Below are 42,674 nucleotides of genomic sequence, written 5' to 3'. Positions count from 1 at the left end.
GAACTCCGCAGGGTCCCCGCTCCCCGCTGCACGGCCCCGGCGGCCAGGCGGGCCCGCCCGCGGGCGCCGAGCGCCCCGCGCGGCTGCCCGCGACCACCCGGGCGGACATCATCGCGCGGGCCCGGACATGGGTCACCCGGAAGGTCCCGTACGGCGTGACCTCCTACTGGTCCGACGGTTACCGGCAGGACTGCTCGGGTTATGTCTCGATGGCCTGGGGGCTGCCCGGGAACGAATGGACCGGAAGCCTCGGCGATTACGCCGAGAGAATCACCAAGGCGGAACTCCAGCCGGGTGACGTACTGCTTTACCACAACGCGGGCGACCCGTACGGCGGATCCCATGTCGTCCTTTTCGGCGGCTGGACCGACGCCTCCCGTACCCAGTACGCCGCCTACGAGCAGACCGTCCCGCACACGCGCCGCAAGACCACCCCGTACGCCTACTGGAACAACTCCTCGCGCTACGTCCCGTACCGCTACAAAGGGGTGACCGACGGCGCGGCGCGGAGCACGGAGGCCGCGGGGCCGCCCGCCGCGGAGGGCCGGATCCCGTTCCCCGGAGTGGCCTATTTCGGCCCCGGCGCGGACAACCGGCACGTCGCGGAGCTCGGCCGGCTGCTCGCCGGCCGCGGTGCCGGCCGCTTCCACCCCGCCGCTCCCGGACCGCGCTGGACGGACGGGGTGCGCCGGGCGGTCCGGGCGTTCCAGGAGGCCCAGGGGTGGCGGGGGGCGGCGGCGGACGGGCTGCCGGGGCCGCTGACCTGGGAGCTGCTGGTGTCCGGCGGGGGCCGGGACGTTCATAGCGGAGATTCCGCTTCCGCTACCGGGGGCCCTCCGTCCGGGTCCTCCCGGCACGGGGTGAGGGGCTATCCGGGCCGGGCGCTGTTCCGTCCCGGAGCCGTCAACGACCAGGTGACGCGGCTCGGGGAGCAGCTGGTGCGCAAGGGGTTCGGCCGGTACTACGCGGACGGGCCCGGGCCGCGCTGGAGCGAGGCGGACCGCCGCAACGTGGAGGCATTCCAGCGGGCCCAGGGCTGGCGCGGCGGAGCGGCCGACGGCTACCCGGGCCCGGAGACCTGGCGGCGGCTCTTCCTCTCCTGACGTCCCGGAACCCACGACGTCCCCGACCCATGACGTCCCGGGAAACGACGACGTCCCCGGACGACCGATGTGGCGCATCTGGCGCGGAGGCTGGAGGCACGCATGAGCACGACGACCACGTCGCACACGCCCGAGTTCGAGGGGCCGGGCAGGTCCGGGCGTCTCATTCAGAACGAGGCGACCACCGAGATCCCCGTCCATCTGCTGTTCCGCGACGAGCCGAGCCCGGCGTCGGTGCCGCTGAAGCCCGCGGTCGTGGGGCGCCGCCGCGGCACCGGGGAGCAGCCGCGGCTGCGCCCGGCGCCGGTCAGGAACCGCCCGTCGCCGCGGGCCGACCCCGGGCTGGTGGAACGGCCGGCCCGGGTGCTGCCCGGCGCGGTCGGCATCCTCGCCGGCGTCTGCGGGGCGGCCGGCTGCGCGGCCGCGTCATGGTGGGCGGGCGCCCTGCCGCGCGCGGCGCTGGAGGCGCTGAGGCTGCCGGCGTACGCGGGGACCGGGCTGGGGCCGGCGCAGTGGGCGGCCTGCGCGGGGGCGGGCGCCGTCGGGCTGTTCGGCTTCGGCGGGCTGACCCGGGGGCGGACCGGGCGGGCCCTGGTGGTCGGCCTGTTCGGCCGCTACCGGGGGACCGTGCGGCGCACCGGCCTGATGTGGGTCAACCCGCTGCTGCTGCGCCGCCGGGTCGACGTACGGCTGCGGCACTGGCGCAGTGAGCCGATGCCGGCGGCCGACGGCGGCGGGGTCGCGCTGCGGGTGGTCGTGCTGGCGGTGTGGCGGGTGCGGGACACCGCGCGGGCCGTGCTGGGCGTCGACGACCACGAGACGTACCTGCGCGAGTGCGTGGAGGCGGCCCTGGCCCGGGTGCCGGTGGAGACGCCCGGCGCCGCGGCGGGGGCGGCGGAGGCGGCCGGGGAGGCGCTGACCCGGCTGGTGGCGGCCGACGCGGCGGCGGTCGGGCTGGAGGTGTACTCGGTGCAGCCGGTCCGCGTCGAGTACGCCCCCGAGGTCGCCGCCGCGATGCACCGCCGGAGGAGCGCCGCGCTGGACGCGCAGAACCGGGCGAACGTGCTGACGTCGGTGGTCGACTCCGTGGAGGACACGGTGACCCGGCTGACCGTGCGGGGCCTGCTGGACCTCGACGACTACGAACGCAAGGCCCTGGTCAAGGACCTGACGGTGGCGTTCTGCGTGGGCCGGACGGAGCCGGGGCGCTGAGAACGGCCTCCGCGATTGGTCTGGACATGTTCAAGTCGCGGCAATAATCTGAGACTTGGTCTAGACCTACTCGCACAGCTCACCGAACCTCCCCCATGTTCCCCAGGAGCGGCAGCATGCGCACACGGACCAAGTCCTACGCCGCCGTGGTGGGCCTCGCCACCGCCGGAGCCCTCGTGTTCTCCTCCGGTGGCGCAAGCAGCCACGGCTACACCGACCTCCCCGTCAGCCGGCAGAAGCTCTGCCAGAACGGCACCGTCACCGGGTGCGGCGACATCCAGTGGGAGCCGCAGAGCGTCGAGGGCCCCAAGGGCTTCCCCGCCGCAGGACCGGCCGACGGACAGATATGTTCCGGCGGCAACACCCGCTTCGCGCAGCTCGACAGCCCGCGCGCCCCCTCGGGCGGCGCCTGGCCGACCACCAAGGTGACCGGCGGCCAGAGCTACACGTTCCGCTGGCAGTTCACGGCCAATCACGCCACGACCGACTTCCGGTACTACGTCACCCGCCAGGGCTGGAACCGGGACCACAACCTGTCCCGCTCCGACCTCGACACCACGCCGTTCCTGACGGTGCCCTACGGCGGTCAGCGCCCGCCGTCGACCCTCTCGCACAGCGGCACCCTGCCGTCCGGGCTGAGCGGGCACCACGTCATCCTCGCCGTGTGGACGGTCGCGGACACCGGCAACGCGTTCTACGCCTGCTCCGACGTCACCTTCTGACCCGGGCCGGGCCGCGCGCCGGGAGCCCCGGCCCCGGCGCGCGATCTCTGAGCATTCCTTGAGGCGGCCGGGATCTCCTTGCGGGTACGTTCCTGACACGCCCGCCGGCAGGCGGCGCACCGCGATCGGGGGATCTCATGGACGTGCTGTTCTACCTCGTGCCCGGCCTGATCATGGGGCTGGCCCTCTTCATGGCCTACCGCGTGCTGCGCCGCTGGTCGCAGCTGCGCGGCGCCTGGAACAGCGGGCTGACGGCCGAGGGCCGGTGCCTGCGGACGTTCACCACGACCCACGGCGGCGGCCACGAAAGCTCCGTGCGCACCACCCTGCACCATGTCTACGAGTTCACCGCGCGCGACGGCCGCCAGGTCCGCTTCGAGGAGGAGGGCGGTCCGGCCACCCGGCTGGAGGGCGACTTCGTCACCGTCCACTACTCGGACGGCCCCCGGGTCGTCGCCACCGCGCACGAGCCGGCCCGCGGCAAGCAGGCCGCGGCGACCTTCGGCATCCTCGTGTTCCTCGGCGTGGTCGTCGTGTTCTGCGTCGGCTTCATGGTCACGTACACCGAGGCCTTCGTGACCTCGGACATCTCCGGTTACTAGAACCGGCGCCCGCCCGCCCCTCCACAACTGACGGTGCGTCAGCTACCGTGCGCCCCATGGAGTCCGGCAGGCGTACGGTCGCGGAACTCGTCGCCGGCCGGTGGGGCGACCACCGGCCGGGGCTGTGGTTCGAGGACCGGACGCTCACCCACCACCAGGTCGCCGCGGGCGCCGCGGCCCGCGCCGCGCTGCTCGCCGACCTGCTGCCGCCGGACGCCGAGCCGCACGTGGGCGTGCTGCTGGACAACACCCCGGAGTACCCGCTGTGGCTGAGCGCGGCGGCGCTCGCGGGAGCGGCCGTGGCCGGCGTCAACCCCACCCGCCGCGGCCCCGAACTGGCCCGCGACATCCTGCACACCGAGTGCCGGATCCTGGTCACCGAGCGCGCCCACCTCCCGCTGCTCGACGGCCTCGCGCTGCCGGGCGCGGTCCGTGTCCTGGTCACCGGCACCGAGGAGTACGACACGCTCCTCGCGCCCTACCGGGACGCGGTGCCGGACGCCTCCGGGCGCAGCCCCGGCGACCGGCTGCTGCTGTACTTCACCTCCGGCTCGACCGGCGCCCCCAAGGCCGCCGTCTGCAGCCAGGGCCGGCTGGCCGCCGCCGGACGGTCGCTGGCCGACCGGTTCGACGTGCGCGAGGACGACGTGCACTACGTCTGCATGCCGATGTTCCACGGCAACGCGGTGATCGCCGACTGGGCGCCCGCGCTGGCGGCCGGGGCGGGCGTGGCGCTGCGGCGGCGGTTCTCGGCGTCCCGGTTCCTGGCGGACGTGCGGGCGTACCGCGCCACGTACTTCACCTATGTGGGCCGGGCGGTGCAGTACGTGCTGGCGACCGAGGAACGGGACGACGACCGGGACAACCCGCTGCGGACCGGCTTCGGCACCGAGGCGGGGGCCGCCGACGCGGCCGCCTTCGAGCGGCGGTTCGGGGTGCGGCTGGTGGAGGGCTACGGCTCCTCCGAGGGCGGGGCCGCCGTGCAGTGGTCGCCGGGCACCCCGCCCGGCGCGGTCGGGCGGGCGGAACCCGGACTGGTCGTGCTGGACCCGGAGACGGGGCAGGAGTGCCCGCCGGCCGTCTTCGACGCGGCCGGCCGGCTGCTGAACGGCGACCAGGCGATCGGCGAGCTGGTGAACCGGGCGCCCAACCCCTTCGAGGGCTACTGGCGCAATCCGCGGGCCGACGCCGAACGGCTCCGGGAGGGCTGGTACTGGACCGGGGACCTGTTCTGCCGGGACGCCGACGGCTACCTCTACTTCGCCGGCCGCGCCGACGACCGCCTCCGCGTCGACGGCGAGAACCTGGCCGCCGCGATGATCGAGAACATCCTCGCCCGGTACGACGGCGCCGACGCCGTGGCCGTCTACGCGGTGCCCGACCCGGTGACCGGGGACCAGGTGATGGCGGCCGTCGCCGGCGGCTTCGATCCGGCCGGGTTCGCGGAGTTCCTGCTCGCCCAGCCGGACCTGGGCACCAAGATGGCGCCCCGGTTCGTGCGGGTGCTGGAGCGGATGCCGGTCACCGCCACCAACAAGATCCACCGGGCGCTGCTGCGGCGGGAGGGCGTGCGGTGCGCCGACCCGGTGTGGTGGCGCCCGCCCGGCGAGCGGGCGTACCGGAGGCTGACCCCGGAAGACCTCGAGGGGCCCCTCGTATCGCCGAGAGGCCCCTCAGTGGTGCGCCGCCAGGGACTCGAACCCCGGACCCGCTGATTAAGAGTCAGCTGCTCTAACCAACTGAGCTAGCGGCGCATGACTCCCGCCGTCCGCGTGAGCTGTGTCTCGCGGGCGGCGACAGAGAAAATACTACCTGGTCCGCGGGGGTGCTGGTGACCACCCGCGGCGCGCCCGGATCGTCGGCTCGCTCAGATCGTCAGCGACAGCAGCAGCGGCGCCGCGTTCCGGTTCAGGGTGTCCGCGGCCCGGCGCAGCCGGTGGGCGTGCTCCACCGGGAGGGACAGGGCCAGGCAGCCCACCGCCGAACCGGCCGTCACCGGGACGGCCGCGCACACCGTGCCCACCGCGTACTCCTGGAGGTCGAGCGCCGGCGCGGTGGGCGGCTGGGCCGCCAGCCGGGACAGCAGCAGCTTGTCGCTGGTGATGGTGCGCGAGGTGAGACGGGCCGGCCGGTGCCGGGAGAGGTGCTCGCGCCGGCTGTCGTGGTCGAGCTGGGCGAGCAGGCTCTTGCCGATCGCGGTGGCGTGCGCCGAGGAGCGGAAGTCGACCCACTCGTTGACCACCGGGGTGCTGGGCCCGGCGGCGTACTGGGCGACCCTGACCTCGCCGTCGACGTACCGGCTGAGGTAGACCGCGGCGCCCAGCGAGTCGCGCAACCGGTCGAGGGTGCGCTGCAGCTTGTCGCGCAGCGCCTGCTCGCGGCCGTGCGCGGAGCCCAGGCGGCCGAGGACGTCCCCGGTGACGTACGCGCCGTCGGTGACCTGCTCGACGTAGCCCTCGCGGCGCAGCCACCTCAGGAGGGTGGTCAGCCGCTCCGGGTCGAGGCCGGTGTGCCGGGCGAGGTCCGTGTCGGTGATTCCGGTGGTGTGCCGTGCCACGGTCTCCAGGACGCGCAGGGCGTCCTGGGCCGAGTGGTACGGTGCGGTCGGCTCGTGCTTCAGCGCCACGGTGTTTCCCCCTGCGCTCGCTCGGTCGCACTGCTACTGGGCCGTGATCCGGACGGTCAAGCCCCACCACGATAACCGCCGACCGGGCGCCGGCGAGTGGAGCTCGGCCGGATCGCGGCTCGCCGAACGGCGGCGCGGGCCCTCCGGCACATGCCGCCGGCATGACCCGGTACAGCCGGTCCCGCCCGTCACCGCCGTCCCAGCGCCCGGCGGCCCGTCACCGCCGTCACACCGCTGTCGTCACAGGACCGCGCCGAGGAAGTCCCGCGTCCGCTCGTTCTCCGGCTCGCTGAAGATCTTCTCCGGCGGGCCGGACTCGACGATCCGGCCGGCGTCGAACATCAGGACCTGGTCGGAGATGTCCCGGGCGAAGTTCATCTCGTGCGTGACGCACAGCATGGTGATGTCGGTGCTGCGGGCGATGTCGCGCAGCACGTCGAGGACGCCCGCGACCAGCTCCGGGTCGAGCGCGGAGGTCACCTCGTCGAGCAGCAGCACCTGCGGCCGCATCGCCAGCGCGCGGGCGATCGCCACCCGCTGCTGCTGTCCGCCGGACAGCTGGGAGGGGCGCATGTCGCGCTTGTCGGCGAGGCCCACCAGGTCCAGCAGCTCGTACGCCCGCTGCTCCGCCTCGTCCCTGGACAGCCCCAGGACGGTGACCGGGGCCTCGGTGACGTTGCGCAGCACGGTCATGTTCGGGAACAGGTTGAACTGCTGGAAGACCATCCCGATCTTCTTGCGGACCTCGCGGACCTGCTTCCCGGGGGCCGGGAAGAGCCGCTGACCGGCCACCGTGATGGTGCCCTCGTCCGGCCGGGTCAGCGTCATCAGCAGCCTGAGGATCGTCGTCTTGCCGGATCCGGACGGGCCGATCAGCGTGACGTGCCTGCCGGACTCGACGGAGAAGTCGAGCCGGTCGAGGACCGTGTGGTCGCCGAACCGCTTGGTGACCTGCTCCAGCCGGATCAGCTCGGTGCCGTCCACCGGCGGGTTGGCGTGGGCGTCTTCGGTGTTCAGCAGGGGGGCGTCAGTGGACAAGGCGTCGCTCCAGAGCTCGCAGGAGAAGGGAGGCCAGACAGGAAAGGACGACGAAGGCCACGCCGATCACGGTGACCGGCTCGGTGAACCGGAAGTGCTCCTGGGAGTACAGGCGCGCCTGGCCGAGCATCTCCAGCACGGTGATCACCATCAGCATCGGCGTGTCCTTCAGCATCGCGATCACGTAGTTGCCGAGGGCCGGCACGACCCGGCGGATCGCCTGCGGCAGCACCACCACCCGCCAGGTCCGCGCCCTCGGCAGGTTCAGCGCCGTCGCCGCCTCCCACTGGCCGGCGGGCACCGCCTCGATGCCGGCCCGGTAGACCTGCATGGTGTACGTCGAGTAGTGCAGCCCGATCGCGACGATGCCGGTGGTCAGCGCCGAGAAGGCCAGGCCCCACTCGGGCAGCACGTAGAAGAGGAAGAACAGCTGCACCAGCAGCGGGGTGTCGCGCACGAACTCGGTGACCGCCCCGACCGGCCGGCGCACCGGGGCCGGCGCCCGCATCAGCAGCGCCCACACCAGGCCCAGCGCGAACGAGATCAGCGAGCCGAGGACCACCACCCGCAGGGTGACCAGCAGGCCGTCCCAGAAGTACGGCATGAAGTCGCGCACGGCGTTCCAGTCCCACGTCATGCCGCACCGCCCCCCGCGGCCACGCCGGCCGTCCCCGCGGGCCGGGGCTCCCGGGTCCCCGCGCCGCGCCGCGGGGCCTTGCCGACGCCCGCCTTCAGCCGCCGCTCCAGCAGCCGCATCCCGCGGGTGAGCAGGAAGGCGATCACGAAGTAGATCAGCAGGACGTACCCGTAGATCTCCGCGCTCTCCTGGAGCGCCAGCCGCACCAGGTTGCCGCTGAAGGCCAGGTCGCCCATGCCCATCACCGACACCAGGGCGGTGCCCTTGAGCAGTTCGACCAGCAGGTTGGAGAACGGCGGGATCATCTCCGGCACCGCCTGCGGCAGCATGATCAGCCGCATCCGCTGCCAGGGCGTGAAGCTCAGGGCGATCCCGCCCTCCTGCTGCGCCGGGTCGACCGCGTTCAGCGCGCCGCGCACGATCTCCGCGCCGTACGCGCCGTAGGTGAGCCCGAGCGCGAGGGTGCCCGCCCACATCGGCACCAGCTGCCAGCCGAAGACCGGCGGCACGACGAAGAACACCCAGAAGATCATGACCAGCGCGGAGGTGCCGCGGAACACCTCGGTCCAGCAGCCCGCCAGGAAGCGGACGGCCCACCGCCGGTGCGTGCGCGCGATGCCGACGGCGAAGGAGACCGCGGCGGCCAGCAGCGCGCTGAGGACGAGCAGCTGGACCGTGGTCCAGACGCCCTTGAGCACGAGTTCCCACAGTCCCGGGGTCATCCGGCGCACAGCTCCTTCGCGGTCAGGTCCGTCATCTCGGCCTCGGTGAAACCGAAGGGCCGCAGGATCCGGAAGACCTCGCCGCTCCTCTTCAGCCGGCGCAGTTCGGCGTTGAAGGCGTCCCGCAGCCGTGTCTCGGTCGGCCGGAAGGCGAAGGCGCCGCCGTCGACGTGCGGTTTCCCGTCGACGAGCGGGGCGAAGGCCTTCGTCGCCTCCGCCTTGGACGACTTCTTCACCACCGCGCGGACGGTCAGCGCCGTCCCGGCGAAGACGTCCACGCGTCCGGCTTCGACCGCGTTCAGGCCGGCGACCTGGTCCGGCACGATCAGGATGTCGCTCTTCCGGTACCCGGCCCCGACGGCGTACTGGATCTCCGCGTACCCGGTGCCGGTGGCGAACCTGGCCTTCTTCTCGACGACGTCCCGGTAGCTGTGCAGCCCCTTCGGGTTGCCCTTGCGCACGATGAAGGCGTCCAGCATCCGGTAGTCGGGGTCGGCGAAGATCACCTGCTCGCAGCGCTCGGGATTGACGTACATCCCGGCCGCCACGACGTCGAACTGCTGCGAGTTCAGGCCCGGGATCAGCGAGCCGAACTCGGTCGGCACCGGCTGCACCCGGGCCACGCCCAGCCGCTCGAACACGGCCTTGGCGAGCTCCGGCGCCTCGCCGGTCAGCCGTCCGTCCTTGTCGATGTACCCGAAGGGGACCTCGCCGGCGATGCCCAGCCGTACCACGCCCGCCGCCCGCAGCCGGTCGAGCAGGTCGCCGCCGGTCCGGGCCGACGCCGTGGGCACGCGCGAGCAGCCCGCCGCGGCCGGTACGCCGAGCGCCGCCACCCCCGCGAGCAGCGACCGGCGCGTGGTGCCGGGTGTCGTTCTTTCCTTGCTCTCCTTGCCAAGTGGTGCAGCCATGGCGGCGCTGCTACCCGACCGCCCCGGGTGTATGCCTCGCGGCCGTCCGTCCGGCGTCCGGGCTTCCGCCCACCGGGGCAAGGGAGTTGAGGCCGCGAGTCCGCACGCACGGCCGGTCGCCGTTCGCCGCCCTTCGCCGCGCGCGGTGAGCGCGTGCTGTGCGCCGTGGGGGCGACGCCGGTCTCCGCGGTGCGCACCGCACGCCCGGCTGGGTACACGGGGATGGGGCCGTGCCGGCGCCGCGCGATCCGGCGGCCGCGCCCGGCCCCGTGCACCCGGCCACGAACAGCAGTAGAAGGGCTCGCAATGACCGCTCTCGGATTCCTCTACCCGGGCCACGGCGCCGAGGACGACTATCCGCGCATCGAGCAGCTGATCGGCAGCGACATCAGGCTGGACGTCGTCCACACCACGGTCGGCGAGGACGCGCGCCGGATGGACGCCCTGCGGGAGATCGCCTCGCCGGAGCGGCTCGCGGCGGGCGTCGAGGAACTGCGCATGGCGGGCGCCGAGTCGGTGGTGTGGGCCTGCACCAGCGGCAGCTTCCTGGGCGGCTGGGAGGGCGCCCACGAGCAGGTGCGCGCCCTCGCCCTCGCGGCCGGCATGCCCGCCTCCTCGACGTCGTTCGCCTTCGTGCACGCGGTGCGGGAGATCAAGGCGGCACGGGTGGCGGTGGGCGCGCCGTACCCCGACGACGTGGCGGCCCTCTTCGCGGACTTCCTGCGGGCGGGCGGCACGGAGGTGGTGGCCGTCCGGGGCTCCGGGGCCGGCACGGCCGCGGAGGTCGGCAGGTGGGGAGAGGCGGAGGTGCTGGCGCTGGCGAGGCAGGCGGACACCCCGGACGCGGACGCGGTCCTGCTCCCGGACAACGCCCTGCACACGGCGGCCCACATCCCGGCCCTGGAACAGGAACTGGGCAAGCCGGTGCTGACCGCCAACCAAGTCACGGTGTGGGAGGGTCTGCGGCTCGCGGACCGCCGGGTGAACGCCCCCAACCTGGGCGTCCTGTTCACCCGCGAACCGATCGTCCAGGTCTGAGCCCACCGCGTGCGCGGGCGGGCGGTTGCGCGGCGCGTGCGGGCGGGCGGTTGTGCGGCGCGTGCGGGCGGGCGGTTGTGCGGCGCGTGCAGGGCGGGCGGTTGTGCGGCGCGTGCAGGGCGTGCGGCCGCAGCGCGCGCAGCCGCGGCCCCGGCCCGCGAACGGCCCCCGCACCCCGGGGAAACGGCCCGCACTCGCGGGCACGGGACGCGACTGCGTGGGTGAGCCGGGGCCGCGGTCGCTGCCCTGGCGAGCCGGGCGTCGGGGCCCGGGGTGCACGTGCGACAGCGGCGGCAGCCCGCGGAGGCGGGAATAGGCGGGGGGTGTCCTCTGTTCTGGGCGGACGGACAGTGTACGGCCGGCGACAGGAGGCACCCACCGTGGCAGCGGACGACAGGACAGGCGACGGGATCCGCGGCACCGCACAGGGCACCGCTCCCGTTCCGCTGTCCGTGCTGGACCTGGTCACCGTGGGCTCCGGCCGGACCGCCGGGGACGCCCTGCGCACCAGCGTCGCGCTGTCCCGCTTCGCGGAGTCCCGCGGCTTCCACCGCTACTGGGTCGCCGAGCACCACTCCATGCCCGGCGTCGCCTCCTCGTCCCCCGCCGTGATCCTGGCCCACCTCGCCGCCCACACCGGCCGCATCCGCCTCGGCTCGGGCGGCGTCATGCTGCCCAACCACGCCCCGCTGGTCATCGCCGAGCAGTTCGGCACCCTGGAGGCGCTCGCCCCGGGCCGCGTCGACCTCGGCCTCGGCCGCGCCCCCGGCACGGACGGCGCCACCGCCGCGGCCCTGCGCCGTACCGACCGGCTGGGCGAAGGCGCCGACGACTTCCCCGAGCAGCTCGCCGAGCTCATCCGCTTCCTCGACGACGACTTCCCCGAGGGGCATCCCTACCGCCGTATCCACGCCGTGCCCGGCCCGGTGCAGGCGACCTCGCCCGGCGGCGTCCAGTCGCGGCACCGCCCCCCGGTCTGGCTGCTCGGCTCCTCCGGGTTCAGCGCCCGCCTGGCCGGCGCCCTCGGCCTGCCGTTCGCCTTCGCCCACCACTTCTCGGCGCAGAACACCGTCCCGGCCCTCGACCTGTACCGGGAGTCCTTCCGGCCGAGCGAGGTCCTCGACGCGCCCTATGCCCTCATCGGCGTCTCCGCGTTCGCGGCCGACGACGAGAAGGAGGCCCGCCGCCAGGTCCTGGCCACCGGGCTGAACATGGTCCGGCTGCGCACCGGGCGGCCCGGTCTGTTCCCCAGCCCGGAGGAGGCGGAGGCGTACCCGTTCAGCCCGCTGGAGCGGGAGTTCGTCGACTCCTGGGGCGCCAACATCGTGCACGGCACGGCGCAGCAGGTGCGCGACGGTCTCGACGCGCTGCACAAGCGCACCGGCGCGGACGAGCTGATGCTCACCTCGCACGCCCACACCGGCGAGTTGCGCCTGCGCAGCTACGAACTCATCGCCGACGCCTACGGGTTGCCGACCACCTGATCCGCTCCGCGCGCCCGGGTGCCCATCAGCTCGGCGATGCGGTCGGGCGGCACCGGCCGTGAGTACAGCCATCCCTGGCCGGTGTCGCACCCGATGCCGCGCAGCCGGGCGGCCTGGGCCGGCGTCTCCACGCACTCGGCGGTGACGGTGAGGCCGAGCCGGTGGGCGAGCTGGATCATCGCCTCGACGACGACCTCGTCGGCCGGGTTGGGCGCGGCCTCCGCGTTCTCGTACTGGAAGCCCCGGACGAAGGAGCCGTCCAGTTTCAGCGCCGACACCGGCAGGCGGCTGAGGTAGGCGAGGTTGGAGTAGCCGGTGCCGAAGTCGTCGATCGCGATGCGCACGCCCATCTCGCTGAGCGCCTGAAGGGTCTGCAGCGGGCGGCCCGCCGAGCCCATCACCGCCGACTCCGTCAGCTCCAGCTGCAGCAGCCGCGGCGCCAGGCCGGTCTCCTCCAGGGCGTCGGCGACCTCCGCGACCAGGTCGGAGTCCCACACCTGACGGACCGCCACGTTGACGCTCACGAACAGCGGCGGCTCGTCCGGGTGGTCCAGCTGCCAGCGGCGCGCCTGGTGGCAGGCCGTGCGCAGCACCCACCGCCCGAGCGGCACGATCGAGCCGTCCTCCTCCGCCAGGCCGATGAACCGATTCGGCGTCAGCATGCCGAACTGCGGGTGGTTCCAGCGCACCAGCGCCTCGACGCCGTGCAGCCGTCCGTCCTCCATGCCGACCAACGGCTGGTATTCGAGGGTGAACTCCCCGCGCTCGACGGCCGGGCGCAGGGTGGAGGCGAGGGCCTGGCGGGTCATGCGGTGGGCGTTGCGTTCGGGGTCGAACAGCGTCCAGCGGGCCTTGCCGTCGGCCTTCGCCCAGTACAGCGTCGTGTCGGCCGCCTGCATCAGCGCGGTCGGGCTGGTCCCGGCGGCCAGCCGTTCGACGACGCCGATCGAGGCCGACACGGACAGGCGCCGGCCGGCGATGTCGAAGGGGGCCTGCACCGCGTCCAGGACGGACTCGGCGAGGTCGGCGAGCTGTTCGGTGCCGGTCGAGTCCCGCACCAGCAGGGCGAACTCGTCACCGCCGAGCCTGGCCACCAGCGGGGCGGCGAGCCTGCCGTACCCGGCCTCGTCGGCGCAGCGGGTGAGGCGTTCGGCGACGGCGGCCAGCAGGCGGTCGCCCACCCGGTGGCCGAGCGTGTCGTTGATGGCCTTGAACCCGTCCAGGTCGAGATAGCACAGCCCGACCCGCCCGGTGCCGCCCTCCTCGTACGACTCCGCGTCCAGCGCGGCGGTCAGGCGTTCGATGAACAGGGTGCGGTTGGGCAGCCGGGTCACCGGGTCGTGCATCTGCAAGTGCCGGACCTTGGCCTGAAGTTCGCGTTGGGCGCTGATGTCGGCGACGGACATCAGGACGGCGTCGTCGACGGCCGGCAGGGGCGTGACGGTGACCTGCGCCCAGACGGACCGTCCGTCGGCCTGCTTCAGGCGCCGGGTGCAGCGCAGCCGGGCCTCGCGGCCGCGCAGCACCTCCAGGTAGGCGTGCCAGCCGCGGGCGTCGGAGGCGAGGTCCACCAGGTCGGCGGCGATGCGTCCGGCGAGCTGGTCCGGGGGGCTGCCGAAGAGGGCGCCGAAGCCGTCGTTGGCGCTGACCACCAGGCCCTCGCGATCGACGACGGCCATCGCGAGGGGGGCCGCCGCGAAGACCGCCCGGTACGCCGGCGGTCCGGTACGTGTCATCGGCGGACCGGTGTTCGTCGTGGGTGGCCCGGTACGTGTCGTCGGCGGCCCGGCGTGCGTCGTCGGCGGCTCGGTACGGGGAGATGCGTGGATGTCACTCTCGGTCACGGCTGACCGGTCGAGGTCTGCCGCGGGCGTCGGCCCTTCGGACGTTCCGCTCACCGCTGGCTCCCGCAGTGCACTCGATCTCTGTCCGTGCAGGAAAGTGTGCCGATCATAGAGGCTGGCCGGAGGTCCATCCAGCCATCGTCCAGTGTCCCGGACGGACCGGCACTTCCGACAGATCGTTTCTGCCCGTACCTGAACGGGTCTCTCAGGCCTCCGACCAGTTGTGACGTTCCGTGAGCGGCTCGGGGTGTCGGCTCCGGAGATTTTTCCGATGACTCACTCGTCCGGTGCAGACAAACAGGGCGTAGTACGACAATCTCCAACAGGCTGGGTGCGGTGTCCCGTGAACCGTTCCCGGAGGTCCCCCGTGCCGCGTCCGTTCCGACGGCCCCGACTGCGCAGCACCGCCGCCGTGTGCACGACCCTCTCCGCGCTCGCCGCGACCTCCCTGGTGAGCGGGCCCTCGGCCACCGGGTCGGACCCCGCGGCGCCGTGCGCCCTGCAACGCACCGCCGCGCACCACTCGGAGGGCCTGGACACCTGGAACGCCGCCTACCCGCGCCCGACCCGGCGACTGGACGCGGCGATGGTCTTCCTGTCCTTCCCGGACGCGGTCCCGCGCACCACCCCCGCCGAGCTGACCGCCGACCACTTCCCGGCCACCAGCCGCTTCTTCGAACGTGCCTCCTACGGCAGGTTCACGCTGCGCCCGCACCCGCTCCGCCGCTGGATCCGGATGCCGCGGCCGTCCACGGCGTACGCCGTCCAGCGCGACTGGAACGCCGCCCGGCGCTCCGCCTACCTGCGGGACGCGGTCGCCGCCGCCGACCCCCAGGTCGACTTCTCCCGCTACGACGTCGTCTACTTCGTCGCCGACCCGGACGCGCCCGGCGTGGACTCGGACGCGACGAAGGTCGTCAACCTGGACACTCCGCTGCGGGCCGACGGCCGCGACATCCGCCGCGTGGTCACGGTGTTCGAGCGGCATCCGCCGGACCGGCTCGTCCTGGCCCACGAGACCGGGCACGTCTTCGACCTGCCGGACCTCTACCAGCGGCCCGTCGACGGCAAGGGCGACTGGGACACGTACGTCGGCGACTGGGACCTGATGGGCAGCCAGTTCGGGCTGGCGCCGGACCTGTTCGCCTGGCACAAGTGGAAGCTGGGGTGGCTGGATCCGCGGCAGGTGGTGTGCGTGCGGAGCCTGGGCACCACCCGGGTGACGCTGGAGCCGCTCGGCGCGGGGCCGGCCACCCCGATGAGGGGGGCGGCCGGGGTGCCGGTCTTCGGGCTCGGGCACGGCACCAAGCTCGCCGTCGTGCGGACCGGGCCGGACAGCGTGCTCGCCCTGGAGGCGCGCGGCCGGGTCGGCAACGACGGGGCGGCCTGCCGGGCGGGCATCCTCGTCTACCGGGTGCGCAGCGGCGCCGCGTCCGGCGGCGGGCCGGTCCGGGTGATCGACGCGCACCCGCACACCTCGGCGTGCTGGGAGAGCTCCGTCTACCCGCCCCTCGCGGACGCCCCGGTCGGCCTCGGCGAGAGCTTCACGGTGCCGGGGGCGGGCGTCCGCGTGGAGGCTGAGTCGCGAACGGCCTCGGGGGCGTGGACGGTGAAGATCACGGCGGGGTAGATCACGGCGGGGCAGCGCGGGGTGCCGCGGAGAGCCGGTCATGGACATGCAAGAAGCCCCTCGCTGTCCGCGAGGGGCTTCCCGTGTCGTGCGCCGCCAGGGACTCGAACCCCGGACCCGCTGATTAAGAGTCAGCTGCTCTAACCAACTGAGCTAGCGGCGCCTGCTGACGTCGTAGACCTTAGCACCCTGGTCGGCGGGAGGAAAAATCGATATCCGCACGGCCGCCCGGGCCGCCCGGACGGCCGCCCACAGCAGGATCTCCGCCCCCGGCAGCCAGGGGCGGAGGGTGTCCGGGGCGATCAGCCAGCGCGATGTCGGCGAGGCCGCGCCGCCCAGCGGGGCGGGCACGGTCACCGCGTCGCCGTGGCCGTGGCACAGCAGCGGCGGGATCGCGCCCGCGCGCCCGTACTCCTCCTCCCACCGCACCAGCGACGGCAGCCGCTGTGCGGTGCCCGGCGCGGCGAACAGCAGCATCCGGCCGCGGAACACCGCCACCGGCCCCGATCCCGGCCCCTCGGCCCACAGCCGGTCGACCAGTCGGCGCCCGAACAGCGCGGGGGCGCTGACCACGTCGAAGGCCGAGCCGCAGGGCAGCACGGCCGGGGCCTGGGGCCGCTCCCGCCAGGAGGCGAGCGTGCCGCCCGGACAGGCTCCCGCCGAGGCCAGCCAGGCGGCTCCGTCCGCGGTGACCCCGCAGGTGTCGTGAAGGCCGGGAAACGGTTCGCGGCGTGAGCTGCTCATGCCCCCAGATCTACCCGCCGTGAGCAATCGATTCCGCACGGTTGCCGAAAACCGGGACAGGCGGGTGCGGGAGGGGGTATCTTGCCCGCCTGGCATATGCCGCCCGAACGCGCGGCTACGGTCCCCGCACCGGGTCCCGGGGTCCCCGCCCGGGTCCTACGGTCCCTGCACCGGGTCCGCGTGCCCCCGCCCCTCGACCCCGCTCATCAGGTCCCGCCCGAACTCGACCATCTTCTTGGCGTAGTCCTCGGTCCACTCGGCGCGCTCCGCGATGTCCGCCGGCGTCAGACGGTCGAACCGCCGCGGGTCCGCCAGCTGCGCGGCCGCCATCGCCTGGAACTCCACCGCCCGGTCCGCCGCGGCGCGGAACGCCTGCGTCAGCTCCGTCGCGCGGTCCAGCAGCGCCCGGGGGTCGTCGATCGACTCCAGGTCGAAGAAGTGCTCCGGGTCGGCGGCCGCCGCCGCGGGCTCGAAGAGCAGGGGCGCGGGGCGTAGCCGCGGCTCGTTCCGACGCGGCGTGGGCTCCGCCATGTCTTCTCCTCCTCGTACGTCACGATCGACCCGCCGGTACGTGGGCCACCGTCCATTGTCCCGCGCCCGCGCAAGAGGGCCGGAACCTCACGGCCGCTGCCAACTCCCCGGGCGCCGGGGATGTTCCCGGGCCGCCCGGACGACGGGGCCGGCGGTCACTGTCCCAGCTCGTACAGCGGCATGGCCACCCTGGTCACGGCCGGACCGGGACGCGGTGCTCCGCCAGCCGGGCCAGGACCGCGTGGTTGGCCTCCCAGCCGTCCGGGAACTTCACGAGGGTGCCCAGCTGGACCGGTTCCGTCGAGGGGTAGTCGTCCAGCAGGTCGCCCACGCCCGCGCGGCAGACCACGATGCAGGCGTGCCGGTGCCGCGAGGTCAGGACGCACAGGCGGCCCGTCTCCAGGTGGAAGGCGGTGGCGTCGGGGCGGCCGGAGAGCGGGTGCAAGACCACCGTGACGTCGTACTCGCGGCCCTGGAGGCGGTTGGCGGTGTCCACCGTGACGTCCGCGACGCCCAGGTCGGCCAGCGCCGAGCGGACGGCCGCCGCCTGGTCGCGGTGGGCCGTGCCGACGGCGATCCGGCCGGCCGTCAGCGGGGCCGGGTCCGCGGAACGCTCGGACACCGCCGCGCCGCCGCGGTCCAGCAGCCGCCGGACGACCGCCGCCACCGCCCGCACCGCCTCCGGGTCGGTGCGGGGCGTGTGCCGGGCCGGCAGCTCCAGCAGCCCCCAGCCCGACTCGGCCGCCTCGTCGATCACCCGGTCGGGGCCGGAACCGTCGGACGGGACGGCGAAGGCCAGCCGCCGGTCGCCGTGGCCGGTGCCGCTGCGGAACGGCGTGTACGGGTAGAAGGCGTCCGAGACCAGGGGCGCGGCCGACGCCGGCAGTCGCCAGGAGACCGGCAGGCGGTGCTGGGGCAGCCCGGGATTGTGCGCGAGCAGGGTCGTCACCGCGGAGGCCGACGGGTCGTACGACAACCCGGCCCACTGCTCGCCGCCCACGATGGAGAACGGGTCCAGCTGGCCCGGGTCGCCCACGAACAGCGCCCGCTCGAACAGGCCGGCCACCGCGAGCAGCGCGTCCGAACGCATCTGGTACGCCTCGTCGACGATCGCGTGCCGCCACGGCTCGTCGACCTTGACGTGCGCCCACTTCGCGGCGGTGGAGACGACTACGGCGAGCCCGGCCAGATCGGCGGCCTTCGCCGACTTGCGCACGTTCGGCAGGTCGTCCAGCGCCTTGTCGTACGGGTCGGCGTCGCTGCTGTGCAGGCGGCCGACCGGCAGCTCGGGGTCCTTCTCCGCGAGCCTCAGCACCAGGTCGTCGACCTGGGCGTTGGTCTGCGCGACCACCATCAGCGGGCGCCCGGCGCCGGCCAGCTCCAGCGCGGCCCGCACCACGAGCGTGGACTTGCCGGCGCCGGGCGGGGAGTCCACGACCACGCCCCGGTCGACGCCGTGCAGCGTGTCGTGCAGGATCGCCGCGGTGGCCGCGGCGGCCGCGGCACCGGGGTCGAAGACGGCGGTCACAGGACGTCCTCCTCGGTCGTCGGGTCGGCCGGCTCGGGGACGGCCTCGCCGGGCGGCCCGCCGTGCGTCCACGGCGTCCGCTCGGGGTCGGGCAGCTTCGGGCCGCCCCGCTGCTCGTGCTCGAACAGCGTGAAGCAGACCAGGTCGCCCTTCTCCGGCACCGAACCGGCCTCGGGCTCCTTGCCGCGGCCCATCTTGTCGACGATCCGCAGCACCAGCAGGCCGTCGTCCTCCCGCCCGACGAACTCCGCCGCCTGCGGCCTGCCACCCAGCGAGCGGTACACCTTCACGCGCTCGCCCAGCTGCGGCCGGTCGTCCGTGCGGACGGTGACCAGCGGCCGGGGGCTGGGCCGCTTGCCCTCGCTGTACGCCATCACGACGTCCGTGACCTCACCGGTGAACGCCTCCCCGGCCAGCCGGCGCCCGGCCATCACCAGCGGATCGTCGAGGGCCTCCTGCGCGTCCAGGCGGGCCTGCTCGCGCTCACGCGCGGCCAGCTTGTTCGCGGCGGTCACCGCGTCGTCCCGGCGCGGCTGCGGCGGCTCGCCCGCGGCGACCCGGTCGCGGTGACCGGTGAACGACCAGCGGTCGCGCGTCCACCGCTCCTCGACGTGCGCGCCCTCGGGCAGCGTGCGCAGCAGGTCGAGACCGTCCCACACCCGCTCCCAGGTGGGCCGGGTGACGCTCTCGATCAGGGCGCCGATCTCCCGCTCGGCGGCGGTGAGCTCCGCGAGCCGGTCGTCCGCCTGCAGGCCGTCCTCGGCGGCGGCGAGAGCGGTGCGCGCGCGGTCGTAGCGTTCGACGGCCGGGGCGAGCAGCTTGTTGTCGAACGCCGGGTCGGTCGCCGGGCCGGCCGGAGGGCACAGCAGCTGGCCGCGCGCGTCCCGCGCCAGCTCGGCGTGCAGCGCCGCCTCGGCGCCCGTCGCACCCCGCCGGGCGTCGTCCCGGCCGGGCGCGTCGGGCACCGGGGGAGGGGCGATCCAGGCCAGCAGCGCGCCGAGGTGCTGGTCCTCCAGGCTGGACTGGCCGCTGGCCCAGTGCCGGGACAGGACGTCGGTCATCGCCAGCAGCAGCGAGGAGCCGGGCACCCGGGCCCGCTCCGCGTAGTGGGTCAGCCACCGCCCGAGCAGCGGCACGCGCGGCGGCGCGGGGTACGGGGTCTCCGGGTCCTGCTCCGCGGTGCGCCGGAACCGCATGGAGCGCCCGAGCAGCCGTACGAAGTCGATGCCCGCGCGGCTGGGCACGATCAGCTGCGGGGCGTCGGCGCACAGTTCGACCTCGACCTTGACCCGTTTGCCGGTCTCCGGGTCGGTGTCGGTGCGCTCGGCCGCCTCCACCTGCCCGGCGTAGCCCTCGATGTACGGCAGGATCACGTCCGCCAGTTCGGCGAGGAAGGCGAACCGGAGGTCCCGGTCGCGCGGCTGCGCCACCACCAGCAGGCGCGGCGCGTCCCGGTCGGTGCCCACGAGCGCGCCGAGCGGGGCGCCGGCCTCACCGGCGGTGGTCAGCGGCACGAGGACCAGGGGCCGCTCGGACAGGTGCCGGTGGCGGACGGTGGCGGCGGGCTGGGCGCGCCCGGAGCGGACGGCCTCCAGCCGGGCGAGCGTGGTGATCAGCGACACGGGGCGCCCTCCGGGCAGGGAGCGGCCGGCGCGGCGCCGTGATCCGGGCGGCGGGAGCGGGCCCGTGCGGCGGGGTGCCGCGGGTGGTGGTCCGGCCGGGTGCGCGTCGGTGCGGTGCGGCAGTGCGGGTGGCCCGTGGCGCACGCGGGGCTCACAGGGCTTGTGAGGCAGGCGGGGCACGTGGGGCGCATGACGGGTACGGTGGTCATCGGGCCGCACCTCCCGCGGTCAGGGCCTCCAGCGCCTCGGTCCGCAGCGCCCCGGCCCCCAGCGCCTCGGTCCGCAGTCGTGCCGCCCGGCGCAGCGCCGCGACGGCCGGATCGTCGGGGTCCCCGGCCTCCGCGCGGGCCGCCGCCAAGACCTCCTCGACCGTCTTCAGGCCGCCGAGTTCGGCGCGGACCGGGCGGCCCAGGGAGGTCACCGAGCCGGCCGCGCGGGAGCGATCGCGGCAGTGGAAGGCCAGCTCGCAGGAGGACAGGCACTCCGGCGCGTACGTCGCGGGCACCGACTCCACCGCCGCCGTCAGCTCGGCGGCGGGCAGTTCGGGGGAGAAGCAGGTGCCCTCGGGCAGCGCGTCGGCGATGTCCCGCACGCGGGTCAGGCGGGCCAGCTGCCGGTGGGTGACCGCGTGCTGCTTGCGGACGTCGACGGCGGAGGCGGTGGGCAGGTTGGAGAAGTCCTTGGGACACACCAGGAGGATCCGGTGCCGCACCTCGGGCGCCGGGTCGAGGCGGGCGGCGACCTCCTCCAGGGCCAGCACGTACACCGCCGCCTGCCGGGCCGCCGCGCCCACCTTCGCCGGGTCGGCGGAGCCGTCCAGCATCGGGAAGGACTTGATCTCCACGACCGTCCAGCCGCCGTCCGGGTGCACCACCACCGCGTCCGGCTCCAGGAACGCGGGGGAGCCGGCCACGTCGAGCGCGAGCATCGGATGGTCGAGCAGGGTCCACTCGCCGGGAGCGGCGGCGGCCTCGCGCAGCGCCAGTTCCGTACGGGCGGCGCGGCCCTCGGGGCCGGTGGCGGCCAGGTCGGGCACGCGCGCGTCGACCGGCGGCTCGGCGGCCGGGTCCAGCTTCTCGCGCACCAGCCGCAGCAGCTCCGCGCCGCCGTCCGCCTTGACCTTCGCCTCGAACGCGTTGCCCCGCACGAACGCGAACTGGGACTGCCCGAAGACCGACGGCGAGCCCAGCGCGCCCGCCAGCGCCGCCTTGTTCACCCCAGCGCCGTCGAGGATCGCGCGCCGTCTGCAGCCCGGGTTGGCGGCGAGGGCGGCCAGGGCCCGCGCGTCCAGCGCCTTGGCCGGTACGCCGGGCCCCCGCAGCTCAGCGAGCCGCTGCCGGAGCGCCTTCTCCCGCGTCCGTGGAAGAGGCGTCCGGCCCTGCTCCGGCTCCGGTCCGGGACTCGCGCTGACGTGGAATTCGCTCACCCGCGGAAGTCTGGCACCCGGCACTGACAATCGGGGAACCGGAGGCGCCGGAGAGCCGTGCGGCCAGTGGGACACGCATCCGGAGCGCGTCCGCGCGGCGCATCACGTACGGCGCCAGCAGCAGGCCCACGCCCATCACGAAGGCGCCCGCGACCGCGTCGAGGAAGTAGTGGTTGGCGGTGCCCATGACCACGATCGTGGTCAGCAGCGGGTAGGCGACGCCGGCGATCCGCGCGGCCCGCGTCCCACCGTGGCGCCACAGCATGATCCCGCACCACAGCGACCAGCCGACGTGCAGGCTGGGCATCGCCGCGTACTGGTTCGTCATGCCGCCGAGGCCCTTGGGGGCGCTGGCCGCGCCGCCCCACCAGCCGTACGAGCTGTACTGGGCCATCGTGTCGACGAAGCCGTGGCCCGCCGACAGCAGGCGCGGCGGGCAGGTCGGCAGCAGCGTGAAGCCGATCAGGCCGATGAAGGTGGACGTCATCAGCCAGGTGCGGGCCGTCCGGTAGTGCTGGGCGCGCGAGCGGAACAGCCAGACCAGGATCGCGGGCGTGACCAGGTAGTGCAGCGACGCGTACCAGAAGTCGGCCGGCACGCCGAGCCACGCCTCCCGCGTGAACAGCCGGTTGAGCGGGTGCTCGGCGTTGATGTGCAGGACCTTCTCGATCTGCAGGATCGACAGGCCGTGGTCGACGGCGGACGCGGTGTCGCCGCGGGCGAGCAGCCGGCCGGCCGAGTAGCAGGCGTAGACGAGCAGGATCAGCGGCAGCTCCGTCCACCAGCGCAGGCGGGTGCGGGCCGCCTCCGTGCCCGGTGTCTCGGTCTGCGGCATCCGATCGCCTCCCCCTTCGCTCTGGCGCGCTTGCCCGTTGATCGGGACGTGTCACTTTACGGCGTCGTACGGCCTCCCGTGGGAGCCCCCCGGACCTCATAGACGCCGGCATCGCCCGCCGGGTTGCCCGTGAGCGGCGTGAGCGATGATGGATGCCTTCCCCCTCGGACCCATCCGGAAAGGCCCCTTCCATGGCACCGCGCATCCTGCTGGCCCGGCACGGACAGACCGAGTGGTCGATGTCCGGCAAGCACACCGGCAGGACCGACGTACCGCTGCTGGAGGAGGGCCGGCGCGACGCCGAGCTGCTCGGCGAGCGGCTGCGGCGCGCTCCCTTCGCGGGGCTGCCCGACGTCGAGGTCCGCACCAGCCCGCTGGCCCGCGCGCGCGAGACCTGCCGGCTCGCCGGGTTCGGCGAGCGGGCGCGCACCTGGGACACGCTCATGGAGTGGGACTACGGCGCGTACGAGGGCATGACCCCGGGCGACATCCAGGCCCTCCGGCCGGGCTGGCTGATCTGGCGCGACGGCGTGCCGGAGGGCGAGAGCACGGCCGAGGTGACCGCCCGGGCGGACGAGGTGGTGGCCTGGGCGCGGGCCGAGGACCGCGACGTGCTCGTGTTCGCGCACGGGCACATCCTGCGCACCATCGGCGCCCGCTGGCTGGGCCTGCCGCTCGGCTTCGCCGCCCGCATCAGACTCAGCCCCGCCTCCCTGTCCGTCCTCGGCTGGGCCTACGGCGAGCCCGCCATAGAGAGCTGGAACGACTCCGGCCACCTGGCACCGTAGGCCACCGGTCACCGCAGGCGCGGCCCCCGGGCCTCCCCGGTATCGCCCGCGCCCGGACGGCCCGGCTCGCCGCTGGTGGCCGATGTCCTCCGCCCAGCACGCGGGCGGCCTCCACGCCCGTGCCGTCCGCGTGCCGCCGGCGCATTCCCGGGGTCGCCCGCGCCCGCGCCCGCGGCCCGCTCGCACGGCTCGGCGCGCCCCTGCCCGGCCTCGTCGCCGATGTCCTTGCGTGGTCGCGGGCGGTGGGCTGCGCGCCAGACCGCCCGCGCCTTCCCCGGGCCGCCCGCTGCCGCGTAGCGCCCGGGCGGGCCGGTGTCCTTCGGGCCCCGGCCCGCCCGCGGCCTCGTGGCCGACGTCCTTTGCGCGGTGGCGGGCGGTGGGCTGCGCGCCACGCCTCCGCGCTTCCCCGGCGTCGCCCGCTGCCGCGCAGCGCTCGGACGGTTCGGCGTCCTTCCGGCCTCGGACTGCCCGTCGTCTCATGGCCGACGGCGTGCGCGCGGGCGCGGGCGGTGGGCTCCACGCCTGGGCCGCCCGTGTGCCGCTCGTGTTGTGCCGGCGTCGCTCGCTGACCGCGTAGTGCTCGTGGCCCGCTCGGACGGCCCGGTGTCCTTCGGGCCCCGGCCCGCCCGCGGCCTCGTGGCCGACGCCCTCCGCGCGGTCGCGGGCGGTGGGCTGCGCGCCAGACCGCCCGCGCCTTCCCCGGGCCGCCCGCTGCCGCGCAGTGACTCGTGGCCCGCTCGGACTGGCCGGCGCCCTCCCGGCCCCGGTCCGTCGTCTCGTGGCCGACGCCCTCCGCGCGGTCGCGGGCGGGGTGCTCCGTGCGCGGGCTGCTCGCGGGTGGCTCGTACGTCCCCGGAGTCGCCCGCCCGCCGCCGGGGCCCGCTCGGGTGGTTCCCTCCCGCGCATCGGGCCGCCCGTCCCCTCGTGGCCGGCATCCTTCGCGCGATCGCGGGCGGCCGCGTTCGTGCGGGGTCAGGTGGGGCGGGGGGAGGAGGCGTGGCGGTCCAGGAAGGAGGCGACTCCCGATGCCCGCCGGTGCGGGAGCAGCACCCGTGCCGTGCCGGCCAGCATGGTCTGCACGCGGGACGACTGGACCTGGCCCAGCAGGTCGAGGACCCGCATGCCCGCCGCCGCGGCCTCGTCGGGGCGGCCGCCGCGCGCGAGGTCGTCCGCCAGTTCCGCGGTGTACAGGGCGATGTTGCGGGTGAAGTGCGGGTGCTGGAGGTGCGCGGCCCGGCGCGCGTGCCGCGCCGCGCGCGGCCAGTCGCCCAGCGCCGACCAGCACTGCGCCTCCAGCCCCGCCAGCTCGGCCTCCCCGTAGAAGCTCATCCACTCGGGGTCGGCGTCCGAGGGGCCGCGGTCGTGGAGGGCCTGTGCGCGGGCCAGGGCCTGTGCGCAGCCGGTGCGGTCGGCCAGCCCCGCCCAGCCGCCGGCCTCGCGCAGCGCCAGCAGCGACATCAGCCGGTGCGAACCGAGGGAGCGGGCGACGCGCTGCGCGGCCTGCGCGGCCCGCACCGCCTCGCGCGGCCGGCCGGCGTCGCGCGCGAGGAACGCCATGTTGCAGAAGGCGTGCGCCTCCAGCGCGTCGTCACCGGTCGTCCGGGCGGTCGCGAGCGCCTCCGCGTAGTGCGAGCGGGCGTCGTCGAAGCGGCCCGAGTCGTGCGCCAGCCAGCCCACCGAGATGGCCAGTTCGCCCGCGCCCGAGTGGAGCCGGTCGGCGGTCGCCTGCCGGGTCGCGCCGGCGTCCAGCAGCGCGTACGCGGCGCGCAGCGGGGCGGCCGCGCGCCGGTAGAGGCCGTCGGCGCCGTGCCGGTCGTCGAGCAGCCGGATCCGGCGCACGGCTTCCTCCACGGCGCCCGCGTCACTCGCCCCCGGGCGCCGCACGGGCCGTTCCGCGGCCGCGGCGTCCAAGGCGAGCCCCAGGGGCCCCACCAGCGAGGCGGTGGCCACCGTGGCTCCCCCGCCGGTCATGAATCCGCGCCGCAGCACGTCGCTCTCCTCGTGGTTCTCGTGGTGCTCGGGTGTGTGGTTCGGGTCCTGCGTGTCATACGGCCCGGAGGCGCCCCTCGTCTCATCCGCGGCGGGCGCCGGGGCCGCCGGCCGCGGGCGGGGCGCGTCCCCGGCGGTGCGCGCCCCGCGCCCGCGCACGGACGAACGCGGCACGAACCCCAGGTCGGTGAGCGTGCGGCCGGGGAACATGTGCAGGAACACCCGCTCGTAGGCGTAGTTCGGGCAGCGGATCTCACCCGCCTCGACCCGGCCGATGTAGCGCGCGTCGCAGCTCACCCGTTCACCGATCTCGCGGGCCGCCCGCCGCACCGCCGCGGCGAACTCGGCCGGCGAGCGCCGCCCGCGCAACCGCCGGAAGACGAGGTTCGGCCGTGGCCGCCCCGCGGGTGCGGACGCTGACCCCTTCGACGACGCCATGGCCGGGTCCTTCCTCGCGAACCGTCGAACCATGCCGGACCAGTGGTGAACCGGCCCTGCGCCGGGGCCGTTCCCCTGGTTCCGGCGGGGAAGAAGGTACTCGCTGTACCGGATCCGCCACACAGGGTTTAGCAACAAACCGGACGTCTCCCCCACGATCTGCCATGAACTGCCATCCTTTGTGGCGGACTTCCGCCGTTGCCGTTGACGCCCTGGGGCGTTGAACCCCGTGGGCCGGGAGCCGCCCGACTCCCGGGCCGCCCGCTCGTTGGAAGGAGTTCCGTGGTGGAGGCCGGGATGGAGACCAGACAGAGCACCGGACCGCGAACGGCTCGGACGCCGCGCACGCCGCTGACGGCCGCGGGGCAGCCGCCGGCCCCGGACCGCGGCGACCGGCCGCCGGCCGTCCCCGGCTGCGACGTGGTGACGGTCCCGGCGCGGCAGGGACTGGAGGCGGTCGACATCCTGCGGCGCGGCGCGTGCGACGCGGTCGGGCCCGTGCTGCACGACGACGACGGCGACACGCTCGGCTTCGTGGTCCCGCCCGGCACGGCCGCCGCGTGGGACGTCCCGGGCAGCACCTGCACGAAGACCGACGCGCGGGGGGCCGACGCGCCGGGGACCGACGCGCGGGGCCTGAGCCGGGATCCCGAGCCGCCGCTGGAGGGGGCGGACTGGCTGCTGCCGCCCGGCGAGGCCGACCTCGCCACCGACCCGGCCGTACTGCGCCGGGCGCTGGGCGAGGCGGCCCGCATCATCGAGGCCGCCGACAACTGCCACTGACACCGGGCCCCGAGGGCGGCGGCGCCGGCCGGTTGCGACAATGGCCGCCATGGGAAAGGCCAGGAACACCCGGCGCGGGAGCGGTGCCGCACACGTCGTCGTCGAGGCCGTCGACGGCGGGCTCGCCGAACTCGTACCCGACCGGGACCGGACGCGCGCCTGGACCCTGCTGATCGACGGAGCGCCACAGTCGCACGTCGACCTCGACGACCCGGCCCGTCTCGCCTTCGAGTACCAGCGCCGGTTCGGACACGTCGTCGACCTCGCCGCGCCGGCCGGGAAACCCATACACGCCGTGCACCTGGGCGGCGGGGCGCTCACCCTCGCCCGCTACGTCGCCGCCACCCGCCCGCGCTCCACCCAGCAGGTCGTCGAGCGCGACGCGGCACTGGTCCAACTGGTCCGCCGCGAACTTCCGTTGGACCCGAACGCGCGGATACGGGTGCGCTGCGCCGACGCCCGGGAAGGCCTGCGCAAGGTGCCCGACGGCTGGGCCGACCTGGTCGTCGCCGACGTCTTCAGCGGGGCCCGCACGCCCGCCCACCTGACCTCCACCGAGTTCCTCGACGAGGTCCGCCGGGCACTGCGGCCGGGTGGCCGCTACGCCGCGAACCTCGCCGACGGGCCGCCGCTCGCCCACCTGCGCGGCCAGATCGCCACCGCCGCCGCCCGCTTCTCCGAACTCGCCCTGCTCGCCGACCCGACGGTGCTGCGCGGCAAGCGCTTCGGCAACGCCGTCCTGGTCGCCTCCGACGCCCCGCTGCCGGTCGCCGAGCTGACCCGGAAAGCGGCCGGGGACCCGCACCCCGGCCGGGTCGAACACGGCCGCGCGCTGCGCGACTTCACCGGCGGCGCGGCCGCCGTCACGGACGCCGCGGCGGTCGCCTCCCCGGCGCCACCGCCCTCGGTCTTCCGCTGACGCCGACGGTCTTCGCCACCGCCCGCGGTCTTCCGCTGACGCCCTCCCCGTTCCCCACGCCGGGACCGGCTCAGTAGGTGCCGATCTCCACGTGCGGCGGGCCGTCGTGCCAGGTGCAGAACACCGACACCCGGTCCGCGCCGGAGGCGAACTCCACCCGGATCCACGACTCCGTCTTCCACACCTGCATCGACCACCCCGCACCCGGCGTCGCCGACACCAGCGTCGCGGACGTCTCGCCGAGGTCGAACACCGCCCGGCCGCCGTCGGTGTCGTAGCTCCTGACCCGGCCGGAGCCGGTCGGGGACGGGCCGGTCCGCGCCGCCGGGGTCCGCGACGACGACGGCGTGGGCGTGGGCGTGGGCGCCGGGGCCGGGGAGCGCCGGTGCGAGGGGCTTGCCGCCGGCGACGGCCGCCGCGTCGACGACGCCCGCGGCTCCGCCTCCCGCGCGGTCGCGCCCACCGCCGTGACCGGCAGGGCGCGCGGCGGGTCGTAGGCCGTGCCCGCCAGCACGGTGTGGACGCCGAACCACGACAGCGTGGCCGCCGCGCCGGTGGCGAGCAGCCAGGCCAGTACGGGTACGAGTGCTCTGCGCATCGTCGGCCATACTGCCCCACCGGCCCCGGGAGTCGCACCCGGCGGGAGTTGTCCACAGGCCCCGGTGAGGCGCGCCCGCATGGCGTACGGTGCCGCGCATGGCAAGTGTGCTCGTGGTCGAGGACGACCAGTTCGTGCGCTCGGCGCTGATCCGGCACCTGACCGACGCCGCCCACACGGTGCGCAGCGTCGGCACGGCGCTGGAGGCGCTGCGCGAGGTCGCCCATCTCCGGTTCGACGTCGTCGTCCTGGACCTCGGCCTGCCCGACCTGGACGGGTCCGAGGCCCTGAAGATGCTGCGCGGCATCACCGACGTGCCCGTGATCATCGCCACCGCCCGTGACGACGAGGCGGAGATCGTCCGACTGCTGAACGCGGGCGCGGACGACTACCTGACCAAGCCGTTCTCCGTCGAGCACCTGTCGGCACGGATGGCGGCCGTCCTCAGACGCTCCCGCCCGGCCGCCGGGGAGGCCGCGCACTCCGGCGTCCTGCGGGTCGGCGGCCTGACCGTCGACCCGCTGCGCCGCCGGGCCGAGCTGGACGGCGCCCGACTCGACCTCACCCGCCGCGAGTTCGACCTGCTCGCCTTCCTGGCCGGCCGCCCCGGCGTCGTCGTCCCCCGCAGGGAACTGCTCGCCGAGGTGTGGCGGCAGTCCTACGGCGGCGACCAGACCATCGACGTCCACCTGTCGTGGCTGCGCCGCAAGCTGGGCGAGACCGCCGCGCACCCCCGCTACCTGCACACCCTGCGCGGCGTCGGCGTGAAACTGGAGCCGCCCGCCGACCGGGCCCCGGCGGAGCCGCGATGAGGTGGGCACTGGCCAGGGTCTGCCTCGCGGTCACCGCCATGGTCGCGGTCGCCTTCGCGGTGCCGCTCGGACTGGTCGTCAGGGAGCTGGCCCGCGACCGCGCGTTCTCGGGCGCCGAGCGGCAGGCCGCCGCGCTCGCCCCGGCGCTGTCCATCACCACCGAACGCGGCCAGCTGGAGAAGGTCGTCGCCTCGGCCGGCTCGGACGCCGCAATGGCCGTGCACATACCGCCGGCCGACGGCAGGGCGGCCGTCGACCTCGGCCGGCAGCGCGCCGCCGACCAGGACATCGCGGCCGTGCGGAAGCTGGGCCGCGCCTCCACCACCGAGGTCCCCGGCGGCTCCACACTGCTCCAGCCGGTCGCGCTGAGCTCCGGCACGATCGCCGTCGTCGAGGTGTACGTCCCCGAGTCCGAGGTCAGCAACGGCGTCGGCACGGCCTGGGCGGTGCTCGCCGCCGTCGGCGCCGCGCTCGTCGTCGGCTCGGTCGCGGTCGCCGACCGGCTGGGCGTCCGCATGGTGCGGCCCGCCCAGCGGCTGGCCGAGGGCGCGCACGACCTGGGGGAGGGCAAGCTGGGCGCCCGCGTTCCCGAGGACGGACCGGCCGAACTGCGGCTCGCCGCCGTGGCGTTCAACTCGATGGCCGACCAGGTCGTCCAACTCCTCGCCGGCGAGCGGGAACTGGCCGCCGACCTGTCGCACCGGCTGCGCACCCCGCTGACCGTGCTGCGGCTGAACGCGGCCTCGCTCGGCGACGGGCCCGCCGCCGAGCAGACCCGCGCGGCCGTCGCCCAGCTGGAGCGCGAGGTCGACACCATCATCCGCACCGCCCGCGAGGCCAAGCCGCAGACCGCGGCGGCCGGACCCGGCGCCGGATGCGACGCGGCCGAGGTGGTCCGGGAGCGGATGGCGTTCTGGTCGGCGCTCGCGGAGGACGAGGGCCGCAAGTGGCGGGTGGCCGGCGCCGACCGGCCGGTGCGCGTACCCGTGGCCCGCGCGGACCTCGCGGCCGCCCTGGACGCGCTGCTCGGCAACGTCTTCCGGCACACCCCGGAGGGCACCGCCTTCGCCGTCGACCTGCACAACGGCGAGGACGCGGTGATCGTGCTCGTGTCCGACGCCGGGCCGGGCATCGCCGACCCGGAGGCGGCCATGGCCCGCGGGCGCGGATCCGGCGCCGACGGCTCGACCGGCCTGGGCCTGGACATCGTGCGCCGCCTCGCGGAGTCGACCGGCGGCGACGTGCGGATCGGCTCCTCGGTGCTGGGCGGCACCGAGATACGCGTGTGGATCCAGCTCGACGCACGGGAACGCCCGCCCGGCCGGCGCGGACACCGCGGAACCGTACGCCGCCGCGGGCGCACCGCCCGCGCCCGCTGAACCCGCGGGGACCCTCGGTCAGGCCCGACCTGCCCCCGGAAAGGTCCGGCAGGCACGGAGAAGCCGCGGGGCTCCCGGAAAAGTCCGGGGCGCGGCGCCCCCCACGGACGCCGCGCCCCGCCCCCCGCTCCCGGGGTCCCCACTCCCGGGACCCCCGCTCCAGGGGTCCCCGCTCTCAGGCGCCCGGTCTCAGGCGGCCTCCACCGGCGGCAGCGCGCCGGTGCGGGCCGCCTTGCTGTACCAGTGGGCGCTCGACTTCGGCGTGCGGGCCAACGTCGCGTAGTCGACGTACACCGCGCCGAAGCGCTTGCCGTAGCCGTAAGCCCACTCGAAGTTGTCCATCAGGGACCACAGGAAGTAGCCGCGCACGTCCGCGCCGTCGGTGATCGCCCGGCGCACCGCCGCCAGGTGGCCGTGCAGGTAGGCGATCCGCTCCGGGTCGTGGACCCGGCCGTCCGAGTCGGGCTTGTCGTCGTAGGCCGCGCCGTTCTCCGTGATGTACAGCGGCAGGCCCGGCGCCTCCCGGGTGTAGCGCATGATCAGGTCGTGCAGACCCGTCGGGTCGATGGTCCAGCCCATCTCCGTGCGCTCGCCCGGCGTCTGGTGGAACGCCACGTCGTCCGCGGCCGGCCAGGGCGAGTGGTCGCTGGCGCCGTGCCCGTCCGCGCGCGGGGTGCGCGCGTCGGCGTCCATCGCGGACACCAGCGTCGGCGTGTAGTAGTTCAGGCCCAGCGCGTCCAGCGGCTGCTGGATCACGCGCAGGTCGCCGTCCAGGACGTACGACCAGTCGGTGACCGACGCGGTCGCCTCGAACAGGGTCTCGGGGTAGGCGCCGTGCAGGATCGGGCCGTGGAAGACGCCGTTGGCGAGGTCGTCGATCTTGCGGACCGCCGCCAGGTCGGCCGGGGTCTGCGACAGCGGCCGCACCACCGACGAGTTCAGGCTGATCGCGACCTGGTTGCGGGCCGGCATGACGGACCGCAGGGCGGTGGTGCCCAGACCGTGCGCCAGGTTCAGGTGGTGCGCCGCCTTCAGCGCGGCCTCCGGCTCGGTACGGCCCGGCGCGTGCACACCCGAGCTGTAGCCCAGGAACGCGCTGCACCACGGCTCGTTCAGGGTGATCCACTGCTCCACCCGGTCGCCCAGCGCCTCGCCGACGATCTGGGCGTACTCGGCGAACCGGAACGCGGTGTCCCGCTCCGGCCAGCCGCCCGCGTCCTCCAGCTCCTGCGGCAGGTCCCAGTGGTAGAGGGTGACGGCCGGCTTGATGCCGCGCTCGAGCAGCTCGTCCACCAGCCGCCGGTAGAAGTCCAGCCCCACCTGCACGGCCGGGCCCCGGCCCGTCGGCTGCACCCGCGACCAGGAGATCGAGAAACGGTAGGCGTTCAGGCCAAGGTCGGCCATCATCGCCACGTCCTCGCGGTAGCGGTGGTAGTGGTCGACAGCGATGTCACCGTGCTCGCCGCCTGCCGTCTTGCCTGGCGTGTGGCTGAAGGTGTCCCAGATCGAGGGCGTACGGCCGTCCTCCCGCGCCGCCCCCTCGATCTGGTACGCGGAGGTCGCGGCGCCCCAGAGGAAGGCGGGAGGAAAGGTCACCGGGGTCGCCGGCGTTGCGGGCTCAGGCATGAAAGCGCTCCCAAAATGGTCGTGGAGACCGAAGGGTCGAAGGAAAGAAGAGGTGAGGGAGGCCGGGGCGGCGCTGACCCGGCTCCCGAGAACTCGGCGGCGCGTCAGCCCTTGATCGCGCCCTGCATGATGCCGCCCACGATCTGCTTGCCGAACAGCAGGAAGGCGATGAGCAGCGGAAGCGTGCCGAGCAGGGCGCCCGCCATGATCACCGCCTGGTCGGGGACGTACCCCGTACCCAGCGAGTTCAGGGCCACCTGCACGGTCGGGTTCTGCTGGTTCAGGGCGATGATCGGCCACAGGAAGTCGTTCCAGGCGAACACGAACGTCAGCAGACCCAGCACGGCCATGGCCGGCCGCGCCGCGGGGAAGACCACGTGCCAGACGATCCGCAGACTGCTCGCGCCGTCCACCCGCGCCGCCTCGATCAGCTCGCTCGGCAGCGCCTGCACCAGGTACTGCCGCATGAAGAACGTGCCGAAGGCGGTGACCAGCGTCGGCAGGATGACCGTCTGGAGCTGGTTCGACCAGCCGAGGTCCGACATCCACAGGTACAGCGGTACGACGGCCAGCTGCGGCGGGATCATCATGGTGCCGATCGTCAGCAGCAGCAGCACGCCGGAGAACTTGAACTTCAGCTTGGCGAAGGCGAACCCGGCGAGCGTGGAGAACAGCACGGTGCTGACGGTGATGGTGCCCGCCACGAGCGTGCTGTTGACCATCGCGGTACCGAGTCCGGCCTCGTCCCACGCGGCCTGCAGGTTCTTGAACAGGTTCCCGCCGAACCACAGCGGCGGCGGCGTCTGCGCCAGGCGCTGGTCGGTGCGCGAGGCCGCGATCGCCGTCCACACCAGCGGCGCCAGCGAGACCAGCGCGAACACCGTCAGCACCACATAGGTGACCGGGCCGGCGTTCAACTGCTTGCCCGCACCCATCATCCGGGGTCGCCGGGGCTTCCGGCCGTCGCCCTTCACCTTCGACTGAGGCAACGTCAGTTCACTAGCCGTCATGGGTCTTCCTCAGACGTCGGTTGATCAGCAGATTGACCCCGGCGACGATCAACAGGATCAGGAACATCGACCAGGCGATCGCGGACGCCTTGCCGAGGTTGCCGATGATCCAGCCCTGGTCGTACATGTACAGGCCGAGCGTCTGGTACTGGTGCTCGGAGCCGCCCTTGGAACCGCTCACCCCGCCGAACAGCAGCGGCTCACCGAACAGCTGCGTGGCGCCGATCGTGGACACGACCACCGTGAACAGGATCGTCGGCCGCAGCATCGGGATCGTCACGTGACGGAACTGCTCCCAGCGGCTGGCGCCGTCGATGGCCGCCGACTCGTACAGGTCGGCCGGGATCGCCTGCATCGCCGCCAGGTAGATCAGCGCGTTGTAGCCGGTCCACCGCCAGATCACGATCGAGGACACCGCGAACTGCGAACCCCAGTCCGCCTCACGCCAGTTGACCGGATCGATGCCGATGAAGCCCAGCAGCCAGTTCACCAGGCCGCCGTCCCACGAGTACAGCAGCGTGAACACCAGGGTCGCCGCCGCCACCGAGGTGGCGTACGGGGTGAGCATCACGACCCGCCACGCGGTCGAGCCGCGCAGCTTGTAGTTCAGCATGTGCGCCAGCGCGAGCGCCGCGAGCAACTGCGGCACGGTGGAGATCACGCCGATGGTGAGCGTGTTCTTCAGCGCGTTCCAGAAGAAGTCCGAGGACAGCAGGTTCTTGTAGTTGTCCAGACCGGCCCAGGTCTGCGTGTCGAGCGACGACAGCTGCACGTTGTGCAGCGAGTACCAGGCCGTGTACAGCAGCGGGACGAGCGAGAAGGCGCCGAAGATGATGAAGAAGGGGGCGATGAACGCGTACGGCGACGCCTTCATGTCCCAGCGGTACAGCCGGCTGCGCCAGGAGCCGGAGCCCCCGGACGGCGTACCACGACCGTGAGCGCCCCGGGCCGCGCCCGGCGTGATGCCGGGCGCGGCGTCGGCGCTCGTCGCGGGATGCGCGAGAGCCTGCTTGGAGCTGCTCACTGGCCGAGCACGTCCTTGATCTCGTTCTTCGCGGCGTCCCAGCCCTGCGAAGGCGACTTGCCCTTCTGCTCGACCTGGAGGATGCCGACGTCGGTGAGCGCGGTGTTGATCGGCTGGTCCTTGATGCCGAAGTACTGGACCGGGATGGTCTTCGCCGAGTCGCCGAAGATCTGGGTGATCGGCGCGTCGGAGAAGTACGCGGTGGTCTCGGCGGCCGGCTTCAGGCTCGCGTAGGCCGACGGGGTCGACGGGAAGCTCGCCTGCTTGGCGAACACCTTCGCCTGCTGCTCGGGCGCGGTCAGCCACTTCGCCAGGGCGATGGCCTCCTTCTGGTGCTTGCCCGCCGTCGGCACGCCGATGAAGGAGCCGCCCCAGTTGGCCGCGGTCGGCGCCGCCGCCACGTCCCAGTTGCCCTTGCCGGAGTCACCCGACTTCTGCTCGATGTAGCCGATCATCCACGCCGGGCAGGCCACCGTCGCGAAGGTGCCGTTGGCGAAGCCCTGGTCCCACGGCTTGTCGAACTGCTTCAGCTTGGCCGACATGTTGCTGGTCGCCACGGTCATCGCGGCGGACCAGGCCTTCTTCACGCCATCGGACTTCTCCCAGATGACGTTGCCGTCCTTGTCGTAGTACCGCTCGCTGCCGCCGCCCAGCGCCGCGTTGTACACGGAGGAGGCGGAGTCGACGTACTTCGTGCCGCTCGGCGCCTTCTTCATGTACTGCTTGCCGAGGTCGACGTACTTCGCCCAGTCGCCCTTCCACTGCGCGGCGAGCTTGGTGCGGTCGGTCTCCAGACCGGCCTTCTTGAACAGGTCCTTGCGGTAGCAGATCGCCATCGGACCGACGTCGGTGCCGAGGCCGATCAGCTTGCCGTCCTTGGTGGTGGCCTGGGCGTTCTTCCAGTCCAGCCACTGCGACTTGTCGACCTCCTTGCCGAGGTCCACGAACTTGTCGGCCTGCGTCTGCACGGCCTCGGTGACGTTGCCGACCTCGATCGCCTGGATGTCGTCCGTGCCGGATCCGGCCTGCAGGCGGGTGAGCACCTTGGGCCAGTACACGTCGGTCCTGGTGGTGACGTTCTCCTTGATGGAGATGTTCGGGTGCAGCTTCATGTACTCGTCGTACAGGCCGGCCTGCTTGTAGCCGAAGACACCGAAGGTGCCTATCGTCAGGGTGGTCTTGCCCTTGGCGTCACCACCACTGTTCGAGCCCGACGAGTCGTCGTCCGAGTCGTTGGCGCAGCCGGCCAGCAGGCCTGTGGTCAGCGCGGCGACGGCCGCAAAGGCCACCAGCCGGGTACTCGTACGCATGTGCGTCCTCCTGTTGCCTGACGTGCCGACCCCCCGGCCAACTGCACTGTTGGGCCCGTTTATCTTGCTGCGGCTCGGGCGGGGAACGTGCGGGACATGTATGTGTCAGGTACCGTGGGAGCGCTCCCACAGGTGATGTGTTGAAGGTTCGTCGGTTCGGGCGGGGGTGTCAAGGGAGTCGACGCCGCGAGATGCGTTCAGTTATCGGCCTGTTAACTGGAATCGTGGAGTCCGCTGCTTTCGCACGTCGTCCACTGTCGCGGGTGCCCGCCGGGGCGCCTGGGCGGGGGTGCCGTGCGGCGGCCCCCGGGGCAGGTCACCGTAGGGGGCGGGACTGTTAGATTCCAAGGCCAGCGTGATGATGACGGCGGGAAGGCGGCGAAGCCCATGGCAAGCCACGGAGTGCGGGGGCGCAGCGGCGGGCGGCCCACCCTCGAGGAGGTCGCCGCCCGCGCCGGTGTGGGCCGGGGCACGGTCTCCCGGGTGATCAACGGCTCGCCGCGGGTGAGCGAGGCGACGCGCGCCGCCGTCGAGGCGGCGGTCGCGGAACTGGGCTACGTGCCGAACACGGCGGCCCGTGCGCTCGCCGCCAACCGCACCGACGCGATCGCCCTGGTCGTGCCCGAGCCGGAGACGCGCTTCTTCGCCGAGCCGTACTTCTCCGACATGCTCAAGGGCGTCGGCGCCGCGCTGTCGGACACGGAGATGCAGCTGCTGCTGATATTCGCCGGCAGCGACCGCGAGCGCCGCCGGCTGGCCGAGTACCTGGCCGCGCACCGGGTGGACGGTGTCCTGCTGGTCTCGGTGCACGCGGACGACCCGCTGCCCGACATGCTGGCGCAGCTGGAGATCCCGGCGGTGATCAGCGGTCCCCGGTCCGCCGCGGAGACGCTGACGTCGGTGGACTCGGACAACTACGGCGGCGGCCGCTCGGCCGTGGAGCACCTGCTGTCCCGCGGCCGCCGCAAGATCGCCCACATCACCGGCCGGCTCGACGTCTACGGCGCCCAGCGCCGCGTCGACGGCTACCGCGACGCCCTGCGCGACGCCGGTCAGGAGGTCGACGAGCGGCTGATCGAGCCGGGCGACTTCACGGAGGAGGGCGGCCGCCGGGCGATGACGAAGCTGCTGGCCCGCTCGCCGGACCTGGACGCCGTCTTCGCGGGCTCCGACGTCATGGCGGCCGGCGCCCGCCAGGTGCTGCGCGAGGAAGGCCGCAGCATCCCCGACGACGTGGCCCTGGTCGGGTACGACGACTCGGCCATAGCCCGCCACATGGACCCGCCGCTGACCAGTGTCCGGCAGCCGATAGCGGAGATGGGCCGCCGCATGATCGACCTGCTGATGTCGGAGATCGCCGACCGCCGCCCGGCCGTGTCGCGCGGCCTGGAGCGCCGCCAGATGGTCCTGGCGACGGAGCTGGTGCCGCGGGCGTCGTCCTGACCGGCCCGCTGCCCGGGGCGCTGACCGGCTCTCCGATGCCGCCGGGGATGCTCCGAAGCCGCCGGGGGTGTCTTCCGGTGGCCCGGTGAAGCCGGGGACCGCGCCGTGGGGCGTCAGGTGCGCGGGCCGAGCCGCCAGCGGATCTCGCCGTCCTGCTCCTCGTCCGTCGGCGCCAGTCCGGCGGCCGCGGCGACGGCGGCGGAGGCCGCGTGGTCCGGGTGGATGTGGGCGATCACCGTGCGCGTGAAGTGCCGGCTCAGCCGGCCGACCAGGGCGCGGGCCGCCTCGCCGGCGTAACCGCGGCCCTGCCAGGGCGTGCCGACGACCCAGGCGATCTCCGCGACCGGTCCGGTGACCGTGGCCTGGACGGTCCCCACCAGGCGGGCGTCCGCGCGGCTGTGCAGCACCCAGTTGCACCAGGAGACGGCCGGGTCGGGGGATCCGGCGACGAGACGTTCGTAGCGGGTCCGCAGGGCGTCGGGGGTGGCGGGGGAGCCGCCGATGAAGGCGTGCAGGGCGGGGTCCGACAGCACGTCGGCCATCTCGTCGGCGTGGTCGACGCGTAGCGGGAGAAGGTCGAGGCGGGGGGTGCGGATGACGTCGGCACGCACTTGGAGCCTCCAGGAAACGAGTCAGCCGGTGACCCCGCTTCCGCGAGGTCACCGGCTGATGACTCAGGGTGAGTGGCGGGACTTGAACCTGTTTCGTATCACTACCGTGACCTGCGCCTTTGCTGTACCGGTGGGCAAATCCGGGTATACGGCATGACGAGCGCGGGCTGTCAGTCGTCATCCTCGTCGTCCGGTTCGGGCTTCCGGGCGAAGGCCAGGTCGAGGACGTAGCGTTCGTCGGCCGGGCATCGGTCCCAGGCCTGCCGGATCAGTTCGGGGGTCCAGTCCTCGTCGATCCTGCTCAGGGTGTCGTCGTAGTAGGCGGAGGCCGCTTCGCGTCCGGCCCACCACGCGTGGCCCTCATACACGCCCGGTCGGGGCAGAGTCATCTCGCCCGCTGGGCCAAGGGTGAGCTGGTTGACGACGAGGGTGCCGGTCTCGGACTCGATGCTGACCGGGACGTGACCTTCGGCGTCGGCAGGGGGCTTGGGTGGTGTGTCCCAGACGCGGATGGTGACACGCACCTTGATGTCTGCTTGCAGGCTGAGGAGGTACAGGTGGTAGCCGTTGCCCGCCACCACCTGTACCTCCGCGGCTTCCATGGCTGCCTCGTCACCGAGGTAGGCGTCGGCGTCGTAGACCTCGACAACTCGACGGTCGGGGCTTGCGGTGACGGTGTACTCGGTGAGGAGCGCCATGGGGAACCTCTCTGTCAGTCGGTGATCTTCACGTAGAAGGCGTCGCCGTCCAGGACCCGGTTGGTGGTGTACATCGCGTCGAGTCGGCCACCGCCGGCCCGGTTGTCCTTACCGTCTATCAGGCGGACGGAGTAGCGATTGTCACCCTTGGTCGAGCCTTCCTTGGTGCTGGCGAAGGGGTACTCGTCGCATTCGAGCCCGCTCCCGGTGTAGTCGCCCCACACCTTCTTGCACTCCTTGATGGACTTGGTGCGGTTCGCATCCTGCTTGTCCTTGTCGACCAGCCGGTGAAGCGGATCCTTCTCTCCAGGAACGGTCTTGCCCGCGAAGGACGGGAAGGTCCGTTCCGGGCGCTTCAACGCGTCGTAGATGTGCAGGGCGCTCTCCTTGACGGCGGAGTCCTTGCGGCTCATCACGAGCTCCACGCGGGCTCCGTTGAAGACCGTACCCATGAACTTGCCTGCCACGGGCTCGGCGTAGTCGAAGCGGACGCTCGAGCGGTAGGCGTCGACCTCCTGGTACGGGGAGACACTGGGCGACGAGACGTTGAGGCCCATGGACACCGCTCCCGCGACCTTCTGCTGGTTGCCGTTGTTGTACTGGGCTCCCAGATCGGGGGAGGTGTACGTGAGCGTCCACGTGGGCTTGTCGTTCCAGACAGCGAGGAGTTCGTCGCGCTGGACGGTGCTGGGAGCGGTGATCTGCGGATTGGGGTCGCTGGAGCTGGCGTTGACGTCGTCCCGGAAGAACTGCCCGATGCTCCACTTGGTGGCGTCCTCGGTACCCGCGGTCTGCACGCGGATGTTCTCGACGCTGGCCAGGTAGTCGACCCTGCGGCTTCCGTCGTAGGCGAAGCCCAGGGTCCACATGTCGAACCAGAGACGGCCGATGGCCTCGGCGCCGTTCTTGTCGCGCAGGATCAGGTCGTAGGGCCTCTTCTGACAGCTCTCGAAGCGGCTCTTGAGCCAGCCGGTCTGCGTCTTCGCGGCTGTCGCGTGCTGCTCGCACTGCTGGCGCAGGTCGGTCTGTTCGTCGGTGGGTGCACGCCGGACTGTGTGCCCGTGCCGTGTCTGCTTGGCGTGCGAGCGCCGGTAGGCGGCGAACGGAACCGGGTGGTTCAGTTTTCGGAGCTCGGCCTTGGGGACGGACGAGGCGTTCACGAACCCTGGGGTCGTCACGGGTCGCGGTGTGTGTGCCTGCTCTGGTGCCGCGGTTGCCGCGGTCGTGGTCAGGAGGGTCACGGCGCAGGCGGCTGCCGCTCGGCGGGCCCAGCGGACCAGGCGTATTCGGTGGTTGGGGTGCTGCATACGGAATGGCTCCCTGAGAAGCACGGTGAGGTCTCGGATGGTGGAAGGCATCGGCCGGGAGCGCTCGTGGCGGCCGTGGCGGGTGGAGCCTTGCTGGTCCCGTCCGGTCAGGAACGGCACAACGCGCCCCAGCAGGCTTCGAGGAGCTGGCCGGTACGGGCGGAGTAGACGGCGGTGAAGCCTCGGTAGCGCCGGTGGTCGTGCTCGAGTCCCGGTGTCATCTGCTGGGAGCTGACGGTCCACGTCGGCTCCGTCCCGGCGCCCAGTGACCGTTCCCCGGTGGTCGACGACCGGGCCAGGTCGACGTGGAGCGGGTCGACGGCGAAGGAGTGCGCGGCGCGCTCGCGGAAGGATGCCGCGCTGGGCGCGTCGCCGGCGGCGCGGGCGGCCATGGCCTGCGGCTTGGCTTCCAGAGCGACGGCGTTGCAGACGTGGGCGGTCCGCACGCACTCGGCGAGACCGGGCACCGTCTGGAGGCAGCTGTCGGGGTCCCGGTCCAGACACGAGGACAAGGCCTTCTGGTCGACGCCGTTGACGACGGCTGGTATGCCCTCGGCCTGCCGCAGGGAAGCCCACGAGGACGGTACGGCCGTGGCCCGCGTGACAGCGACGGAGGGCGCGGGCTTGCGCGGCTTGCTCGTCGCCCACTGGGTGAACGTGGTGGTGTCCGTCAGCTTGCTCGTGAAGCAGTACGGCGGCTTGTTCGTGCTGCTGCAGGTGGGCAGCGAGAGAACTTTGGCCACGTTCTTCGTGGCGACCTGGTGCCAGGACTTGTTGCCGTCCATGAACTGCATGCGGTTGGCGATGTTCGGGACGTTCGTGTACTGGGGGCCCGTCACCTCAAGACCGACGTCGACGCGGTTGGTGGCGCCCCCGATGACCTTGAGCTGGTCGGTGGTGCTGCCGACGGTGTTGAAGTCGTACAGAACGTCCCACTGGTTGCCGGTGGCCTGGCGGACCACCATGTAGGTGTGGTTCCGCTTGTCCTGCTTGGTGGGGTTCACCCCGGTGGTGATGGCCTTGGTGCGTCCGCCGCTCTTGCCGAGTTCGGTCCAGCGGGGCCCGTACTTCATCGTGGTCTTGCCGGTCTTCTCGGCGTACAGGCCGATCTCGATGTTCCGGCCGAACTCGTTGCCGTCGGTGTTGGGCGTCACGCGCAGGTAATTCGACGTCTGCACGGTCGCGGTGGTGCTGACCTAGTCGTAGGTGATCGGTACGTTCCGCCAGGTGGCGAAGCCGCCGATCACGGGCTGACCCGGCCGGCTGCACGTCATGGCCCAGAAGGTGATCTGGGCGCTGTACATGGTGTTGCAGGCGGTCGTTGGAGCGGCCGCCTGTGCCGGTGCCGCTCCCGCGAGCGGCATGGCTATGCCCACGCCTGCGATGGATATGAGGGCCGCAAGTCTCTTGCGTCTAGGCAAAGTTGTTCCCCCTGCGACCGAGAGTGATGGTCGCGGCACAACTTATCGAACGCGTGATCCCATGGCATCTTTATAGATAGAAACGTGTCGCTCCGATCAAGAGCGTGATTGCCATCCCTCGCTGATGCGGCTGTGGTTGCGGTGGCCGGTGGGTGCACTGCGGCGGGAGCGGTGGTTAGGCCCGCGCCGAGCGCGGCGGCCGCCGTGGCCGCGGCCGCAGCGAGCGTGCACCGAGGTCGCTGGGCGAGTGCCGACCCGACGGCCACAGCGAACGCGGCGATACCCGTCACGTCAGTTCGACAAGCTGATCACCGCGTTGCTGCGCGAAGGTGCGGATCCGGTGCGCAAGGGCCGGCCGTGGGGCCTGCCGCTGGAGGACCGCGTCCCGCTGGTCGCCGCGTACTGGCGCACCAACCTCACCCTGCGCCGACTGGCGCTGTTGAATGCTCGGCATCGCCCGTCGGGTCCCGCAGCCGCAACGTCGACGGACCCGACGGCGATCTCGCCGCCACCACCAGCAAAACGGGCGGCACGGTCCTCCTGCTGTCGAACCTGAACAGCGACGTCACCCTCGCACTGCCGGTCGACACCAGCGTGGCGCCGACCGTCCTCGACGCCGACGAGTACGGCAACCCGCAGGCGGCCCAGGCGGCGACCCGCTACGACTGGCTGGGCAGCAAGCAGCGTTCGTCCGAGACCGTCACCGGCCTCACGTTGATGGGCGTCCGCCTGTACGCACCATCATCGGCGTCGCCGCCGTCGTGGCAATCATCGCCCTGATCTGGTGGTACGGAAAGAGCTGGGCGATTCACAAGGTCCAAGTCCTTTGGAAAGAGGCCAAGAAATCCGGTAAGGCCAAGGGCAACGATGTACCCAACTTCGCGAAGGGTCAGCGTAGAGCCTCAGGTGAATCGCTGGATCATGCGACAGACCGGGTGATGAAGCACGGCGGCTACCGCCCGCCCCACAAGAAGGGGCCCGGTTCGATCTAGAACAAGGTGAGGAAGTACCTCTCCCGTAACTAGAAGAACTCGTACGACGATCAACCGCCCGGGCGGGCCGGCCGTAGGACCGGCCCGGAATCCGCAGGTCGGCCGTGCGTTCACCACGCACGGCCGGTCGCGGGAACCGGGCCCACCTCGAGGAAGAGAACGGAAGGCTGCGAGACCGCATGAACGGACCATCGAAGGTGTACCTGCTGTGGCACGTGCATCATCAGGCCGGAGAGGACGGCGTGATTCGGCACTTCACGGATCCCGACGACTTCTGGTCCGACGAAGAAGCCGGTGACGATGTCAAGCACCTCGGCACCTATTCGAGCCGAAATGCCGCACAGAGACGCATCGAACGCGCCCGGGTGCTTCCTGGGTTTGCGGACGAGCCCAACTGCTTCTACATCGAAGAGGCGGTGATCGATGAGGACCACTGGACAGAAGGCTACGTAACGGAACCCGGGGCTTCCGCGTGATCAGGGGGGTTGCAAGTTCCGGGGTCGCGTAGATCGTCGTCGTCCGGCGGGGAGTCGACGCAGTGACAGCACAGGCACGAGACCGGTGATCATCAGGGTGTATGCGTCGGCTGATCACATTGAGGCCGTGCCTGCTGCTCCGTCTTCTCCGTTGGATGCAGATCCAATGAGACTCAATGGGGCGGTCAGGACCGGCCGCGGCGGCCACGGCACGGGCCGTCTCGGCCAGCCAGACGTGAAACCGCTCGGCGGCTTCGCAGTAGGGGACTCGCGCCAGGACACGGTGCTCGCCGGAGGGGCAGCAGTCGACGGTGACAGTGAGCAGGCAGGAACGGGGCGCGTTCTGGCTGCCCGTCCAGGACACACGCAGGACACCGCAGGGCTTGCGCCCGCTGGGGCGCGGTGGGTCCTGTCGGCTGCGGCTGAGGTGCCTCGGCTGCCGGCCCTCGACAGCGTGGCGAGCGTGCCGGAAGACCGGCGCGCGCACCTGGCTCATGTGGTGCGCCAGCCACTACCTGAACGCGCCCCCCTGTCCGGCGAGTTCTTCGCGCCGTTGACGGCTCGCAGCCGTCTATGACCCCGACCCCGGCTTCTGCCGTTGATGGACGGGCCCATGGCTCTGATCAGGATCGGTGCGGAGGGGCCGTGGTTCGGCCGTGGCCAAACGCCAAACAGGCCCGGGGGGGGGGGGGGGGGGGGGGGGGGGGGGGGGGGGGGGGGGGGGGGGGGGGGGGGGGGGGGGGGGGGGGGGGGGGGGAGGAGGGAGGGGGGGGGTGGTGTGGTGGGATTCACCTC

39 protein-coding genes, 2 tRNA genes and 2 pseudogenes are annotated in these 42,674 nt (G+C 73.2%); 18 read left to right on the top strand and 25 right to left on the bottom strand.

The window, feature by feature from the left end; translation table 11 throughout:
* The 5 genes from ACZ5GT_RS36325 to ACZ5GT_RS36305 form a co-directional block, all read left to right on the top strand.
* Positions 1 to 1,103 (top strand): peptidoglycan-binding protein (locus ACZ5GT_RS36325; protein WP_469035061.1); only part of this gene is annotated, 1,103 nt, incomplete at its 5' end.
* A 102-nt stretch (positions 1,104 to 1,205) separates the two neighbouring features.
* Complete coding sequence (locus tag ACZ5GT_RS36320) at positions 1,206 to 2,315, top strand: SPFH domain-containing protein (RefSeq protein WP_469035059.1); 1,110 nt, start codon at positions 1,206 to 1,208, stop codon at positions 2,313 to 2,315.
* A 116-nt stretch (positions 2,316 to 2,431) separates the two neighbouring features.
* Positions 2,432 to 3,037: a lytic polysaccharide monooxygenase auxiliary activity family 9 protein gene (locus ACZ5GT_RS36315; protein WP_469035056.1), complete on the top strand. Its 606-nt coding sequence runs from the start codon at positions 2,432 to 2,434 to the stop codon at positions 3,035 to 3,037.
* 137 nt (positions 3,038 to 3,174) lie between these two features.
* Positions 3,175 to 3,639: a hypothetical protein gene (locus ACZ5GT_RS36310; RefSeq protein WP_469035054.1), complete on the top strand. Its 465-nt coding sequence runs from the start codon at positions 3,175 to 3,177 to the stop codon at positions 3,637 to 3,639.
* A gap of 56 nt (positions 3,640 to 3,695) precedes the next feature.
* A complete protein-coding gene (locus tag ACZ5GT_RS36305; protein WP_469035053.1) occupies positions 3,696 to 5,354 on the top strand; it encodes an AMP-binding protein in 1,659 nt (552 codons plus the stop codon).
* Here ACZ5GT_RS36305 and ACZ5GT_RS36300 read toward each other — a convergent pair.
* The 6 genes from ACZ5GT_RS36300 to ehuB form a co-directional block, all read right to left on the bottom strand.
* Positions 5,317 to 5,393, bottom strand: a tRNA-Lys gene (locus ACZ5GT_RS36300). The genes ACZ5GT_RS36305 and ACZ5GT_RS36300 overlap by 38 nt on opposite strands.
* A gap of 113 nt (positions 5,394 to 5,506) precedes the next feature.
* A complete protein-coding gene (locus tag ACZ5GT_RS36295) occupies positions 5,507 to 6,265 on the bottom strand; it encodes an IclR family transcriptional regulator (RefSeq protein ID WP_469035052.1) in 759 nt (252 codons plus the stop codon).
* A 240-nt stretch (positions 6,266 to 6,505) separates the two neighbouring features.
* The gene (gene ehuA / locus ACZ5GT_RS36290; protein WP_469035050.1) at positions 6,506 to 7,303 is read right to left on the bottom strand and encodes an ectoine/hydroxyectoine ABC transporter ATP-binding protein EhuA; all 798 of its coding nucleotides are present in this window, start codon (positions 7,301 to 7,303) and stop codon (positions 6,506 to 6,508) included.
* The gene (gene ehuD, locus ACZ5GT_RS36285) at positions 7,293 to 7,940 is read right to left on the bottom strand and encodes an ectoine/hydroxyectoine ABC transporter permease subunit EhuD (protein ID WP_469035048.1); all 648 of its coding nucleotides are present in this window, start codon (positions 7,938 to 7,940) and stop codon (positions 7,293 to 7,295) included. Before ehuD ends, ehuA begins: the two co-directional genes overlap by 11 nt.
* Complete coding sequence (ehuC, locus tag ACZ5GT_RS36280) at positions 7,937 to 8,662, bottom strand: ectoine/hydroxyectoine ABC transporter permease subunit EhuC (RefSeq protein ID WP_469035045.1); 726 nt, start codon at positions 8,660 to 8,662, stop codon at positions 7,937 to 7,939. The genes ehuD and ehuC overlap by 4 nt, the downstream gene beginning before the upstream one ends.
* Positions 8,659 to 9,573, bottom strand: coding sequence for an ectoine/hydroxyectoine ABC transporter substrate-binding protein EhuB (gene ehuB / locus ACZ5GT_RS36275; RefSeq protein ID WP_469035042.1), 915 nt, complete (start codon positions 9,571 to 9,573; stop codon positions 8,659 to 8,661). Before ehuB ends, ehuC begins: the two co-directional genes overlap by 4 nt.
* 306 nt (positions 9,574 to 9,879) lie before the next feature.
* On the opposite strand from ehuB, the gene ACZ5GT_RS36270 reads away from it, so the two are divergent.
* Complete coding sequence (locus ACZ5GT_RS36270; protein WP_469035039.1) at positions 9,880 to 10,611, top strand: maleate cis-trans isomerase family protein; 732 nt, start codon at positions 9,880 to 9,882, stop codon at positions 10,609 to 10,611.
* A gap of 380 nt (positions 10,612 to 10,991) precedes the next feature.
* Complete coding sequence (locus tag ACZ5GT_RS36265) at positions 10,992 to 12,095, top strand: LLM class flavin-dependent oxidoreductase (RefSeq protein WP_469035037.1); 1,104 nt, start codon at positions 10,992 to 10,994, stop codon at positions 12,093 to 12,095.
* Here ACZ5GT_RS36265 and ACZ5GT_RS36260 read toward each other — a convergent pair.
* A complete protein-coding gene (locus ACZ5GT_RS36260) occupies positions 12,074 to 13,993 on the bottom strand; it encodes a putative bifunctional diguanylate cyclase/phosphodiesterase (protein ID WP_469035035.1) in 1,920 nt (639 codons plus the stop codon). The genes ACZ5GT_RS36265 and ACZ5GT_RS36260 overlap by 22 nt on opposite strands.
* A 313-nt stretch (positions 13,994 to 14,306) precedes the next feature.
* Between ACZ5GT_RS36260 and ACZ5GT_RS36255 the strand changes: the two genes are divergently transcribed.
* On the top strand, positions 14,307 to 15,569 hold the full coding sequence (locus ACZ5GT_RS36255) for a M6 family metalloprotease domain-containing protein (protein ID WP_469035033.1): 1,263 nt from the start codon (positions 14,307 to 14,309) through the stop codon (positions 15,567 to 15,569).
* A gap of 89 nt (positions 15,570 to 15,658) precedes the next feature.
* Here ACZ5GT_RS36255 and ACZ5GT_RS36250 read toward each other — a convergent pair.
* From ACZ5GT_RS36250 to ACZ5GT_RS36220, 7 genes are all read right to left on the bottom strand, one after another.
* A tRNA-Lys gene (locus ACZ5GT_RS36250) sits at positions 15,659 to 15,732 on the bottom strand.
* Complete coding sequence (locus tag ACZ5GT_RS36245; RefSeq protein ID WP_469035031.1) at positions 15,723 to 16,313, bottom strand: hypothetical protein; 591 nt, start codon at positions 16,311 to 16,313, stop codon at positions 15,723 to 15,725. Before ACZ5GT_RS36245 ends, ACZ5GT_RS36250 begins: the two co-directional genes overlap by 10 nt.
* A 156-nt stretch (positions 16,314 to 16,469) precedes the next feature.
* Entirely contained in the window at positions 16,470 to 16,844 is a 375-nt protein-coding gene (locus ACZ5GT_RS36240) for a hypothetical protein (RefSeq protein ID WP_469035029.1), read from the bottom strand.
* Positions 16,845 to 17,037: 193 nt separating this feature from the next.
* Positions 17,038 to 18,372: an AAA domain-containing protein gene (locus ACZ5GT_RS36235; protein ID WP_469035028.1), complete on the bottom strand. Its 1,335-nt coding sequence runs from the start codon at positions 18,370 to 18,372 to the stop codon at positions 17,038 to 17,040.
* The gene (locus tag ACZ5GT_RS36230) at positions 18,369 to 19,994 is read right to left on the bottom strand and encodes a hypothetical protein (RefSeq protein ID WP_469035026.1); all 1,626 of its coding nucleotides are present in this window, start codon (positions 19,992 to 19,994) and stop codon (positions 18,369 to 18,371) included. The genes ACZ5GT_RS36235 and ACZ5GT_RS36230 overlap by 4 nt, the downstream gene beginning before the upstream one ends.
* Before the next feature lie 205 nt (positions 19,995 to 20,199).
* Complete coding sequence (locus tag ACZ5GT_RS36225) at positions 20,200 to 21,420, bottom strand: hypothetical protein (RefSeq protein ID WP_469035023.1); 1,221 nt, start codon at positions 21,418 to 21,420, stop codon at positions 20,200 to 20,202.
* Entirely contained in the window at positions 21,317 to 22,255 is a 939-nt protein-coding gene (locus ACZ5GT_RS36220) for a phosphatase PAP2 family protein (RefSeq protein ID WP_469035021.1), read from the bottom strand. Before ACZ5GT_RS36220 ends, ACZ5GT_RS36225 begins: the two co-directional genes overlap by 104 nt.
* A 191-nt stretch (positions 22,256 to 22,446) precedes the next feature.
* Here ACZ5GT_RS36220 and ACZ5GT_RS36215 point away from each other — a divergent pair, with 191 nt between their 5' ends.
* The gene (locus tag ACZ5GT_RS36215) at positions 22,447 to 23,043 is read left to right on the top strand and encodes a histidine phosphatase family protein (protein WP_469035018.1); all 597 of its coding nucleotides are present in this window, start codon (positions 22,447 to 22,449) and stop codon (positions 23,041 to 23,043) included.
* 972 nt (positions 23,044 to 24,015) lie between these two features.
* Here the strand turns inward: ACZ5GT_RS36215 and ACZ5GT_RS36210 are convergent.
* Complete coding sequence (locus ACZ5GT_RS36210) at positions 24,016 to 25,470, bottom strand: tetratricopeptide repeat protein (protein ID WP_469035015.1); 1,455 nt, start codon at positions 25,468 to 25,470, stop codon at positions 24,016 to 24,018.
* A 297-nt stretch (positions 25,471 to 25,767) separates the two neighbouring features.
* Here ACZ5GT_RS36210 and ACZ5GT_RS36205 point away from each other — a divergent pair, with 297 nt between their 5' ends.
* Both ACZ5GT_RS36205 and ACZ5GT_RS36200 read left to right on the top strand, forming a co-directional pair.
* Entirely contained in the window at positions 25,768 to 26,253 is a 486-nt protein-coding gene (locus ACZ5GT_RS36205; protein ID WP_469035013.1) for a hypothetical protein, read from the top strand.
* A gap of 49 nt (positions 26,254 to 26,302) precedes the next feature.
* Positions 26,303 to 27,172 carry a spermidine synthase gene (locus tag ACZ5GT_RS36200; protein WP_469035011.1) on the top strand — a complete coding sequence of 290 codons (870 nt, stop codon included), beginning with the start codon at positions 26,303 to 26,305 and terminating at the stop codon, positions 27,170 to 27,172.
* Positions 27,173 to 27,242: 70 nt separating this feature from the next.
* Here the strand turns inward: ACZ5GT_RS36200 and ACZ5GT_RS36195 are convergent, their stop codons facing one another.
* Positions 27,243 to 27,770, bottom strand: coding sequence for a hypothetical protein (locus ACZ5GT_RS36195; protein WP_469035010.1), 528 nt, complete (start codon positions 27,768 to 27,770; stop codon positions 27,243 to 27,245).
* A gap of 98 nt (positions 27,771 to 27,868) precedes the next feature.
* Between ACZ5GT_RS36195 and ACZ5GT_RS36190 the strand changes: the two genes are divergently transcribed.
* Together ACZ5GT_RS36190 and ACZ5GT_RS36185 are read left to right on the top strand one after the other, a co-directional pair.
* Positions 27,869 to 28,582 carry a response regulator transcription factor gene (locus ACZ5GT_RS36190; protein WP_469035007.1) on the top strand — a complete coding sequence of 238 codons (714 nt, stop codon included), beginning with the start codon at positions 27,869 to 27,871 and terminating at the stop codon, positions 28,580 to 28,582.
* Positions 28,579 to 29,961, top strand: a complete 1,383-nt coding sequence (locus ACZ5GT_RS36185; RefSeq protein WP_469035005.1) for a sensor histidine kinase — start codon at positions 28,579 to 28,581, stop codon at positions 29,959 to 29,961. Before ACZ5GT_RS36190 ends, ACZ5GT_RS36185 begins: the two co-directional genes overlap by 4 nt.
* A gap of 189 nt (positions 29,962 to 30,150) precedes the next feature.
* On the opposite strand, the gene ACZ5GT_RS36180 is transcribed toward ACZ5GT_RS36185, so the two are convergent.
* The 4 genes from ACZ5GT_RS36180 to ACZ5GT_RS36165 form a co-directional block, all read right to left on the bottom strand.
* Positions 30,151 to 31,587, bottom strand: coding sequence for a GH1 family beta-glucosidase (locus ACZ5GT_RS36180; protein WP_469035004.1), 1,437 nt, complete (start codon positions 31,585 to 31,587; stop codon positions 30,151 to 30,153).
* Between the two features lie 104 nt (positions 31,588 to 31,691).
* A complete protein-coding gene (locus ACZ5GT_RS36175) occupies positions 31,692 to 32,597 on the bottom strand; it encodes a carbohydrate ABC transporter permease (RefSeq protein WP_469035002.1) in 906 nt (301 codons plus the stop codon).
* Positions 32,587 to 33,621, bottom strand: a complete 1,035-nt coding sequence (locus ACZ5GT_RS36170; RefSeq protein WP_469035001.1) for a carbohydrate ABC transporter permease — start codon at positions 33,619 to 33,621, stop codon at positions 32,587 to 32,589. The genes ACZ5GT_RS36175 and ACZ5GT_RS36170 overlap by 11 nt, the downstream gene beginning before the upstream one ends.
* Positions 33,618 to 34,931 carry an ABC transporter substrate-binding protein gene (locus ACZ5GT_RS36165; RefSeq protein ID WP_469034998.1) on the bottom strand — a complete coding sequence of 438 codons (1,314 nt, stop codon included), beginning with the start codon at positions 34,929 to 34,931 and terminating at the stop codon, positions 33,618 to 33,620. The genes ACZ5GT_RS36170 and ACZ5GT_RS36165 overlap by 4 nt, the downstream gene beginning before the upstream one ends.
* Before the next feature lie 387 nt (positions 34,932 to 35,318).
* Here ACZ5GT_RS36165 and ACZ5GT_RS36160 point away from each other — a divergent pair, with 387 nt between their 5' ends.
* On the top strand, positions 35,319 to 36,374 hold the full coding sequence (locus ACZ5GT_RS36160; RefSeq protein WP_469034996.1) for a LacI family DNA-binding transcriptional regulator: 1,056 nt from the start codon (positions 35,319 to 35,321) through the stop codon (positions 36,372 to 36,374).
* Positions 36,375 to 36,487: 113 nt separating this feature from the next.
* Here ACZ5GT_RS36160 and ACZ5GT_RS36155 read toward each other — a convergent pair whose 3' ends face one another.
* From ACZ5GT_RS36155 to ACZ5GT_RS36135, 5 genes are all read right to left on the bottom strand, one after another.
* Positions 36,488 to 36,985 (bottom strand): GNAT family N-acetyltransferase, encoded by a 498-nt coding sequence (locus ACZ5GT_RS36155; protein WP_469034994.1) that lies wholly within the window; start codon positions 36,983 to 36,985, stop codon positions 36,488 to 36,490.
* Positions 36,986 to 37,155: 170 nt separating this feature from the next.
* Entirely contained in the window at positions 37,156 to 37,683 is a 528-nt protein-coding gene (locus tag ACZ5GT_RS36150; protein WP_469034992.1) for a hypothetical protein, read from the bottom strand.
* A gap of 14 nt (positions 37,684 to 37,697) precedes the next feature.
* Positions 37,698 to 38,861, bottom strand: coding sequence for a NucA/NucB deoxyribonuclease domain-containing protein (locus tag ACZ5GT_RS36145; protein WP_469034990.1), 1,164 nt, complete (start codon positions 38,859 to 38,861; stop codon positions 37,698 to 37,700).
* A 236-nt stretch (positions 38,862 to 39,097) separates the two neighbouring features.
* Positions 39,098 to 40,168 carry a hypothetical protein gene (locus ACZ5GT_RS36140; protein WP_469034988.1) on the bottom strand — a complete coding sequence of 357 codons (1,071 nt, stop codon included), beginning with the start codon at positions 40,166 to 40,168 and terminating at the stop codon, positions 39,098 to 39,100.
* Positions 40,169 to 40,186: 18 nt separating this feature from the next.
* Positions 40,187 to 40,366, bottom strand: coding sequence for a hypothetical protein (locus ACZ5GT_RS36135; RefSeq protein WP_469034987.1), 180 nt, complete (start codon positions 40,364 to 40,366; stop codon positions 40,187 to 40,189).
* A gap of 292 nt (positions 40,367 to 40,658) precedes the next feature.
* Between ACZ5GT_RS36135 and ACZ5GT_RS36130 the strand changes: the two are divergent.
* The 4 genes and pseudogenes from ACZ5GT_RS36130 to ACZ5GT_RS36115 all read left to right on the top strand — a co-directional run.
* Positions 40,659 to 40,853, top strand: a pseudogene (locus ACZ5GT_RS36130) (helix-turn-helix domain-containing protein); the annotation flags it as partial.
* Between the two features lie 20 nt (positions 40,854 to 40,873).
* Positions 40,874 to 41,158, top strand: a pseudogene (locus ACZ5GT_RS36125) (hypothetical protein); the annotation flags it as partial.
* Positions 41,159 to 41,172: 14 nt separating this feature from the next.
* Complete coding sequence (locus ACZ5GT_RS36120; RefSeq protein ID WP_469034986.1) at positions 41,173 to 41,403, top strand: hypothetical protein; 231 nt, start codon at positions 41,173 to 41,175, stop codon at positions 41,401 to 41,403.
* Between the two features lie 197 nt (positions 41,404 to 41,600).
* Positions 41,601 to 41,879 carry a hypothetical protein gene (locus ACZ5GT_RS36115; protein ID WP_469034984.1) on the top strand — a complete coding sequence of 93 codons (279 nt, stop codon included), beginning with the start codon at positions 41,601 to 41,603 and terminating at the stop codon, positions 41,877 to 41,879.
* Positions 41,880 to 42,674: the final 795 nt, after the last annotated feature.

The sequence above is a fragment of the Streptomyces sp. NPDC031340 genome, assembly GCF_055569945.1.
This window is presented reverse-complemented; position numbering and strand designations above follow the sequence as displayed.

Bases quoted from the DNA above. Each gene is read 5' to 3' on its own strand.
- ACZ5GT_RS36185 (WP_469035005.1), top strand. From the start codon at position 28,579: ATGAGGTGGGCACTGGCCAGGGTCTGCCTCGCGGTCACCGCCATGGTC.
- ACZ5GT_RS36305 (WP_469035053.1), top strand. From the start codon at position 3,696: ATGGAGTCCGGCAGGCGTACGGTCGCGGAACTCGTCGCCGGCCGGTGG.
- ACZ5GT_RS36245 (WP_469035031.1), bottom strand. From the start codon at position 16,313: ATGAGCAGCTCACGCCGCGAACCGTTTCCCGGCCTTCACGACACCTGC.
- ACZ5GT_RS36320 (WP_469035059.1), top strand. From the start codon at position 1,206: ATGAGCACGACGACCACGTCGCACACGCCCGAGTTCGAGGGGCCGGGC.
- ACZ5GT_RS36195 (WP_469035010.1), bottom strand. From the start codon at position 27,770: ATGCGCAGAGCACTCGTACCCGTACTGGCCTGGCTGCTCGCCACCGGC.
- ACZ5GT_RS36200 (WP_469035011.1), top strand. From the start codon at position 26,303: ATGGGAAAGGCCAGGAACACCCGGCGCGGGAGCGGTGCCGCACACGTC.
- ehuB (WP_469035042.1), bottom strand. From the start codon at position 9,573: ATGGCTGCACCACTTGGCAAGGAGAGCAAGGAAAGAACGACACCCGGC.
- ACZ5GT_RS36315 (WP_469035056.1), top strand. From the start codon at position 2,432: ATGCGCACACGGACCAAGTCCTACGCCGCCGTGGTGGGCCTCGCCACC.
- ehuC (WP_469035045.1), bottom strand. From the start codon at position 8,662: ATGACCCCGGGACTGTGGGAACTCGTGCTCAAGGGCGTCTGGACCACG.
- ACZ5GT_RS36160 (WP_469034996.1), top strand. From the start codon at position 35,319: ATGGCAAGCCACGGAGTGCGGGGGCGCAGCGGCGGGCGGCCCACCCTC.
- ACZ5GT_RS36165 (WP_469034998.1), bottom strand. From the start codon at position 34,931: ATGCGTACGAGTACCCGGCTGGTGGCCTTTGCGGCCGTCGCCGCGCTG.
- ACZ5GT_RS36215 (WP_469035018.1), top strand. From the start codon at position 22,447: ATGGCACCGCGCATCCTGCTGGCCCGGCACGGACAGACCGAGTGGTCG.
- ACZ5GT_RS36270 (WP_469035039.1), top strand. From the start codon at position 9,880: ATGACCGCTCTCGGATTCCTCTACCCGGGCCACGGCGCCGAGGACGAC.
- ACZ5GT_RS36310 (WP_469035054.1), top strand. From the start codon at position 3,175: ATGGACGTGCTGTTCTACCTCGTGCCCGGCCTGATCATGGGGCTGGCC.
- ehuD (WP_469035048.1), bottom strand. From the start codon at position 7,940: ATGACGTGGGACTGGAACGCCGTGCGCGACTTCATGCCGTACTTCTGG.
- ACZ5GT_RS36240 (WP_469035029.1), bottom strand. From the start codon at position 16,844: ATGGCGGAGCCCACGCCGCGTCGGAACGAGCCGCGGCTACGCCCCGCG.
- ACZ5GT_RS36190 (WP_469035007.1), top strand. From the start codon at position 27,869: ATGGCAAGTGTGCTCGTGGTCGAGGACGACCAGTTCGTGCGCTCGGCG.
- ACZ5GT_RS36150 (WP_469034992.1), bottom strand. From the start codon at position 37,683: ATGGCGCTCCTCACCGAGTACACCGTCACCGCAAGCCCCGACCGTCGA.
- ACZ5GT_RS36205 (WP_469035013.1), top strand. From the start codon at position 25,768: ATGGAGACCAGACAGAGCACCGGACCGCGAACGGCTCGGACGCCGCGC.
- ACZ5GT_RS36180 (WP_469035004.1), bottom strand. From the start codon at position 31,587: ATGCCTGAGCCCGCAACGCCGGCGACCCCGGTGACCTTTCCTCCCGCC.
- ACZ5GT_RS36175 (WP_469035002.1), bottom strand. From the start codon at position 32,597: ATGACGGCTAGTGAACTGACGTTGCCTCAGTCGAAGGTGAAGGGCGAC.
- ACZ5GT_RS36220 (WP_469035021.1), bottom strand. From the start codon at position 22,255: ATGCCGCAGACCGAGACACCGGGCACGGAGGCGGCCCGCACCCGCCTG.
- ACZ5GT_RS36210 (WP_469035015.1), bottom strand. From the start codon at position 25,470: ATGGCGTCGTCGAAGGGGTCAGCGTCCGCACCCGCGGGGCGGCCACGG.